The 43,044-nt window shown below is 69.7% G+C and carries 34 protein-coding genes, 2 tRNA genes and 1 pseudogene; 5 read left to right on the plus strand and 32 right to left on the minus strand.

Going from position 1 to position 43,044, the window contains the following annotated elements:
- The 4 genes from ACZ3TS_RS12095 to ACZ3TS_RS12110 all read right to left on the minus strand — a co-directional run.
- Window positions 1-350: hypothetical protein (locus ACZ3TS_RS12095; RefSeq protein WP_467616459.1), on the minus strand; the 350-nt coding region annotated here is incomplete at its 3' end.
- A gap of 263 nt (window positions 351-613) precedes the next feature.
- Window positions 614-1,435: a TIGR03936 family radical SAM-associated protein gene (locus tag ACZ3TS_RS12100; RefSeq protein WP_467616462.1), complete on the minus strand. Its 822-nt coding sequence runs from the start codon at window positions 1,433-1,435 to the stop codon at window positions 614-616.
- 48 nt (window positions 1,436-1,483) lie between these two features.
- Window positions 1,484-2,593 (minus strand): hypothetical protein, encoded by a 1,110-nt coding sequence (locus ACZ3TS_RS12105; protein ID WP_467616464.1) that lies wholly within the window; start codon window positions 2,591-2,593, stop codon window positions 1,484-1,486.
- Window positions 2,594-2,608: 15 nt separating this feature from the next.
- A complete protein-coding gene (locus ACZ3TS_RS12110) occupies window positions 2,609-3,139 on the minus strand; it encodes a GNAT family N-acetyltransferase (RefSeq protein ID WP_467616466.1) in 531 nt (176 codons plus the stop codon).
- Between the two features lie 284 nt (window positions 3,140-3,423).
- On the opposite strand from ACZ3TS_RS12110, the gene ACZ3TS_RS12115 reads away from it, so the two are divergent.
- Window positions 3,424-3,837, plus strand: coding sequence for a cytidine deaminase family protein (locus ACZ3TS_RS12115; protein WP_467616468.1), 414 nt, complete (start codon window positions 3,424-3,426; stop codon window positions 3,835-3,837).
- A 405-nt stretch (window positions 3,838-4,242) separates the two neighbouring features.
- Here the strand turns inward: ACZ3TS_RS12115 and ACZ3TS_RS12120 are convergent.
- Window positions 4,243-4,558, minus strand: a pseudogene (locus tag ACZ3TS_RS12120) (winged helix-turn-helix domain-containing protein); the annotation flags it as partial.
- Window positions 4,559-4,788: 230 nt separating this feature from the next.
- On the opposite strand from ACZ3TS_RS12120, the gene ACZ3TS_RS12125 reads away from it, so the two are divergent.
- On the plus strand, window positions 4,789-5,484 hold the full coding sequence (locus ACZ3TS_RS12125) for a DUF899 domain-containing protein (RefSeq protein ID WP_467616470.1): 696 nt from the start codon (window positions 4,789-4,791) through the stop codon (window positions 5,482-5,484).
- 326 nt (window positions 5,485-5,810) lie between these two features.
- Here the strand turns inward: ACZ3TS_RS12125 and ACZ3TS_RS12130 are convergent, their stop codons facing one another.
- The 11 genes from ACZ3TS_RS12130 to ACZ3TS_RS12180 form a co-directional block, all read right to left on the minus strand.
- Entirely contained in the window at window positions 5,811-7,772 is a 1,962-nt protein-coding gene (locus ACZ3TS_RS12130) for a TIGR03960 family B12-binding radical SAM protein (protein WP_467616472.1), read from the minus strand.
- 367 nt (window positions 7,773-8,139) lie between these two features.
- The gene (locus ACZ3TS_RS12135) at window positions 8,140-9,648 is read right to left on the minus strand and encodes a CYTH and CHAD domain-containing protein (protein ID WP_467616473.1); all 1,509 of its coding nucleotides are present in this window, start codon (window positions 9,646-9,648) and stop codon (window positions 8,140-8,142) included.
- A 147-nt stretch (window positions 9,649-9,795) separates the two neighbouring features.
- Window positions 9,796-10,995 (minus strand): rod shape-determining protein RodA, encoded by a 1,200-nt coding sequence (gene rodA / locus ACZ3TS_RS12140; RefSeq protein WP_467616475.1) that lies wholly within the window; start codon window positions 10,993-10,995, stop codon window positions 9,796-9,798.
- A complete protein-coding gene (gene mrdA / locus ACZ3TS_RS12145; RefSeq protein ID WP_467616478.1) occupies window positions 10,992-13,244 on the minus strand; it encodes a penicillin-binding protein 2 in 2,253 nt (750 codons plus the stop codon). Before mrdA ends, rodA begins: the two co-directional genes overlap by 4 nt.
- Before the next feature lie 82 nt (window positions 13,245-13,326).
- Window positions 13,327-13,995, minus strand: a complete 669-nt coding sequence (gene mreD / locus ACZ3TS_RS12150) for a rod shape-determining protein MreD (RefSeq protein WP_467616480.1) — start codon at window positions 13,993-13,995, stop codon at window positions 13,327-13,329.
- Between the two features lie 12 nt (window positions 13,996-14,007).
- Window positions 14,008-14,946, minus strand: coding sequence for a rod shape-determining protein MreC (gene mreC / locus ACZ3TS_RS12155; RefSeq protein ID WP_467616481.1), 939 nt, complete (start codon window positions 14,944-14,946; stop codon window positions 14,008-14,010).
- A gap of 209 nt (window positions 14,947-15,155) precedes the next feature.
- Window positions 15,156-16,175 (minus strand): rod shape-determining protein, encoded by a 1,020-nt coding sequence (locus tag ACZ3TS_RS12160; protein ID WP_059131610.1) that lies wholly within the window; start codon window positions 16,173-16,175, stop codon window positions 15,156-15,158.
- Between the two features lie 342 nt (window positions 16,176-16,517).
- Window positions 16,518-16,931 (minus strand): nucleoside-diphosphate kinase, encoded by a 414-nt coding sequence (ndk, locus tag ACZ3TS_RS12165; protein WP_467616483.1) that lies wholly within the window; start codon window positions 16,929-16,931, stop codon window positions 16,518-16,520.
- Window positions 16,932-17,081: 150 nt separating this feature from the next.
- Window positions 17,082-17,456: a DUF4233 domain-containing protein gene (locus ACZ3TS_RS12170; RefSeq protein WP_467616485.1), complete on the minus strand. Its 375-nt coding sequence runs from the start codon at window positions 17,454-17,456 to the stop codon at window positions 17,082-17,084.
- A gap of 7 nt (window positions 17,457-17,463) precedes the next feature.
- Window positions 17,464-18,972, minus strand: coding sequence for a bifunctional tetrahydrofolate synthase/dihydrofolate synthase (folC, locus tag ACZ3TS_RS12175; protein WP_467616487.1), 1,509 nt, complete (start codon window positions 18,970-18,972; stop codon window positions 17,464-17,466).
- A gap of 84 nt (window positions 18,973-19,056) precedes the next feature.
- Window positions 19,057-21,681 (minus strand): valine--tRNA ligase, encoded by a 2,625-nt coding sequence (locus ACZ3TS_RS12180; protein WP_467616489.1) that lies wholly within the window; start codon window positions 21,679-21,681, stop codon window positions 19,057-19,059.
- A 139-nt stretch (window positions 21,682-21,820) separates the two neighbouring features.
- Between ACZ3TS_RS12180 and ACZ3TS_RS12185 the strand changes: the two genes are divergently transcribed.
- Entirely contained in the window at window positions 21,821-22,756 is a 936-nt protein-coding gene (locus ACZ3TS_RS12185) for a hypothetical protein (protein ID WP_467616492.1), read from the plus strand.
- Window positions 22,757-22,828: 72 nt separating this feature from the next.
- Here the strand turns inward: ACZ3TS_RS12185 and clpX are convergent, their stop codons facing one another.
- The 5 genes from clpX to ACZ3TS_RS12210 all read right to left on the minus strand — a co-directional run bounded on the left by clpX (window position 22,829) and on the right by ACZ3TS_RS12210 (window position 27,928).
- On the minus strand, window positions 22,829-24,115 hold the full coding sequence (gene clpX / locus ACZ3TS_RS12190) for an ATP-dependent Clp protease ATP-binding subunit ClpX (RefSeq protein ID WP_467616494.1): 1,287 nt from the start codon (window positions 24,113-24,115) through the stop codon (window positions 22,829-22,831).
- A 192-nt stretch (window positions 24,116-24,307) separates the two neighbouring features.
- Window positions 24,308-24,988, minus strand: a complete 681-nt coding sequence (locus tag ACZ3TS_RS12195; RefSeq protein WP_467616497.1) for an ATP-dependent Clp protease proteolytic subunit — start codon at window positions 24,986-24,988, stop codon at window positions 24,308-24,310.
- Window positions 24,989-25,145: 157 nt separating this feature from the next.
- Window positions 25,146-25,757 carry an ATP-dependent Clp protease proteolytic subunit gene (locus tag ACZ3TS_RS12200; RefSeq protein ID WP_467616540.1) on the minus strand — a complete coding sequence of 204 codons (612 nt, stop codon included), beginning with the start codon at window positions 25,755-25,757 and terminating at the stop codon, window positions 25,146-25,148.
- Between the two features lie 519 nt (window positions 25,758-26,276).
- Window positions 26,277-27,650 carry a trigger factor gene (gene tig, locus ACZ3TS_RS12205; protein WP_467616499.1) on the minus strand — a complete coding sequence of 458 codons (1,374 nt, stop codon included), beginning with the start codon at window positions 27,648-27,650 and terminating at the stop codon, window positions 26,277-26,279.
- A gap of 201 nt (window positions 27,651-27,851) precedes the next feature.
- Window positions 27,852-27,928 (minus strand) — tRNA-Pro (locus ACZ3TS_RS12210).
- A 151-nt stretch (window positions 27,929-28,079) separates the two neighbouring features.
- Here ACZ3TS_RS12210 and ACZ3TS_RS12215 point away from each other — a divergent pair.
- Window positions 28,080-28,150, plus strand: a tRNA-Gly gene (locus tag ACZ3TS_RS12215).
- Here ACZ3TS_RS12215 and ACZ3TS_RS12220 read toward each other — a convergent pair.
- Window positions 28,122-28,592 carry a hypothetical protein gene (locus ACZ3TS_RS12220; protein ID WP_467616502.1) on the minus strand — a complete coding sequence of 157 codons (471 nt, stop codon included), beginning with the start codon at window positions 28,590-28,592 and terminating at the stop codon, window positions 28,122-28,124. The genes ACZ3TS_RS12215 and ACZ3TS_RS12220 overlap by 29 nt on opposite strands.
- Before the next feature lie 489 nt (window positions 28,593-29,081).
- Window positions 29,082-29,276: a hypothetical protein gene (locus ACZ3TS_RS12225; RefSeq protein ID WP_031130848.1), complete on the minus strand. Its 195-nt coding sequence runs from the start codon at window positions 29,274-29,276 to the stop codon at window positions 29,082-29,084.
- A gap of 504 nt (window positions 29,277-29,780) precedes the next feature.
- Between ACZ3TS_RS12225 and ACZ3TS_RS12230 the strand changes: the two genes are divergently transcribed.
- Window positions 29,781-30,959 (plus strand): acyltransferase family protein, encoded by a 1,179-nt coding sequence (locus ACZ3TS_RS12230; protein WP_467616504.1) that lies wholly within the window; start codon window positions 29,781-29,783, stop codon window positions 30,957-30,959.
- Window positions 30,960-30,975: 16 nt separating this feature from the next.
- Here ACZ3TS_RS12230 and ACZ3TS_RS12235 read toward each other — a convergent pair whose 3' ends face one another.
- The 9 genes from ACZ3TS_RS12235 to ACZ3TS_RS12275 form a co-directional block, all read right to left on the minus strand.
- Entirely contained in the window at window positions 30,976-32,409 is a 1,434-nt protein-coding gene (locus tag ACZ3TS_RS12235; RefSeq protein WP_467616507.1) for a DUF6177 family protein, read from the minus strand.
- 82 nt (window positions 32,410-32,491) lie between these two features.
- Window positions 32,492-36,469: a type VII secretion protein EccCa gene (gene eccCa, locus ACZ3TS_RS12240; protein ID WP_467616510.1), complete on the minus strand. Its 3,978-nt coding sequence runs from the start codon at window positions 36,467-36,469 to the stop codon at window positions 32,492-32,494.
- A 22-nt stretch (window positions 36,470-36,491) separates the two neighbouring features.
- Window positions 36,492-37,685 carry a MinD/ParA family ATP-binding protein gene (locus ACZ3TS_RS12245; RefSeq protein ID WP_467616513.1) on the minus strand — a complete coding sequence of 398 codons (1,194 nt, stop codon included), beginning with the start codon at window positions 37,683-37,685 and terminating at the stop codon, window positions 36,492-36,494.
- A 48-nt stretch (window positions 37,686-37,733) separates the two neighbouring features.
- On the minus strand, window positions 37,734-39,089 hold the full coding sequence (gene eccD, locus ACZ3TS_RS12250; RefSeq protein ID WP_467616516.1) for a type VII secretion integral membrane protein EccD: 1,356 nt from the start codon (window positions 39,087-39,089) through the stop codon (window positions 37,734-37,736).
- A gap of 109 nt (window positions 39,090-39,198) precedes the next feature.
- Complete coding sequence (locus ACZ3TS_RS12255; protein WP_467616518.1) at window positions 39,199-39,522, minus strand: hypothetical protein; 324 nt, start codon at window positions 39,520-39,522, stop codon at window positions 39,199-39,201.
- Window positions 39,523-39,579: 57 nt separating this feature from the next.
- Window positions 39,580-40,023 carry an HD domain-containing protein gene (locus ACZ3TS_RS12260; RefSeq protein ID WP_467616520.1) on the minus strand — a complete coding sequence of 148 codons (444 nt, stop codon included), beginning with the start codon at window positions 40,021-40,023 and terminating at the stop codon, window positions 39,580-39,582.
- Window positions 40,024-40,176: 153 nt separating this feature from the next.
- A complete protein-coding gene (locus ACZ3TS_RS12265) occupies window positions 40,177-40,647 on the minus strand; it encodes a hypothetical protein (RefSeq protein WP_467616522.1) in 471 nt (156 codons plus the stop codon).
- A gap of 458 nt (window positions 40,648-41,105) precedes the next feature.
- Window positions 41,106-41,510 (minus strand): hypothetical protein, encoded by a 405-nt coding sequence (locus ACZ3TS_RS12270; RefSeq protein ID WP_467616525.1) that lies wholly within the window; start codon window positions 41,508-41,510, stop codon window positions 41,106-41,108.
- A 41-nt stretch (window positions 41,511-41,551) separates the two neighbouring features.
- Window positions 41,552-43,044, minus strand: a 1,493-nt coding sequence (locus tag ACZ3TS_RS12275; protein ID WP_467616527.1) for an ADP-ribosyltransferase, incomplete at its 5' end; no start/stop codon positions are given.

The following is a 43,044-nucleotide window of genomic DNA, read 5'->3' on the forward strand; positions in this document are numbered from 1 at the left end:
GCGGGCGCGGACACGCGACGCGTGGCACGACGACGCGCACGACGCGGAGCCGCCTCCTCCTCGGCTGCAGCCTCCGCCTCCGGCACGGCGACCTCGGCCACCGCTTCCGTCTCTTCGATCTCTTCTGCCCCAGTGGCCTCGACGGCCTCTACCGCCTCAACGGGCCGTGCGGTCTCCGCTGCGGCCGGTACGGCCGGCCCCGTCGCGGTCACGGCCTCGGTCGCGGCGTCGGCCGCGACTGTCGGCGGTCCCGCCGGGCGCGACGCGGCGCGGCGTCGGCGACGCGGCGGCAGGGTGTCGCTGGGGGTGTTGTTTTCGGAACCCTCGATGGGTTCGGTCGGTTCGAGCATGCGGGCGTATCTCCCGTCAGGCTCCCGGGCGCCGCGCCTGGTCCGGCGATGATGCCGGTGACGTCCGCGGCTCGCGCGATGCGCGGTGCCGCCGTCCGGGGCGCGGGCGCCACACGGGAGCTTTCTGTGTCCTGTCTCGCCGGTTCCGTACACCATGTCGCGTACGGCCTGGCGAAAGTCTTCTGGTGGGTGCGCTGCCCGACCCAGGTGGCTCCCGAGTACGAGGGCGGCGCTACGACGTCCGTCCCTACGCGGAACCTTCCTTACTCCGGCGCCGTCGCGGCGGCAGTCGCGGCGGCCGGGTGCGGCTCGGTCGCTGCTGCCTCGCGGTCGGGCGCGAGCGGGTCGGTCACCGTGCCGGTCTCTTCATCGAACAGCCCCTGCGCCAGCCTGGTCACCGCTGCGGGGACCGGCGGCGCCAGGTCGGCCACGGCGCGGAGACCGGACAGGACGTCGTCGGGTCGTACGGCAGGCGTCACGTGCCGAACAACCAGCCGCAGTATCGCACAGGGCTGGTCGGTCGGCCCATCAGGATGCGCGGCGAAAGCCGCTCCGGTGGAACCGACTCTCGCGCCGGACTGCGAACTGCGTGTTTCCAGGCTCTCGAGTTCCGCGACCGCGGGGCGGGCGTCGAAGGTGCGCATGCCGTTCTTGGTCATGCGCTGGACCTCGACGGTCCCGGCCGCATTGAAGGCCTCGACCGCGCGCCGGGCGTCCGCCGGGTCCACGCCGTCCAGCCGTAGCTCCCACACGGAAGCCGTCAGCCGGTCGGCCAGCCCCGACGTACGGGCCTCGACCGCCTCGATGACGTCGAGCCCGGCGGGCAGCGACTCGTCGAGGAGTTCGCGCAGCTTGTCCGGGTCGCGCGCCTCGGTGAGCGCGATTTCCAGGTACTCCGCCTCACTGCCCGTGCCGGTGGGTGCGGCATTGGCGTACGACACCTTCGGATGCGGCGTGAACCCGGCCGAGTACGCCATCGGCACCTCGGCACGGCGCAACGCACGCTCGAAGGCGCGCTGGAAGTCACGGTGGCTGGTGAACCGGAGGCGGCCGCGCTTGGTGTAGCGCAGTCGGATGCGCTGCACCGCGGGTGCGGGCGGCGGGCCTTCGGGCTGTCGCTTGCCCAGTGTCGTTCAGTCCTTTGTGAGAGCGGTCGTACTGCTACCAAGAGTACGCGTCTCACCGTCCGTGGGTTCCCGCCGGGAGACCGCCCGCGGCTCACGGGAATCCCCGAAGAGCATGCGGCGGAAGTCGGCGCGGGCCTGCCGCGCGGACTCGCGTGCGGCAGCAAGTGCCTGCCGCGTCGCCCGGCCCACGCCGCGCGCGGCCTCGGCGGCGGGCCGCAGGACCGTGTCGCGCAGGACGTGCCCGATCGGTGTCAGCACCGTCCGGTACGCCCACCTCACCGGCTCCACGAAGATCCACCGGAAGAGGGTGCCGAGGAACCGGCCCACGGCAAGCGAGACGTGCCCGGCGACGCGCCAGGCATGGCCGAGCGCGGCACCGATCTCGCGCCCGAGGACCGCGAGGACGCGACCGACCGGGGTGAGGACCCATCGCCGGACGGCGAGCGCGGGCAGCACGAGGAGCACACGCAGGATCCAGTACAGAGCGACGCCGATACCGGTGAAGATCGCGCGTACGAGCCGTACGACACCACCCGCGAGCCAGGCGATCGCGTGCCCGACAGGCGTCAACACATACCGGTACAGCCATCCCGCCGGTGCGACGACCACGCACCTCACGAGCCACGCCACCACCACGTACACCGCGCCTCCGAGGGCGGCGAGCACGTACCCGACACCCTTGAGCAGCCCTGTGACGGCATGGCCCACGGGGGTCAGCACTCGCGCATACACCCAGGCGCATCCGGCGCCGATCCCGCGCAACACCCAGGCGGCACCGTGCCCGAGAGGCGTCAGCAGGTACCGGTGCAGCCACACGGCCGGTACCACGACCAGGACACGGCCCAGCCAGGCGATTCCCCTCCCGAGCGGCACGAGGACGTACCGCCACAGCGTCATCCACGGCCATACGAACACCGCCCACGCCGCCCACAGCAGGGCGCGGCCCACCGGTCGCAGCAGGGTGTCGCGCAGGAACCGTCCCCCGACGACCAGTGCGTCCCACACCATGCGCACCGGCACGACCAGCACGAGCACGACGATCCGCACGGGAAGGCGGATCGCCACGGTGAGGCACCCCTCGGCGGGCTGCTGCGGCGACGGCTTCTCCAGGTCCATACCGGCGTAGACGCCTCAGCGGCCCGTACGGATCCAGTAGCGCAGCTTGCCGCCGCGCTCGTCCTCGAACTGCCCGCCGTTCGCCTCGATCACCCTGCGGGAAGCGGTGTTGGCGGTGTCACAGGTGACGAGCGCGGGATCGACGCCCAGCTCATGGCAGAGGGGCAGTGCTTCCCGCAGCATCGCGGTGGCGTACCCGCGCCGCCGGGCCCCGGGGCGCACGTCGTACCCGATGTGGCCGCCGTACTCCAGCAGGAACGGGGTGAGCCGGTGACGGAGGGCGAGGCGTCCGAGGAAGGTGTCGCCCTCCGCGTACCACAGCGTGGTCTGCGCAACCCCGTCCTTCCGACGCGGGCGTTCTCGTTCGGAACGCAGCATCGCCACGTACGCCGCGAAGCCCTCGGGGTCGTCCCAGGTGTCCCCGTACCGCGCGATCTCGTGCGTCAGCAGGGAGTTCGCGGTCAGCTCGCCCGCGTCGGCGAACTCCCGTACGGCGACGAGGAAGGAGTCATGGAAGCGCACACGAGGCAGGGTCAGCTGCGGCATTGCCTCATTCTGCGAGCGCCCACGAGACAACACCCATGGTTTTTTTCTTACCTGACGGACGTTCACAGTCCGTCCGACCGAGGCAACATCAGCAGGCAGCCGCATCCAGGATGCGGCGGGCTACCGTCGAATCGGCTCGGACGACTGCTCAGACGACCGGCTGGCCGATGCCCCGGTGGTGGGAGCCGAAAGCGCCGCGTATGTCGAGCTCGCCCGCCCTGTCACGCTGGACGGCACCGACCACGCAGGGCAACGTCGCCTGAGACCCTACGAAGGCGGGGAAGATGACCACACAGACCCAGCACGTCGATCACGAACTCATCCAGGCCGCGGCCCACGTCGCTCGCACTCGCTGCCGGGGCGACAACCACACCGTGGCAGCCGCAGCCCGTGCCCGGGACGGCCGGATCATCACCGCGGTGAACGCCTACCACTTCACGGGAGGCCCCTGCGCCGAACTGGTCCTCATCGGCGCCGCAGCCGCCCAGGGCGCCTACGAGCTGGACACCGTCGTCGCCGTGGGCGACCGCGACCGAGGGGTTGTTCCCCCATGCGGCCGATGCCGTCAGGTCCTGCTCGACTACTTCCCCGCCCTCGAGGTCATCGTCGGCGAAGCGGGCCACATCCGTACCGTCCTCATCACCGACTTGCTGCCCGAAAGCTACGTCTGGGCCGACCACCAGCGCGATGTCGAGTAGCGGCACAGCGTTCTCGACGTATCCCGCACGCACGGCTGCCGCACCATGGTGGGCCGCTCCCGCGTTGCATCGATCAGACGGCAAAGCGAGGCTGTTCCTGGATTTCACGCGGAGTGGCAGTACGGGCTCCCGATGACCAATTGGCAGGCCTGACTTCAGAGCGTGGATGGAGTGGCTGCCAGGCCCTGCTCGTCCTGGCGCACCTGCGCTGAGGCGGCGCCCACACCCGTCTCGCGTGCGGGTTTCCGAGCCGGGGTCGCGACCGGGCCACAGCACCGCAGGAGTGGGCGCCGCCGCGGCTCGGGCACGCTCCCGGCGCGATCCGTGTCGCGGTGTCCGTCGTCACCGGGCCACGTCGGCCGCCCGTGCTCAGTCGGCTGCCCGTGCTCAGTCGGCTGCCCGTGCTCATCGGATGCGGTACCCCACTCCCGTGACGGTCCCACGACGGCCGGGCCGCCCAGCTTGCGACGCAGCCCGCGGATCGGGACCCGCACGATCGTCGTGAACGGGTCGATGTTCTCGTCGTTCTCGTCCCACCCCCGCTCCAGCAGCGTCTCCGCCGGCACCCGGCCCGCCCTGCGCCCGCAGCAGCTCCTCCAGCACCGCGAACTCCTTGCGCGACAGCCACGTACCGCCCGTCCTGGTGCGTCTCCAGCAGATGGGGGTCCAGCCGGATGCCCGCCCGTTCCAGTACGGGCGGCGCGGCCGGCCGTACCCGGCGGTCGGGCGCAACGAAGCCCCGGAAGAGCTGGTGGCCGAGCGCGGCGAGGAGGGCATGGCCCGGGTGCGGGAGCTGAACGGCGGCGAGGGCACCCGCAGGCTTCAGGCCCGCCGCAGCTGCGCACAGCGGCGGCGGGCGGCCGGGGACGTCGGGTCACCGATGAGTTCCGGAGCCCGGTGGGGTCTACCTCTGTACAAGCGAAAGCCGCGCACGAGCTCTGTGAGGGGACCATGACCACCCACGCACTACCACCCGTCGTCGACGCCACAACCTGGGAGCGCCAACTCGAGGCACTGCGCGCCCGGGAGAAGGCCGCGACACGGGAGCTTGACGCCATCGCCGCCGAGCGTCGTCGCCTGCCGATGGTCGAGATGCCCGACTACACCCTCGAGGGCGAGGACGGCCTCGTTCGGCTGGCGGACGTCTTCGAAGGCAAGAGGCAACTGATCGTCTACAACCACATGTGGTTCGCCGGCAAGGAATGGCAGTGCCCGGGCTGCACGGGGTTCACCTCGCAGTACACCCGCCTGGAGTTCCTGGACAACTACGATGCGCGATTCGTCATCGTCACCCAGGGCCCGATCAAAGAGGCACTCGCCTACAAGCAGCGGGTCGGCAACCAGATGGCGTGGTACTCGACTGCCGACAGCTCATTCGGGGCCGACGTCGGCGCACCGCCCGACGGAGGATTCGCGGTCAACGTGTTCCTGCGCGAGGGCAATACCGTCTATCGCACCTGGCACACCAACGGTCGGGGTACCGAGCAGCTCAGTCACACCTTCGCGCTGATCGATGTCCTGCCGTACGGACGGCAGGAGGAATGGCAGGACTCGCCCGAGGGCTGGCCTCAGTCGCCCACCTACAGCCGATGGGCGACGTCCAAGGACATCGGTGCGCTCTACGGCTCGGGCTCCGGCGGCGGCTGAACTGATCACGGCCGATGAGCGGGTGGACTCGGTGATGCCGCCGGTGAGCGACGGTGTGACCATCGCCCGGCGTCGCTGACGCCCGGCAAGCGGGTGCCGCGCTTGTGCGGTCCGCCCTTGGCGTGGCCGCACATCGCAGCCACACGGAGTTTCCCGGGGCTGCGGACCGGCGCCATGGTGGTGTGGCTGGCTGCCGCGCTTCTGCTGATCCTCCTGGCTGTCGGTTACCTTCGTCAACGGGCACTGCGCTTGCACGCCGGCGACCCGGTGATGGCCCAGTCATCCCCGCCAGCGCCTCAATCACCCGGTCGAGTGCCTCGATCACGTCAGTGCGCGTGACCGCTCGAAGCCGGCGTCGGACCAGCGTTCTTGACCGTCAGCGGAAGCAACTTCTTGCCGGTCGGGCCTACTTGTACCCAAGTATCCATCTGCGGGCACACCCCGCAGTCGAAGCACGGCGTCCAACGGCAGTCCTCGACCTCCGTCTCGTCGAGTGCGTCCTGCCAGTCCTCCCAGAGCCAGTCCTTGTCGAGGCCCGAGTCGAGGTGGTCCCAGGGGAGGACCTCCTCGTACGTGCGCTCGCGGGTGGTGTACCAGTCGACGTCGACGCCGAAGTCCGCCAGCGCCTTGTCCGCGCACTGCATCCAGCGGTCGTACGAGAAGTGTTCGCGCCAGCCGTCGAAGCGGCCACCGTCGTCGTAGACCGCGCGGATGACGGCGCCGATCCGTCGGTCGCCGCGGGACAGCAGGCCCTCGACGATGCCCGGCTTGCCGTCGTGGTAGCGGAAGCCGATCGAGCGGCCGTACTTCTTGTCACCGCGGATCTTGTCGCGGAGCTTTTCGAGACGGGCGTCCGTCTCCTCCGCCGACAGCTGCGGGGCCCACTGGAAGGGCGTGTGCGGCTTGGGCACGAAGCCGCCGATCGAGACCGTGCAGCGGATGTCGTTGGAGCCGGAGACCTCGCGGCCCTTCTGGATCACGTGCGTGGCCATGTCGGCGATCTGGAGGACGTCGTCGTCCGTCTCCGTCGGCAGGCCGCACATGAAGTAGAGCTTCACCTGGCGCCAGCCGTTGCCGTAGGCAGTGGCGACCGTGCGGATCAGATCGTCCTCCGAGACCATCTTGTTGATGACCTTGCGGATGCGTTCCGAGCCGCCCTCGGGGGCGAAGGTGAGGCCTGAGCGGCGGCCGTTGCGCGTCAGTTCGTTCGCCAGGTCGATGTTGAAGGCGTCCACCCGGGTCGACGGGAGCGAGAGGCCGATCTTGTCGTCCTCGTAGCGGTCCGCCAGGCCCTTGGCGATGTCACCGATCTCGCTGTGGTCCGCCGAGGACAGGGACAGGAGGCCGACCTCCTCGAAGCCCGTCGCCTTCAGGCCCTTGTCGACCATCTCGCCGATGCCGGTGATCGAGCGTTCCCGGACAGGGCGGGTGATCATGCCTGCCTGGCAGAAGCGGCAGCCGCGCGTGCAGCCCCGGAAGATCTCGACGGACATACGCTCGTGGACCGTCTCCGCGAGGGGGACGAGGGGCTGCTTCGGGTAGGGCCACTCGTCCAGGTCCATGACCGTGTGCTTGGACACGCGCCACGGGACGCCCGACTTGTTGGGGACCACACGGGCGATACGGCCGTCGTGGAGGTACTCCACGTCGTAGAACGCCGGAACGTACACCCCGCCCGTCTTCGCCAGGCGGAACAGCAGCTCCTCGCGGCCGCCGGGGCGGCCCTCCGCCTTCCAGGCGCGGATGATCTTCGTGACCTCCAGGACCGCCTGCTCGCCGTCGCCGATCACCGCGCAGTCGATGAAGTCGGCGATGGGCTCGGGGTTGAAGGCCGCGTGGCCGCCCGCCATGACGATCGGGTCGTCCAGGGTGCGGTCCTTGGACTCCAGCGGGATGCCGGCCAGGTCCAGGGCCGTCAGCATGTTCGTGTAGCCCAGTTCCGTGGAGAAGGACAGGCCCAGCACGTCGAACGCCTTCACCGGGCGGTGACTGTCCACCGTGAACTGCGGGACGTCGTGCTCCCGCATCAGGGCCTCCAGGTCCGGCCACACGCTGTAGGTGCGCTCGGCGAGGACGCCTTCCTGCTCGTTCAGGACCTCGTAGAGGATCATGACGCCCTGGTTGGGCAGGCCGACCTCGTAGGCGTCGGGGTACATGAGGGCCCAGCGGACGTCACAGGCGTCCCACGGCTTGACCGTGGAGTTGAGCTCTCCGCCGACGTACTGGATCGGCTTCTGCACATGCGGGAGCAGAGCTTCGAGCTGCGGGAAGACCGATTCGGCAGACATCTCGCGACTTTCGTGAGCTGGACGGGACTGGCAGGGGTGACCATCAAGCCTAACGCGACCGCAACCCCGCTTCGGACGCCCGGAAGGCGGCCGACCGGCCTGGCCTCCGGAGAGCGGCCGACCTGGACCTCATCGCCCCGTCCGCCGCCGCCCTGCCGTCCTGCCCCCGCTCAGCATGCGCCTACCGCGTGCTCAGACGCGCGCCCGCCCAGACCTGCACCGGCCGCGCCCGCTCAGCCCCGAGCGCACCGTCCGCCAAGGCCAACGCCCCCGCCCGCCCCACAACCGCGCCCCTGCCCGCCCAGACCTGCTCCGCGCGCCGTTCAGCCCGAGGCCACGGCCCGCTCAGCCCGAGCCCACCGTCCCCTCACACCCGCGCCTGCCCCTCCACCGTCCGCCACGTCTCCGGCAGTGCCGCCTCCGCGGTTGCCGCGCGCTGTTCCTCTCGGCCGTACAGGACGCCGTAGGTGAAGGTGCTCTCCCCCGCCGCGTGCGCCTGGACCGACAGCTCCAGCAGTGCTTCCCGGGTCATCACGCTGTCCTGGTGGTCGCCGAGCAGGGTCTGCAGGGACTTCATCGACTTGACCAGGGTCGCGGCGGGCTTGCCCAGGGCCGGCGCCGCGGCCTCGGCGGCGTACCGGGTGCGTTTGGTCTTCTTGCGGGCCTCGTGCATCGCGATGTCGCGGTCCTGGCCCGGCGGCAGGTCCAGGGCCTGTCCGACCAGATCGGCGACCTTGCGGAAGTCCTTCCGTACGGCCTTGGCGATCACCTTCGACGGGTCCTTGGCGGCAGCACCCAGCAGGGGCGGGTCGGCGATCAAGGCGTCCAGGGTGTCCAGCAGGTTCAGGTAGCGGTCGCTGTCCAGGACGGTGATCAGCCGGCTTCGGGAGCCGCCGCGTTTGGCGTTCGACCAGGTGTGCAGGCGGCCCTGGACCGGGCCGGAGACCACTGACCGGGGCAGTTCGGACAGGGCGGTCGTCAGATGCTCGGTGAGGACTTCCCGGTCGCGGTCGACGCCCAGCTCGCCCGCGAGCCACTTCAGCTCGTCGGCGATCGGGTCGGTGACGCCGCGGTCCAGGACCTTGCCGAACGAGCGGAACGTGCTGCGCAGCCGGCGAGTGGCCACGCGCATGGAGTGCACGGAGTCGAAGACGTCCCGGCGCACCGCGGGATCCAGTTCGACGATCGCGTCCCGCTGGGCGCGGACGTAGGCGAGGACGTGGTCGCCCGCGGTGACCGGAGTCTTCTCCTCTCCGGGCGCGACCGGCTTGATGCGCCTGCCGGTCTCGTCCAGTGCCCTGGCCAGCTTGGACGGAGACGAGGAGCGGCTGACGCCCGCCTTGCGGAGCTTCTTGTCGACCTTGTCGAGGAAGGCGGGGTCGCCCTCGTTCGCCAGTTCGACCTCGATCTCGGTCCATTCGGCCGTGCCCGTGCCGCCGCTGAGCCGCTCGGCGTGGACCCGGTCGAGACTGACCTCGGCGAGCAGGGCACCGTCGGCGTCGACGAGGTGACGGAGGTCGCGGGCGGAGCGCAGGCGGACGACAGGGACGAGTTCGGCGTGGCGGACGCGGGAGCGGACGAGTCCGGACAGGTACCGGGGGACGGTGTCGGAGAGCGGAGCGTGGATCTCGTCGCGGACGCCGTCGGCGACCGGCAGCTTGAGGTGCCAGCCGGCGTCGCCGCCGCCGGTGCGGCGGCGCAGGGTCAGGGAGGCGCCGGCCAGTCTCTGGTCGGCCGTGTCGTAGTAGGTGGCGTCGAGTTCGGCGACGCCCTTGTCGATGACGGCCGAGACGCCGCCGACGCCGGTCAGATCGGGCAGTTTGTCCCCGGCCGCGGCCTCGTACTTCCGCTCGATTTCGCGCTTCGTGTCCGCCATGCACTGAATCTAGTGGCATCTGGGCCGTTAGGGCAGAGCCCGCCGAAGGAGAACCGGGGGGCCTGGCGCCTTCCCCGCGTCCCCCCGCCGTCCGCCGTCCGCCGTCCTCCATCCGCCATCCGCCATCCATCGATGGGAAATGCGGCCCTACGCCGACATCGGTCGCTGCACCCGGATCGATTGCAGGAGTCCCACCGCTATCCAGACGGCGAACATCGACGAGCCGCCGTACGAGACGAACGGCAGCGGAAGGCCGGCGACCGGCATGATGCCGAGGGTCATGCCGATGTTCTCGAAGGACTGGAAGGCGAACCAGGCGATGATGCCGGCGGCCACGATCGTGCCGTACAGCTCGGTCGTCTCGCGGGCGATCCGGCAGGCCCGCCACAGAACGACGCCGAGCAGCACGATGATCAGTCCCGCGCCGACGAAGCCCAGCTCCTCCCCCGCGACCGTGAAGACGAAGTCGGTCTGTTGTTCCGGCACGAACTGGCCCGTCGTCTGCGAGCCGTGGAAGAGGCCCGCGCCGGTCAGTCCACCGGAACCGATGGCGATACGTGCCTGGTTGGTGTTGTAGCCGACGCCGGCGGGGTCCAGGCTGGGGTTGGCGAAGGCGGCGAAGCGGTTGATCTGGTACTCGTCCAGGATGTGCAGCTGCCACACGGCGGCCGCGCCCAGGCCTCCGGCGCCCAGCAGGCCGAACACCCAGCGGTTCGAGGCGCCGGAGGCGAGCAGCACCCCGAGCACGATGATGACCATGACCATGACCGAGCCGAGGTCCGGCATGAGCATGGTGATCAGCATCGGAACGGAGGCCAGGCCCAGAGCCTGGGCCACGGTGCGGTGGTCGGGGTAGGGCCTGTCTCCGGCGTCGACCCGGGCGGCAAGCAGCATCGCCATGCCCAGGATGATCGTGATCTTCACGAACTCGGAGGGCTGGAGGGAGAAGCCGCCGCCCAGCACGATCCACGCGTGGGCGCCGTTGACCGTCGCACCCAGCGGGGTGAGCACCAGCAGGATCAACAACACCGAGATGCCGTACAGGATCGGCACGGCCGTACGCAGTGTGCGGTGGCCGAGCCAGACGGTACCGATCATCAGGGCGAACCCGATGCCGGTGTTCATCAGATGCCGGATCAGAAAGTAGTAGGGGTCACCCTGGTTGATCTCGGTGCGGTTGCGGGTCGCCGAGTAGACGAGGGCCATGCCGATCAGGGACAGGGCGGTGGCCGACAGCAGTATGGGCCAGTCGAGGCGGCGCGCCAGGCCGTCACGGGCGAAGACCCGTGTCCAGCGGGCCCGTTCGGGCCCGTACCCGGAGACGGAGAAGTTGTTCGCTCCGGTCACGTGAGGATCCTCCGCCTCTTCTTCGGGCGGGCCGTGAGCCTGCGGGTGGTGCGGTTGCTCGCGGTCGGCGAGGGCACGGTGGCCGACGGGCTGTCGGTGGGCGTGCCCTGCTGGTCCTGCCCGCCGGCCTGGTCCGCGTTCGGGTCGTACTTCTCGATCTTCGGGGCCACGATCGAGCCGTCGGGCTGGATCTTGGGGAGGCTCTTCTGCGGGGTGGGCAGCAGGGCCTTCTTCTCGTCGATGGAGCCGTCCTTCTGAACGCCGTACAGGGCGTCGTAGATGTTGTGCACGGCCTCGCCGGAGGCGCCGGAGCCCGTACCCGCCTGGGCGATCGTCATGATGACCGTGTAGTCCTTGGTGTAGGTGGCCAGCCACGACGTGGTCTGCTTGCCGTAGACCTCCGCGGTACCGGTCTTGGCGTGCAGCGGGATCTTGTCCTGCGGCCAGCCGCCGAACTTCCAGGCGGCGGTACCGCGGGTGACGACGCCCGCGAGGGCCTGCTCCATGACGTCCCGCGTCTTCTGGTCGATCGGCAGCCTGCCGTGCGACTTGGGCTTGATCTCGGTGACCTGCTTGCCGTCGGGGCTGACGACCGCCTTGCCGATGCTCGGGTTCCACAGGGTGCCGCCGTTGGAGATCGCCGAGTAGATGACCGCTTCCTGGATCGGCGTCAGGAGCGTGTCACCCTGGCCGATGGAGTAGTTGATCGCGTCACCCTCGCGCATCTTGTTGCCCTCGAGGCAATTCTCGTACGCGATCTTCTGGACGTAGTCGCCGTCCTTCTTGCCGGTCTTGCACCAGGCGTCCTTGTTGGCCTCCCAGTAGCTCTGCTTCCACTGGCGGTCGGGGACGCGGCCGGAGACCTCGTTGGGCAGGTCGATGCCGGTGGGCTTGCCGAGGCCGAACTGGTGGGCGGCCTTGTAGAAGTAGTCCTTGGGCTGTCCCTTCTTGGGGTTGATGCCGCCGTCCTTCTTCCACTCGTTGTCGGCGAGGCCGTAGAAGACGGTGTCGCAGGAGACCTCCAGGGCGCGGCCGAGGGAGATCGGGCCGAAGCTCTCGCCCTCGAAGTTCTTGAAGACCTGGCCGCCGACCGAGTACGAACTCGTGCACGGGTAGTTGCCGTCGAAGGGGTAGCCGGCCTCGATCGCGGCGGCCGTGGAGACGACCTTGAAGGTCGAGCCGGGTGCCGACTGTCCTTGGATGGCGCGGTTGAGCAGCGGGTAGTCGGAGTCCTTGCCGGTGAGCTGCTTGTAGTCCTTGGCGGAGATGCCGCCGACCCAGACGTTCGGGTCGTAGGTCGGGGCGGACGCCATGGCGACGACACGGCCGGTCTTGGCCTCCATCACGACGACGGCACCGGAGTCCGCTTTGTAGTTCTCACCGGTGATCTTGTCGAACTGGGTGCGGGCGATCTTCATCGCATTGTCCAGCTCGTACTCGGCGACCCGCTGGACACGGGCGTCGATGCTGGTGATCAGGTTGGAGCCGGCCTCGGCGGTGTCGCTCTTGGCCTTGCCGATGACGCGTCCGAGGTTGTCGACCTCGTAGCGGGTGACTCCGGCCTTGCCGCGCAGCACCTTGTCGTACTGGCGCTCGAGGCCGGAGCGGCCGACCATGTCGGAGCGCAGATAGGGCGAGTCGGTGTCCTTGGCCTGCTGGATCTCGCCGTCGGTGACGGGCGAGAGATAGCCGAGAACCTGGGCGGTGTTGGCCTCGCCGGGGCTCGGGTAGCGGCGCAGGGCCTCGGGCTCGGCGGTGATGCCGGGGAAGTCCTCGGAGCGCTCGCGGATCTGCAGGGCCTGCCTGGGGGTGGCCTCGTCGGTGATCGGGATCGGCTGGTACGGCGAGCCGTTCCAGCAGGGCTGCGGCGTCTTGGCGTCGCAGAGGCGGACCTTGTCCATGACCTCCTGCGGCTTCATGCCGAGGACGCCGGCCAGTTTGGTGAGGACCGCCTTGCCGTCGTCCTTCATCTTCAGCAGGTCGGTGCGGGAGGCGGAGACCACGAGCCGGGTCTCGTTGTCGGCGAGCGGGACTCCGCGCGCGTCCAGGATGTCGCCGCGCACGGCGGGTTGGACGACCTGCTGGACGTGGTTGCCGGTGGCCTCCTTGGCGTACTCGGAGCCGTTGCGGATCTGGAGGTACCACAGACGGCCGCCGAGGGTGCCGAGGAGGGAGAGGACAAGGATCTGGATGACGACGAGCCGGATCTGGACGCGTGGGGTCCGTCCGGTCTCGGGGATATTGGTCACTGCTGCCGCCCCCTCTCAGTGCACGTACGCGTCCTACGAGTACACGGCCAACCTGTGGGACCAGGCGCCGGCTTGCCGCTGTTCACAACCGCTTGACCCCCTTGATGCGCCCGGCGCGGGCCACCCGGGCCTTGGCCGCCTTGACCCGCAGTCCCCCGCGCTGGCTGCCGATGCGCAGTCCGGTGCCGGCGGAGAGCCAGCCGGAGGAGACGTCGGCCGCCTTGGCGGAGTTGGTCTCGGCCAGCGGGTCGTTGTCGGCGCGGCGGGCCAGCGCCATGATCCCGGGGACCACGAACGGCGCGAGCAGCAGGTCGTACAGCGCGGCCGTGAACAGCAGGCTGCCCATGCCCACATGGCGGGCCGCTGTGTCGCCCACCAGGGCTCCCACGCCCGCGTACAGCAGGGTCGAGCCGACAGCGGCGGCGACCACCACGGTCATCGGGCCCGTCGCGGACTTCAGGCGGCCGTTCTCGGGCCGGGCGAGTCCTGCGAGATAGCCGATGACGCAGAGCACGAGGGCGTAGCGGCCTGCGGCGTGGTCCGCGGGCGGGACGAGGTCGGAGAGCAGGCCCGCGCCGAAGCCGATGAGGCAGCCGCCGACATGGCCGTAGACCAGGGCGAGGCCGACGACGGTCAGCAGCACCACGTCGGGGACGGCGCCGGGCAGATGGAGGCGGGCGAGGACGCTCACCTGGATGACCAGGGCTACGACCACCAGGGTGGTGGAGAGCAGCATCCGGTTGAGGCGCATCTGGTTCAGCTCCTAGGGCGTCTGCTGCTGGCCGGTGTCGGGGGCCGAAGGAGTGACGGTGACCGTCACGGTCGGCGTGGGCGTCGGCTTGGGCTGCGGGGGCAGAACGGTGTCGCGTGGGTCCTTCTTGGGCGCCTGGACGACGACGCCGACGACGTCCAGCTTGGTGAAGGACGCGAACGGCTTCACATAGATCGTGCGGGTCAGGCCGCCGCCGGACGGGTCGACCCGGGAGACCACGCCCACCGGGACGCCGGGCACGAAAGGCCGGTCGGCCAGCGAGCCGAAGGTGACCAGCCGGTCGCCCTTCTTCACGTCGGCCTTGCCGTTGAGGAGCTGGACGCGCAGCGGACGGTCGCCCTGCCCCGAGGCGAAGCCGAGTTCGTCGCTGTTCTCCAAGCGGGTACCGACCGTGAAGTCCGGGTCGTTGGCCAGCAGCACGGTCGAGGTGTCGGGGCCGACGGTGGTGACGCGGCCGACGAGCCCGTCGCCGTTGAGGACGGTCATGTCGCGCTTGATGCCGTCGTTCGCGCCCACGTCGATGGTGACGGTCCAGGAGAAACCCTGGGCCGCTCCTATCGCGATGACTTCGGCACCCTTGATCCCGTACTGTCCCTCGCCCGCCACCCGGATCATCTTGTCGAGCTGCTTGAGCCGACTGCGTTTGCGGTCGTCGCTGCCCAGCTTCGCCTTCAACGCGGCGTTGTCGTGTTCCAGTTGGGCGATGCGGTCGTGCCTGCTGCCGGAGTCGCGTACGGCCGCGATCGCGTTGCCGACGGGGTCGACGGCGGACGACACCCCGTTCTCGATCGGGCCGAAGACCGTGGCGGCGGCCTGGCGGGCACCTTCGACCGGTGAGTCCTGGCCGCCGCGGATGTCCACCGTGATCAGAGCGAACGCGATGGCGATCAGCAGCACCAGGAGCAGCCGGCTCTCTCGTGTGTCCCTCACGTGCGGCGGCCGTGCCTTCCTCGTCGGAATGTGTGGGGCGGGCGCCCCGGGTGCGCGGTGCCCGGTGGGCACGAACCCGACGAGCAATACCTGGCAGGCACAACCCGGTGGGCGCAACCCGGGGGGTGGTATGGGGAGTTTATGCCTCTATATCAAGGATCCGCCGCACGAGAGGAGATCGTCTCGTACGGCGGAATCGACGCGTCGCGTCATCTGCGGGGCTGGGCGTCCAGCACCTGCTGGAGTGCCTCGAATTCCTCTACGCACTTTCCTGAGCCGAGCGCCACGCTGTCCAGCGGGTCCTCGGCGATGTGGATCGGCATGCCGGTCTCCCGGCGCAGTCGCTCGTCGAGACCGCGCAGCAGGGCCCCGCCGCCGGTGAGGACGATCCCCCGGTCCATGACGTCACCGGACAGCTCCGGCGGGCACTTGTCGAGGGTCGTCTTGACCGCGTCCACGATCGCGTTGACCGGTTCCTCGATCGCCTTGCGGACCTCGGCGGCCGAGATGACCACGGTCTTGGGCAGCCCGGAGACCAGGTCCCGGCCCCGGATTTCGGTGTGCTCGTCGGAGTCGAGGTCGTACGCGGAACCGATCGTGATCTTGATCTGCTCGGCCGTCCGCTCACCGAGGAGGAGCGAGTACTCCTTCTTGATGTGCTGGATGATCGCGTTGTCCAACTCGTCACCCGCGACGCGGATGGACTGGGCGGTGACGATACCGCCGAGCGAGATGACCGCGACCTCCGTGGTGCCGCCGCCGATGTCCACCACCATGTTGCCCGTGGCCTCGTGGACCGGCAGGCCGGAGCCGATGGCGGCGGCCATGGGCTCCTCGATGATGTGCACTTGGCGGGCGCCGGCCTGGGAGGACGCCTCGATGACGGCACGGCGCTCGACACCTGTGATGCCCGACGGCACACAGACGACGACCCGCGGACGAGCCAGATACCGCCGCTTGTGGATCTTCAGGATGAAGTAGCGGAGCATCCGCTCGGTGATCTCGAAGTCGGCGATCACGCCGTCCTTCAGGGGGCGCACGGCGACGATGTTGCCCGGCGTCCGGCCGATCATCTTCTTCGCTTCCGCGCCGACCGCGAGGATGCCACCGGTGTTGGTGTTGATCGCGACGACGGACGGCTCGTTGAGCACGATTCCGCGACCCCTGACGTACACCAGCGTGTTGGCGGTCCCGAGGTCGACAGCCATGTCACGGCCGATGAACGACATTGAGTTCCCCATCAGGATTTGTCTGGCCTTCCCAAGGTGAGCGTGTGACGGCTTGCGTTGGGGCGGCGAAGTGGGTGCTGTGACGTGAAGGCTTACATCGTAGTCTCGCCTGCACGAAACACTGCGCGAGGGTCTTCGCCATTGTCAGCAGATGACGCGTCGTCTCGCTTGTGGAGACGGGCTTTTGGGGGTAGCCGTTCCCCCGAACGGCACGCATATGCCATGGGGCGGCCGGGTTTCCGCAGCCGGATTTTTCGGCCGCCCCCGTTCAGGCATCCGGGTGACGTGACAAACCCTCAGAATTCTTCACAAGACGCGTTCAGAAGTTCATCGCCCGTACGCTCAGAAGCGGCCGGGGAAGAAGATCTTCAGTTCGCGCTCGGCCGACTCCTCGGAGTCCGAGGCGTGGATCAGGTTCTCGCGCACGATGACGCCGTAGTCGCCGCGGATGGAGCCCGGGGCGGCGGCGATCGGGTCGGTCGGGCCGGCGAGCGCGCGCAGGCCCTCGATGACCCGCTCGCCCTCGACGACGAGCGCGACGACGGGGCCGGACGCCATGAACTCCACCAGCGGCTCGTAGAAGGGCTTGCCCTTGTGCTCGCCGTAGTGCTGTTCCAGCGTGTCCTGGTCCAGGGTGCGCAGCTCCAGCGCGCTGATGGTCCAGCCGGCCTTGCGCTCGATACGGCTGATGATCTCGCCGATCAACCCGCGACGGACCGCGTCGGGCTTGAGGAGGACGAGGGTGCGCGAGGTCACGAGAGGGCTCCTTAATCGGTTGTGCGGGAGGATGAGGCTACAGGGCGGGTCCGGGAGTCTGTTACGCAGCGTCAGGCTGCGGGGGTCGCTCGGGTGGCCGCTCCCGGGGGCTCCGACCCCGGCCCCCGATTGACCCGAACGGCCTCGTCCTCATACGCCGGACGGGCTAGCGGTATCCGAGTTGTTCTCGTTCCCCGCGGCCGCCGCGAAGCGCGCCTTCGCCTCGTCGATCTTTCTTCCGTAGTGGACCGACGCCCACCACAGCGCCGCGAAGATCGCGCCGAGGAAGAACATCGTGGGGACCACGAACCCGGCGGCGATCAGCGCGATCTGCAGCGCCCAGCCCAGCTGGACGCCGCCGGGGCGGGTGATCAGACCGCACAGCAGAATGCTGAGCGCCATGGCGATACCGCTGACCGTCCAGACCGTGCCCGTGGACAGGCTCGGGTCCTTCATCGCGACGAGACCGGCGAAGCCGATGACGAAGAACTCGCCGATCAGGGTCGAAGCACAGAGCGTACGCACGAAAGAGTCAGCCCTTCCCCAGGAGCAGTCGGGCCTCGCCGACGGTGATGACGGAACCGGTGACGAGCACGCCGGCACCCGCGTACTCCCCCTCCTCCTCGGCAAGTGTGATCGCGGCCTCCAGGGCGTCCGGCAGCCGCGGCTCGACCTGGACGCGCTCCTCGCCGAAGACCTCGACCGCGATCGCGGCCAGCTCGTCGGCGTCCATCGCGCGGTGACTGGAGTTCTGTGTGATCACGACCTCGGCGAAGACCGGTTCGAACGCCTCCAGGAGACCCCGGACGTTCTTGTCGCCGCTCGCTCCGACGACCCCGATCAGCCGGCTGAAGTCGAAGGCCTCGCTCATGGCGTCGGCGGTGGCACGGGCGCCCGCCGGGTTGTGGGCGGCGTCCAGGACGACCGTCGGGGAGCGCCGTACGACCTCCAGACGGCCCGGGGAGGAGACCGAGGCGAAGGCCTTGCGGACGGTGTCGACGTCCAGCGGCTCGGGCCGCTGGGAGCCCACGCCGAAGAACGCCTCGACGGCGGCGAGCGCGACGGCGGCGTTGTGCGCCTGGTAGGCGCCGTGCAGCGGCAGGTACACCTCGTCGTACTCGCCGCCGAGGCCGCGCAGGGTGACGAGCTGGCCGCCGACCGCCACCTGCCGGGAGACCACTCCGAACTCCAGGCCCTCGCGGGCCACGGTCGCGTCCACCTCCACGGCCTTCTTCAGTAGCACCTGGGCCGCGTCGACCGGCTGCTGGGCCAGGATGACGGTGGCGCCCTGCTTGATGATGCCGGCCTTCTCCTGGGCGATCTCGCCGGGCGTCCCGCCGAGCCGGTCGGTGTGGTCCAGATCGATGGGGGTCACGACCGCGACGTCCCCGTCGATGACGTTCGTGGCGTCCCAGCTGCCGCCCATGCCGACCTCGACGACCGCGACGTCGACGGGCGCGTCCGCGAAGGCCGCGTACGCCATACCGGTGAGCACCTCGAAGAAGGAGAGCCGGTACTCCTGCTGCCCGTCGACCATCTCCACGTACGGCTTGATGTCGTCGTACGTCTCGATGAACCGCTCGACGGAGATGGGCGCTCCGTCGAGGCTGATGCGCTCGGTGACCGACTGGACGTGGGGGCTCGTGTAGCGGCCCGTGCGGAGCTCGAAGGCACCGAGCAGGGCCTCGATCATGCGGGCGGTGGAGGTCTTGCCGTTGGTCCCGGTGATGTGGATGGACGGATACGACCGCTGCGGCTCTCCCAGCACGTCCATCAGCGCCGAGATGCGGCTGACGGACGGCTCCAGCTTGGTCTCGCCCCAGCGGGTGGCCAGCTCGGCCTCGACCGCCCGCAGCGCCTTCTCGGCCTCGGGGTCGGCGGGCCGCGTGGGCACGTCTGCCTGCGGCGGGCCGCCCTGCGTGCGCAGGGTGCGGCTGCCGGCCTCGATCACCACGAGATCGGGGTCGCGGTCGGTCTCGGCCGCGACGATGTCTTCGAAGGGATCGCTCTCATTGGGGTCACGCGGGGGCAGGTCACTCACGAGGCCAGTCTACGGAGGGCAGGTGACAGGCGTCGGTGAAGGCCCCCGGAACAGCTCCGGGGGCCTTCACCGACGTACGAACCCTCAGGCCTGCGGCAGACGCTCCAGCTGGGCCTGGATCCGCGCGATGTCCTCGTCCGCCTTGGCGAGCCGCGTGCGGATCTTCTCCACCACCTGGTCCGGAGCCTTTGCCAGGAACGCCTCGTTGCCGAGCTTCGCCGTGGCCTGGGCCTTCTCCTTCTCGGCTGCGGCGAGGTCCTTGGCGAGGCGCTTGCGCTCCGCCGCCACGTCGATGGTGCCGGACAGGTCCAGCGTGACCGTGGCGCCCGCGACCGGCAGGGTCGCCGTGGCGGTGAAGCCCTCGCCCTCCGGCTGCAGACGCAGCAGCTGGCGGATGGCCGCCTCGTGCGGGGCGAGAGCCGTGCCGTCCAGCGTCAGCCGGGCCGGGACGCGCTGACCGGGCTGGAGGCCCTGGTCGGCGCGGAAACGCCGGACCTCGGTGATGACCGACTGGAGGGTCTCGATCTCCTTCTCGGCGGCGGAGTCCCGGAAGCCACTGTCCTGCGGCCAGTCCGCGACGACGACGGACTCACCGCCCGTGAGGGTGGTCCACAGCGTCTCCGTGACGAACGGGACGATCGGGTGGAGCATCCGCAGGGTCACGTCCAGGACCTCGCCCAGGACGCGCTTGCTGACCTCGGCCGCCTCGCCGCCTGCCTGGAACGTCGTCTTGGACAGCTCGACGTACCAGTCGAAGACCTCGTCCCACGCGAAGTGGAAGAGGGCGTCGGACAGCTTGGCGAACTGGAAGTCCTCGTACAGGGCGTCGACTTCGGCGACGACCGAGTTCAGCCGGGACAGGATCCAGCGGTCCGTCGCCGACATCTTCGAGGCGTCCGGCAAGGGGCCTTCGACCGTCGCGCCGTTCATCAGCGCGAAGCGGGTGGCGTTCCAGATCTTGTTCGCGAAGTTGCGGGAGCCCTGGACCCAGTCCTCGCCGATCGGGACGTCGACGCCCGGGTTCGCGCCGCGGGCCAGAGTGAACCTGAGCGCGTCCGAGCCGTACTTGTCCATCCAGTCCAGCGGGTTGACCGCGTTGCCGAAGGACTTCGACATCTTCTTGCCGAACTGGTCGCGGACCATGCCGTGCAGGGCGATGGTGTGGAACGGCGGGGTGCCGTCCATCGCGTACAGGCCGAACATCATCATCCGGGCGACCCAGAAGAAGAGGATGTCGTAGCCCGTGACCAGGACGGAGTTCGGGTAGAACTTCTCCAGGCTCTCGGTCTGCTCGGGCCAGCCCAGTGTGGAGAACGGCCACAGGCCGGAGGAGAACCAGGTGTCGAGGACGTCCGTGTCCTGACGCCAGCCCTCGCCGCCCGGAGGCTCCTCGTCCGGGCCGACGCAGACGACCTCGCCGTTCGGGCCGTACCAGACGGGAATCCGGTGGCCCCACCACAACTGGCGGGAGATGCACCAGTCGTGGAGGTTGTCGACCCAGTCGAAGTACCGCTTCTCCATCTCCTGCGGGTGGATCTTGACCTTGCCCTCGCGGACCGCGTCACCGGCGGCCTGCGCGAGCGGGCCGACCTTGACCCACCACTGCATGGAGAGCCTGGGCTCGACGGTGGTCTTGCAGCGCGAGCAGTGGCCGACCGAGTGCATGTACGGGCGCTTCTCGGCGACGATCCGGCCCTCGGCGCGCAGCGCGGCGACGATGGCGGAGCGGGCCTCGAAGCGGTCCAGGCCCTGGAAGGGGCCGTGCACGGTGATGACGGCGTGCTCGTCCATCACGGTGATGGCCGGCAGGTCGTGGCGCTGGCCGATCTCGAAGTCGTTCGGGTCGTGGGCCGGCGTCACCTTGACGGCACCGGTGCCGAACTCGGGGTCGACGTGCTCGTCCGCGACGACCGGGATGGACCGGTCGGTGAGCGGAAGCTTGATGAGCTTGCCGACCAGGTGCTTGTAGCGCTCGTCGTCGGGGTGAACGGCGACGGCGGTGTCGCCGAGCATGGTCTCCGCACGGGTCGTGGCGACGACGATGGTGTCGTCCCCCTCGCCGTATTTCATGGAGACGAGCTCGCCGTCGTCGTCCTGGTACTCGACCTCGATGTCGGAGATCGCGGTGAGACAGCGCGGACACCAGTTGATGATGCGCTCGGCGCGGTAGATGAGCTCGTCGTCGTAGAGCCGCTTGAAGATGGTCTGGACGGCCTGGGACAGGCCCTCGTCCATCGTGAACCGCTCGCGCGACCAGGCGACACCGTCACCCAGCCGTCGCATCTGCCCGGAGATCTGCCCGCCGGACTCGGCCTTCCACTGCCAGACGCGCTCGACGAAGGCCTCACGGCCGAGGTCGTGGCGGGATTTGCCCTCCTTGCCGAGCTCCCGCTCGACGACGTTCTGGGTCGCGATGCCCGCGTGGTCCATGCCGGGCTGCCACAGCGTCTCGTAGCCCTGCATGCGCTTGCGGCGGGTGAGGGCGTCGATGATCGTGTGCTCGAAGGCATGCCCGAGGTGCAGGCTGCCGGTGACGTTCGGCGGCGGGATGACGATGGTGTACGGCGGCTTGTCGCTCTTCTCGTCGGCCTCGAAGTAACCCCGCTCTACCCAGCGCTCGTACAGCGGCCCCTCTACGTCGGCCGGCGCGTACTGGGTCGGCAGTTCGGTGTAGGGCGCTGATGGCTGCTGCTGAGCGTTCTCGGTCACGGAGTCAGTTTAGGGGTGTCACCGGCCCGTCCCGAAACACGATTCTTTGGTAACGGTGAGCGCCACGCCGCCCCGGTGTCCCCCCGCTTGCGCCAGGATGTCGGAAACGCACAAGAGTCTCTGGAGGGGAACCCAGAACATGAGCTACAACGAGCCGGGCCCGTACGGCGGGCAGCCCCAGCAGCCCGGACCGTACGGTCAGCCGGGCCCCTACGGCCAGCCGCCGCAGGCACCCCAGCCCGGTTACGGATACCCCCAGCAGGCTCCGTCGGCTCCCGGCTACGGCTATCCGCAGCAGGCTCCCCAGGGCGTCCCGCCCCAGCACAACCCGTACGGGCAGCAGCCCGCTCCGCCGTACGGCCGGCCCCCCTACGGCCAGCAGCCCTACGGCGTCCCGCAGCCGCCCGCTCCCGGCGGCGGCAAGAAGAGGACGGGGCTGATCATCGGCGCCGTGGCGGTCGTGGCGGCGATCGCGGTGGGCGCGTACTTCGTCATCGGCGGGGGCGGAGGCGGCGGCTCGGTCGCGGACGACGGCCCGCACAAGCTGACGGCGCCGGACGCCGTCATCGGCGGCCAGTACAAGAAGTCCGGCAACTCCCAGACCGGCAAGATGACCGACTCCGACATCAAGGACGCGGAGTCGTGGGGCATCAAGAACCCCAAGGACGTCAGTGCGGTCTACGCCTCAGGCAGCGGCGCCACCGCCAAGACCGTGACGTTCAGCGGCCTGTACGGCACCATCGACGACCCGGAGAAGGTCGTCGACTCGATGCTCGCCAAGTCGAAGCAGAGCGCCGAGAAGGACTCCTCCGAGGGCAAGCTCGTCGGCAGCCCGCAGGCGTTCACGCCCGACGGCTTCGAGAACGGCGTCATGAAGTGCCAGGAGACCGAGACCAAGGACACCACCAGCGGCAAGACGGTCCGGATGCCGTTCTGCGTCTGGGGTGACCACAGCACCGTCGCCTACGTCTTCGCGTACGACGTGGCCGGTCTGGCCGCGGGCAAGAGCAGCTCCATGGAGGACGCGGCCGACCTCGCCGCCAAGCTCCGCAAGGACGTGCGCGTCACGGCGTGACGCTGCACGCGCCGAGGGCGAAGGGGCCCCGGTCGGTTGACCGGGGCCCCTTCCACATCTGCGGGGCGGTGACTACGCCGTCTTCTGCTCCTCGGGCCCGCGGCCGCGGGCGTCCCGCGGAATCAGCGTCGGGTTCACGTTCGACAGGACCACGTCCGCCGTGATGACGACGCGGGCGACGTCCTTGCGGGACGGGACCTCGTACATCACCGCCTGGAGGACCTCCTCCATGATGGCGCGCAGACCGCGCGCGCCCGTCTGGCGGAGGATCGCCTGGTCCGCGATGGCCTCGAGGGCCTCGCGTTCGAAGTCGAGTTCCACCCCGTCGAGTTCGAAGAGGCGCTGGTACTGCTTCACCAGCGCGTTGCGCGGTTCGACGAGGATCTGCAGCAGGGCCTTGCGGTCGAGGTTGTGGACCGAGGTGATGACCGGGAGGCGGCCGATGAACTCCGGGATCATGCCGAACTTCACCAGGTCCTCGGGCATCACGTCCTCGAACTGGTCCTTCGACTCCAGCTCGCGCTTGGAACGGATCGTCGCACCGAAGCCGATGCCCTTCGCCCCTGCGCGGGCTTCAATGATCTTCTCCAGGCCGGCGAACGCGCCGCCCACGATGAACAGCACGTTCGTCGTGTCGATCTGGATGAACTCCTGGTGGGGGTGCTTGCGGCCGCCCTGAGGAGGCACGGAGGCCGTTGTGCCCTCCAGGATCTTCAGCAGCGCCTGCTGCACACCCTCGCCCGAGACGTCCCGGGTGATCGAAGGGTTTTCGCTCTTTCGGGCCACCTTGTCGATCTCGTCGATGTAGATGATGCCCGTCTCGGCCTTCTTGACGTCGTAGTCGGCCGCCTGGATGAGCTTCAGGAGGATGTTCTCGACGTCCTCGCCGACGTAACCCGCCTCCGTCAGCGCCGTCGCGTCGGCGATGGCGAAGGGGACGTTCAGCATGCGGGCCAGGGTCTGGGCGAGGAGCGTCTTGCCGGAGCCCGTCGGGCCCAGCAGCAGGATGTTCGACTTCGCCAACTCGATGGCGTCGTCGCGGCCTTGGGCGCCGCCGTTCTCACCGGCCTGCACCCGCTTGTAGTGGTTGTACACCGCGACGGACAGGGCCTTCTTGGCCGCCTCCTGGCCGACCACGTAGCCCTCGAGGAACTCGTAGATCTCGCGGGGCTTGGGGAGTTCCTCCCACCGCACCTCGCTCGTCTCCGCGAGCTCCTCCTCGATGATCTCGTTGCAGAGATCGATGCACTCGTCGCAGATGTACACACCGGGGCCTGCGATGAGCTTCTTGACCTGCTTCTGGCTCTTGCCGCAGAACGAGCACTTGAGCAGATCGCCGCCGTCACCGATGCGTGCCACGGTGTGCTTCCCCTTCGCCTGGGAGACGCCTTACGTCCAGCGGCTCCTGGTGCTGCCTTATGTCCGACGGTACCTTGCCGGGCCCCCCGTTCGGGCCCCCCTTGGCACGGTTCGCTTTGACGTGCATCGTGTCAAACCGTGCCAAGGAGCGGCAGACGATACAGATCCGATGCCGAATCGAGTGGATTCGCGTCAGCGGACTTCTGCGTTGTTCATCTTCCGGGTCGAGATGATCTGGTCGATCAGGCCGTACGCCAGCGCGTCCTCGGCCGTGAGGATCTTGTCGCGCTCGATGTCCTCGCGGATCTTCTCGATCGGCGTGTTCGAGTGCTTGGCCAGCATCTCCTCCAGCTGCGAACGCATCCGGAGGATCTCGTTGGCGGCGATCTCCAGGTCGGAGACCTGACCGCGGCCCGTCTCGCTGTACGGCTGGTGGATCAGCACACGGGCGTTCGGGAGCGCCATGCGCTTGCCCGGGGTGCCCGCGGCCAGCAGGACCGCGGCGGCGGAGGCGGCCTGACCCATGCAGACGGTCTGGATGTCCGGCTTCACGAACTGCATCGTGTCGTAGATGGCCGTGAGCGCCGTGAAGGAGCCGCCGGGGCTGTTGATGTAGACCGAGATGTCGCGGTCGGGGTCCATCGACTCCAGGCACAGCAGCTGCGCCATGACGTCGTTGGCGGAGGCGTCGTCGATCTGGACGCCGAGGAAGATCACGCGCTCCTCGAAGAGCTTCGCGTACGGGTCGTACTCGCGGATGCCCTGCGAGGTGCGCTCCACGAAGCGCGGGATGACATAGCGGGACTCGGCAACAGGGGCGGTGTACTCGGCACGCACACGGTCGTAGAGGCCGCTGCCGGGGAAGTCGTTCACGGTGTCTCCTGAAAGGGGCTGAGGCGGTGGCTTGGGGGCTGGAGGGGCGCTGGGGGCCCTTTGGCGGGCCCGGTGGAAGCCCATACGGCCAGACCGGGCGTACGAGCCCGGTGGGAGCCCCTGGGGGTCTACCTGCCGTACGGGGCCCGGTGAGCCCTTACGAGCCCGCCCCGGTGCCTCCGCCGCCCGGCATGCCGGCAGCGGTGGGCATGATGTCGTCGATCAGGCCGTACTCCTTCGCCTCCTGGGCGTCGAACCAGCGGTCGCGGTCCGAGTCACGGGTGATCTGCTCGACCGACTGGCCGGTGTGGAAGGAAGTGAGCTCGGCCATGCGCTTCTTGGTGTGCAGCAGCCGCTCGGCGTGGATCTTGATGTCCGACGCCGAGCCGGCGAGGCCGGCCGAGGGCTGGTGGATCAGGATCTCCGCGTTGGGCAGGGCGAAGCGCTTGCCCGGGGTGCCCGCGCTGAGCAGGAACTGCCCCATGGAGGCCGCCATGCCCATGGCGATGGTCACCACGTCGTTCTTGATGTACTGCATGGTGTCGTAGATCGCCATGCCGGCCGTGATCGAGCCGCCGGGGCTGTTGATGTACAGGTAAATGTCCTTGTCCGGGTCGGCGGCAAGGAGCAGCAGCTGCGCGGTGATCCGGTTGGCGATGTCGTCGTCGACCGGCTGGCCGAGGAAGATGATCCGCTCGTTGAGCAGCCGGCTGTAGACCTGGTCACCGAGGCCGCCACCGATGGAAGGCTCGCCGGCGGCGGAGGGCATCAGATTCGTCACGTATCCACCTGCTCGTCTTACGACGGCGCGGGGCCGTCTCACGTGTTCTGCTGGGGCGTGGGACCTCGTGCGCCCCCTGCCGGGGCGGCTTCGGGGACTCCCCTGCCCTCGTATTCATGGACCCTAACGCGCAGGCAGGCGGGTGCCATCCCGCTTCCGCGGGTGTTCGCTGTGAGCGCAGGTGGCCCAACGGTGTTCAGGTTCCCGGGCCGGGGCGCCCTCACGAGGCTCCGCCGGACCCGGGTGAGATCACCGTAGCTCCGACGGCCGCCGGTCGCCTCCGGTCGTCCGGGGCCGGTCGGGCCGTTCCCGGCGCCCCTTGACGGGCGCGCACCAGTCGGCCATTCGCGCCCCCTACGGACGCGCCTCCGGCCGGGAGGGCACCTTCCGGCTCCACTGCTCACGGCGGTGCCGAGCGTCACCCGACGCCCACACACGGCGACGGGCTCCGGCACGCGGCACGCGCGCCTCGGAGCCCGTCGCATCGTCGACGTTCCGCTGGGGAGGTTACGCCTCCGGCTTCTCCTCCGCGGCGGCCTCGGCGGAGCCCTCCGCGGCCTCCGACTCGTCCTCGTCGTCCAGGTCGACGACCTCGCCATTGGTGTCCTTGACCGTGGCGGCCTCGACCACCACCGCCAGGGCCTTGCCGCGGGCGACCTCGCCGACCAGCATCGGGACCTGGCCGCCCTCGACGACCGCCTGGGCGAACTGGTCGGGGGACATGCCGGAGGAGGCCGCACGCCGCATGAGGTGCTCGGTGAGCTCCTCCTGGTTGACGTTCAGCTTCTCCTTGTTGACGAGCTCGTCGAGGACGAACTGCGTCTTGATGCCCTTGATCGCGGCCTCGCGCGTCTCGGTCTCGAACTCCTCGGCGGTCTTGTCCTGGATCTCCAGGTACTTGTCGAGGGTCAGACCCATCTGGGCGAGCTGGTGGTGCTCGAGGTTGTGCTTACGGGTGTTGATCTCGTCCTCGAGCAGCTTCTCGGGGACCGGGACCTCGACCAGCTCGAGCAGTTTGTCCAGGACGCGCTCCTGGGCCTGCGTGGCCTGGTCGTACTGCTTCATGTTCTCGAGGCGCTTGCGGCTGTCCGCCTTGAGCTCCTCCAGCGTGTCGAACTCGGAGGCGAGCTGAGCGAACTCGTCGTCCAGCTCGGGCAGTTCACGGGAGGCGACCTGGGTGACCTTGACCGTCACCTCGGCCTCCTTGCCCGCAGCGGAGCCGCCCTTGAGCTCGGAGGTGAACGTGGCCTCCTCGTCGGCCGACAGGCCCTTCACGGCGTCGTCGATGCCGTCGAGCAGCTCGCCGGAGCCGATGGTGTAGGAGACGCCCTGGGCGACGCCGTCCTCGAGGACCTCGCCCTCGACCTTGGCCTCGAGGTCGATCGTGACGACGTCACCGTCCTCGGCGGCGCGCTCGACCGGGGTCGTCGACGCGAAACGGTCACGCAGCTGCTCGACCGACTTCTCGATGTCCTCGTCCGTCACCTCGACGGCGTCGACCTCGACCTCGATGCCGGAGTAGTCCGGGATCTCGATGGCGGGGCGGACGTCGACCTCGGCGGTGAAGGACAGCACCTCGTTGTCCTTCAGCTCCTTGATGTCGACCTCCGGCTGGCCCAGCGGGTTCAGCTCGGCCTCGTTGACCGCCTCGGTGTAGAACTTCGGAAGCGCGTCGTTGACGGCCTCCTCGAGCACGGCGCCACGGCCGAACCGCTGGTCGATGACACGGGCCGGGATCTTGCCCTTGCGGAAGCCCTTCACCGTGACCTGCTGGTTGATCTTCTTGTACGCCGCGTCGAGGCTGTCCTTGAGCTCCTCGAAGGGCACCTCAACAGTGAGCCGAACCCGGGTCGGGTTCAGGGTCTCCACGGCGCTCTTCACGGTTCGGTCTCCTTGTGGCTGACTTCTTGGGGTTCTGCCGAGCTGCTCCGCCCGGGTGGGGCGGCCTTCGGCGGATTCGCGGGCCCCTGCCTGAGAGACGTGGCAGTGCAGACACACGGGCGCGCAGCTTGCATAGTAACCGCAGGCACTCGGCGCCCCAAAAGGCGATCACGCGAGTCGGAGCCGAACGGTGCCGGCTGATGGTCGGGGTGGCGGGATTTGAACCCACGGCCTTCCGCTCCCAAAGCGGACGCGCTACCAAGCTGCGCCACACCCCGTGCTGGTGCGACACGTAGGGTACATGCCCGCGCCTGCTGCGTCGGCCGCTTTGTTCATGGGCGTGCGCATGGAGGAACGCGTTGGCCTACGAGGCGCGCGACCCGCTACGATGCCTTCTGTGCCGCGGTCACTGACCTGCGGCGCATCCGTGCGGGCGTAGCTCAATGGTAGAGCCCTAGTCTTCCAAACTAGCTACGCGGGTTCGATTCCCGTCGCCCGCTCTGTACGGCTCAGGGCCAAGCGGAGGATCATTCCTCCGCTTGGCCCTGAGTATTTCCTGGGGTGCGAACAGTCCGCCGTGCCCCCTGCGTGCCCGTTCGACTTTCGACCTTGTCTCTTCTTGGCCTTCTGCGCCCTCTTCCGACCCTTGTCGACAAGGGCGCTCACGGCGCCGGCGATCAGCCGATCACGCTCGGCACTCGCCTGCCGACAGACCAGCGCGACGCGGACGGTGTGCCGAAGATCATGAAAGTGCAGGCCCTTGATTCCGGTGTCCGCGCACGCCTTGCGCCACAGCCGGTTGAAGTGGTTCCGGCGCGGGATCGCTCCCTTGACGCCGACGAAGACCCGTCCATCGGGTCCGCTCTCGGCGTACCGCGCCAGATGATCGCGGATGTCGGAGATGATCGCCGCCGGGATGGTTACGGTGCGCTTGCCCCCCACCCTCCGGCCCCTTGATCTCGCGCCGGTCGTTGAACAACTCGGCGACCGAAGAGGCTGCCCACCTGCGACTGTCGGTCACGTGATCCCACAGAAGAGCGCTGGCCGAAGGCCATGTACAGGTCAGAGAAGGAGCTTCCGAAGCTCCAGGTTCCTCTGGACGATCATTGGGACATCGCCGTCGTCGCGGCCGGCAACGGGGGCTCATGATCTTGCGGGCCCGCGGTCACGAGCAGCGAGCCGGACCGAGTACTGCTGTGTACCGAGGGTTTCGTCCGGCATGCAAAGCGTGGCCGCCCAAAGGCGCGACACATCGGCGCCCACGCCGACGCGGCGGGCCGCGGCCACCTCGCGGCACAAGCGCATGCGGCACTCGTCGTCGATGTACTGGCCGTGGACGTACTGGCCGTGGACGACTTTGACCGCCCGGACGGCGGCCGGAGGCCGACCGCGCAGACCCCGGGAACTCGATCAGGTCGCGGCCGATCCCGGTCAGAAGCTGATCGAGTTGATGGTGTCCGCTATCGAGTTGAGGAACCGGTTGATGGACGGAGCCATACCGGTCGAGGCGAGGAAGAAGCCGAAGAGGATCGCGACGATCGCCGGGCCGGCCTTGATCGAACCTCCTCGGATCAACACCACCAGGATGATCGCCAACAGCAGCACCACTGACAGCGAAATGGCCACAACTGATCACACCCTCGGTCGGTCCGCTCTCCCGGCCCGGTGGCGCGCCATCTCCTGCGCACCCCCGCTGGAACCATCGTGCCACCAACAGGCCCACCGTATGCGGCCGGTGAGGCATCGTCGGCCACCTCGGCCGCGCGGACCGCACGGACGGCGACGGCGAACACGGCGCTCCCGCAAGACATTTCAGCGGCGCCCGACAGCAATTCGACATTGATCGTTTCCATGTCCACACATCACGTTCGCAGGTAATTCGAATATCCTCGACGGCCCCATTGAGCCGGACATTCCGCCAGAGTCGCCCGCGAGCGTTATGCCCTCTTTAGTCGGGATGAATCTGGACACAACGCCCTTACGTGGTAAGTAAATCGGCACGTTCGTCGATGTGCGCAAGAACACGCCCGACCAAGGCCGACTTTCGTGAATCGGGGGTAGCCGCAGGCGAAAGCAGGATTCACAGCAAGGGTTTTACGAAATCCCACAGACGACGCTAGGGTGCCTCAGATGTTCAACGCCGCCTCGTCCTCCGCAAGAGCAACAGGCCCGTCCCCGGCACAACCGTCACGTGCGCCACTCCCCCAGGCGCGGTCGTCGGCGGACGGCGTACCGAGCCCACGCGGCCCGCAGGCCGCCGAGCCACCCGCCAAGCAGCGGGACGCCTTCTTCGACAACGCCAAGTACCTTGCGATCGTGCTGGTGGCCATGGGCCACTCCTGGGATCCGCTTGCGGGCGACAGCCGTACCCTGCGGGCGGCGTACATGTTCGTCTACGCCTTTCACATGCCGGCGTTCATCCTCATCTCCGGCTACTTCTCGCGTAATTTCGACATGCGTCCCGACCGGCTGAAGCGGCTGCTGACGGGTGTGGTGGTGCCGTACGTCGTGTTCGAGACGGCGTACGTCCTCCTCAGGCGCACGATCGGCGGCGACCCGAACATGCCGATCAGTCTGCTCGACCCCTGGTACATGACGTGGTTCCTGACCGCGCTGTTCGTCTGGCGGCTGACGACCCCGATCTGGAAACTGGTGCGCTGGCCCGTCCCGCTGGCGATCCTGATCGCCATGCTGGCGTCGGTGTCGCCCGAGATCGGTGACGACCTGGACTTTCAGCGGGTGCTGCAGTTCCTGCCGTGCTTCGTCATCGGCCTGTCGATGAAGCCGGAGCACTTCCGGCTGGTGCGGCGCCGCTCGGTGCGCATCCTGTCGGTGCCGGTGTTCGCCGGCGCGCTCGCCGTGGCGTGGTGGGCCGTGCCGCGGATGAACCCGGTCTGGTTCTACCACCGCGACAGCGCACAGGAGTTGGGGGCGCCGTGGTGGTGCGGGCCGGTGATGCTCCTCGCCCTGCTGGGCTGCTCACTGCTGCTCACGGCCTGCTTCTTCTCCTGGGTGCCGCGCCGGACCATGTGGTTCACCGCCCTGGGTGCGGGCACGCTGTACGGCTATCTGCTGCACGGGCTGTTCGTGAAGACCGCGAACTACCAGGGCTGGTACGACGCGGGGTGGATACACGGGCCGCTCGGCGAGGTGTTCGTGACCTTGCTCGCGGGTGCGGTGGTGACGGCGCTGTGCACGGCGCCGGTGCGGCGCGTCTTCCGGTGCGTGATGGAGCCGGAGATGAAGTGGGCCTTCAAGGGGGATGCGGCGCAGCTCGCGCGCGAACGCTCCGCGGGGAGAACCGCGTAGGCCCCTCGCCCGCCGTCTACGAGGCGCCCTTGAGGTGGCGCATCAACCGCTCGAAGTCCTGCCACCCCGACAGATCCCCCGGATCCCCCGGCAACGGGTAGTAGAGCGCCGGCCGGGTCCTCGGTCCCAGAGGGATCGGGGACTCGGCGAGGGGCGTGCGACGGGCCCGGTCGCCGGGCATCGCCCGGACCTCCTCCGCGCCCAGGACGAAGGCGAACGGGACGCCCGGGCCCTCGAAGTGCGGCGGCACGGACAGGTCGCGGCGGGCCTTGCGGATCTGGACGAGCATCGACTGGAGGTCGTGCCGGGTGGCGAGCACCTCGGCTGCGGTGCGCACCGCGTCCGTCGGCACCTCCTCCCCGGGCCCGTAGCCGAACGCCAGAGTGACGTCCTCTTCGACCCCGGCCTTCGTCCGGCTGATACGGACCGTGGCAAGTCCCGGGCGCTCCGGGGTGCCGACCACGACCAGCCAGGTCGGCGCCGGCGAACGCTCGTACGCCACGTCCGTCAACTGCCGCAGCGACCAGGGGAGGTTGGCGGGCTCCTCGGTGCCCCAGCCGGCCGGCGGCTCGCCGGTGATCTCACGCCACACGGACTCCAGCGCGCCGCCGAGCACGAGGCGGTCGTCGGCCGCGTGGATCGCCCTGAAGGAGATCGCGAGCTGGCGCTCGCCCTTGGCCGCGTTCTCTGCGATGTCCTTCTTGAAGGAGTCGGCCATCGGCGTACGCGGGTCCTGCGGGGTCGCATCCGGGGACTCGACCGTCACGAACAGGCCGTTGTTCCACTCCAGTACGGCCCCGGACAGTCCGTCGTAGTAGCCGTCCTTCTCGTCCTGCACGACCCAGCGGGAGGGCCAGCCGGGGAGGCTGTTGCGGACGGCGGGAGACAGGCGGGTGCCCGCGGGGGTCACGATCTGCAGGCCCAGTTCGGCGTTCGCTGCCGCGCGCAGGGCGTCCGAGAGCCACGCCGTCATCGCGACGACCGGGCGGTCCTGGATGATGACGGCGACCTTGTCGGTGAGGACGTCCACGGCGGGCTGCGCGGCCGCGGGCGTCGGCGCCGCGCTCACCCCGTCGGTCTTCACCACGGCCAGGGAGGTCGCTGCCTGCGGCGGCCAGGCGGTGCCGCCGACCAGCGTGGCCAGCCGGGCCGCGAAAGTGCCGGCGAGCTGCTCGGCCTCCTTCACTCCGGTCGTGGCGCGGGCCTCGGTCCACCAGTACGGCACCTCGGGCTCACGCGCGCCGAGCAGCCGCTCGGCCTCGCCCCTGACCTGGACAAGGAGCGGCGCCTCGACCGAGACCAGCGGGCGCCCCTGTTCGTCGCACAGCTGCACGACCGCGCCGTCACCCTCCGTGCCCACCAGGGTGTCCGGTCCGCCGGAGAGCAGACCCGCGATCACGCTGAGCGGGTCGGGCATCTTCTGGGTGAGGGCGATGACGTCCTTGGTCATGAGGTCGGCACGTCCTTCATGGTGGTCGATTCGGATGTCGTGCGGCTCTGGTCCCCTGGACGCCCTGCGGGGACCGTCCGGTTCACCGGTCCCCCGCGTACACGGTCTGGATCAGCCGGTTCGGCTCGCCCCGGCGCACCAGCACCCCGCGTCCCGACGGCTGCTGGGTGGCGTACACGCCGGGGAAGAGCTGGCCCTCGCTGCGGTCGCCCGCCATCACCAGCGCCGAGGCGCCGGACTCACGCAGTCCCTGCAGCAGCGGCTCGTACAGGCCCCGGGAGGCGCCCGCGACACGGCGGGTGAGGACGAAGTGGAGGCCGATGTCGACCGCCGAGGGGATGTAGGGGAGGAAGGGGGCGAGCGGCTGCTGCCCGGCGGTGGTCAGGACGTCGTAGTCGTCGACGAGGATCACGATCCGCGGGCCCGAGCCCCAGCTGCCCGGCTCCAGGTCCTCGCTGTCCGCACTCTCGTCGGGCAGCCGCTTCTCCAGCTCGGAGGCGATGCCCGCCGAAAGGGCCCCGGCCAGCTTGGAGTTGTAGGCGTAGCCGCCGCGGTACTCCTCCGGGATCGCCCCGCGCAGGCCGCGCCGCGGGTCCATGATGCCGAAGACCAGCTCGTTGTCGCCGTACCGCTCGATGAGGCCGTTCGCGATGACCTTCAGCAGGTTGGTCTTGCCGCACTCGCTGTCACCCATGATCAGCAGGTGCTGGTCGTGTTCGAACAGGTCGAGCATGACGGGCGCCAGCCGTGTCTGGTCGAGGCCGATCGGCACCCGACGCGGTTCGGCCACCGGGCCCGGGAGCAGCTGGGGCTCCAGAAGATGCGGCAGTACACGAACGGGCTGGGCGACCTCGCCCGTCCAGGTGGCGCGGATCGTACGGGCCGTGCGCTCCAGGACCGCGCCGAGGTCCGCGGTGTCGGCGAGGCTGTCCGTGCGTGGCAGTGCGACCTGCGCGAAGAGCTTGCCGTCGGTGAGGACGCGGCCCTTCTCCTCCGGTGCGAGGGTCTCGGCGAGCTTGCGGTCGACGCTGGACTCGCTGGCGTCGTTCAGGCGCAGCTCGACCCGGGTGCCGAACTGCGACTGGGTGGCGATGCGTACGTCGTTCCAGCGCAGCATGCCCGCGACGACGTGGATGCCGTAGCCGCCGCCGCGCTTGAGGATGTCGACGACCGCGTCGTCGAGTTCCTCGAAGTCGTCCCGCAGGGCGCCGAAGCCGTCGATGAGCAGCACGATCTCGGTGGAGGCCAGCTCCGGCAGGCGGCCCGCCGCGCGCAGGTCGCGCAGTTGCTCCAGCGAGTCGATGTTGTGGACGCGGAACAGCTCCTCGCGCTGGTCGAGCATGCCGCGCACGGAGTCGATCGTGCGTGCGGCGCGCTCGCGGTCGGCGCGGCCCGCGACCCCGCCCACGTGCGGGAGCCCGGCGAGTGCCTGCAGGCCGCCGCCGACCAGGTCGAGGCCGTAGATGCCCACTTCCTGCGGGGTGTGGGTCAGCGCCAGGGAAAGGGCGAGGGTGCGCATGAGCGTCGTCTTGCCGGACTGCGGACCGCCGATGACCGCCGCATGGCCGCCCGCGACCGTCAGGTCCAGGTACCACCGGCCCTGCCACTGCTTCGTCGGGTCGTCGAGAACGCCCATCGGCACCTGGAGCGGCCCTCGCCGCTCGGCGAGCTGCATGCCGCGTGCGCCGACCTCCACGGGCCCGGCGACCTTGTCGAGGGCGATGGCGTCGGGCAGCGGGGGCAGCCAGATCTGGCGTACGGGTCTGGTCTCGGCCTTCTCGATCTGCTGGACCAGGACACCCATCTCGGTCGGGCCGGTCTCCCGGCGCCGCACCTTCGGTTCCTCCAGACCCGAATTCTCCTCCTGGCCCAGGGTGTTGTACGCCTCGTACTCCAGCGCGAGCGGCCCGGTGTCCTCCTCCTCGCGCTGGACGGGACCGCGGTAGGCGCCGGAGACGTAGCTCGCCTTGAAGCGCTCGTAGTAGCTGGTGTCAACCTTCAGGTAGCCGAAACCGGGCAGTGGCGGGAGGTGGAAGGCGTCCGTGGTGTCCAGCACCGTACGGGACTCGTCGGCGGAGAAGGTGCGCAGGCCGAGCCGGTAGGACAGGTAGGTGTCCAGGCCCTTGAGCTTGCCGCCCTCGATGCGTTGGCTGGACAGCAGCAGGTGGACGCCGATGGAGCGGCCGATGCGTCCGATGGAGAGGAACAGGTCGATGAAGTCCGGCTTGGCGGTGAGAAGTTCGCCGAACTCGTCGATCACGACGAACAGGTGCGGCAGCGGCTCCAGGTCGGGCCGCTTCTCGGCGCGCAGGGCGGCGTAGTGGCCGATGTCGGCGACGTTGCCAGCGTCCTTGAGGACCTGCTGGCGGCGCTTGACCTCGCCGGCCAGCGACGCGTGAACGCGTTCGACCAGGCCCGCCTGGTTCTCCAGGTTGGTGATCACGCCGGCGACGTGCGGGAGGTCCGCGAAGGGAGCGAAGGTGGCGCCGCCCTTGTAGTCGACGAGGACCAGGGCCAGGTCCTCCGGTGGGTGCGTGGCGACCAGGGCGAGCACGAGGGTGCGCAGCAGCTCGGACTTACCGGAACCGGTGGCGCCGACGCACAGGCCGTGCGGGCCCATGCCCAGCTCGGAGGACTCCTTCAGGTCGAGCAGCACCGGCTCGCGGCTGTCGCTGACGCCGATCGGGACGCGCAGGAAGGCGCGCTCGCCGCGCGGCGCCCACAGCCGGTCCAGGTCCAGGTGGGCCACGTCGTCGATGCCGAGCAGCTCGGCGAAGTCGACGGGGCCGGTGAGCGGCGCGTCGACCATCGACTCGGCGGACAGCCGCAGCGGGGCGAGCATCCGGGCCAGGCCCTCGGCGAACGGGATGCCGACCTCGTCGACCGTGCCGTGCGCGCTGATCGGCTCGGCCTCGCGCAGGTCCTCGATGAGGATCCGGGCGCCGTCCACCGTGATCCGGACCCCGACCTGGCCGGGCTCCTGGATCCGCTGGTCGAGCAGGTGCAGCACGGTGACTCCCATGTCGCGCAGGCCGACCGCGTCGTCGGGGCGCGGCAGCTCGACGGCGTCCTCGCCGTGCCCGTCGGTGACGACGAGCAGCCGGGAGGTCATGGCGAGGGCGTCCTTGCCGGACAGGCCGCGGCGCACCTCGGCCGCGAAGGAGGCGCGGCGGCGCAGCTCGGGGCCGATCCGGCGGGCCAGCTGGGGCAGCGAGGGGGCGATGCGGCGGGCGGCGACCGGGCCGTCGAACTGCTCGCTGTCGAGGAGGTGTGGCAGCCACTTGGCCCACTCCCACTCCGTCAGCCGGTCGCCGGGCACGGCGAGCGCCATGGCGACGTCGTCGGGGGCGTGCGTGGCGGCGGCCTGGACCATCAGGGCGCGGGCCACCCGCAGGGTGTCCTCGCGGGGGCCGATGACGCTGATGTTGCCGACCCGGTCCAGCGGGACGGTGAGCGGGAGTTCGGTGCCGGTGCCGAAGCGGGCCGTCAGCGCGGAGGCCTCGTTCAGCATGAACTGGTCGGGTGGGGTGAGCACGGAGGAGCTCTGCTGGCCCACCTTCAGATCCCGGACGGGCATCTCACCGGTGCCGACGCGCACCCTCAGGAAGTCACCGTCCATCCGGCGCCGCTCCCACAGCCGGGCGGGATCGCGGACTATGTCGTACAGCGCGTCCGGCGGCGGATTCAGCACCTGCGCGGTCTCGCGCCGCTTCCGCTCCTCCTTGGACAGCTCCTCGCGCAGGTCCTCCAAGTACGAGAGATACGCCTCACGTTGGGTCCGGCGAGTCCGCTGGGCCTTGCCGCGCTGGGAGAAGACCAGCGCCATGGAACCGACGATGGTGACCACCAGGATGATCGCGCCGAGGCCCGCGAACTGGCTGTTGCGCACGACGGTCATCATCACGACGGACGACATCACGCCGGCCACGGGCAGCAGTGAGGTCGCGATCGAACCGGCCTTGCCCTCGGGCAGGTTGGGCGGCGCCTCGATGGTGCGTGGTTCGGGGGCCGCCGGGGGCCGGGTGGTACGGGCCGGGCGGTGGATCAGTCGGGTACTCATGTGCCGTGTTCCTCCCCCGGCTTCAGCGGCGCTTCTGGGAGAGCTGGAAGACCTCCGCGGCCAGGCGCGTGGCGGCCTGCCGGGTGGCGTGCGCGAGGAGTTCGGTGCGGATCGTGCCGCCGGCCGCCAGGTGCCGGTCGTAGGGCAGTACGTGGACCCGGGCACCGGTCGCCTTCAGCGTCTCGGCGGCCTTGTCGGCGTCGAGTCCGGTGTGCGGGACCATCTCGGTCAGCGCGACGACGGTCCCCTCGATGACCTGTCGGGGCAGCCCTCGCATCCACTCCAGCACGGCGTACGTGCTGGCGATGCCCTCCAGGGTGGCGGGCGCCGTCAGCACGCGGGCCTGGGAGGCGGACAGCGCGACGCGTGCGACCTCGGCGGGCAGGGTCTCGCAGTCCACGACGGTGACGCCGAAGTAGCGACGCAGGGAGACCATGACCTTCTCGTACGCCCTGGTGTCCAGCATCGCGCCGATCTGCCCCTGGCTGCCGGGCAACAACCAGGCGTTGTCGGGGAGTTGGACGAGGTAGCCGGTGACGTCGAGCAGCGACATCTGCGGCTCGACGATGTCCGCGACGTCGCCGGTGGTCCAGCGCAGCGTCTCGGCGCCGAGCCGCAGCGGCAGCGAGCCGAGCGCCGGATCGGCCTCGACGATGAGGGTCGGGTCGTGCCGGTAGTGCGCGTACGTGGTCCCCAGGAGCGCGGCGACCGTCGTCTTCCCCGCTCCGCCACGGATGGAGGTGACGGCGATCTGGCGGCCTGTGGTCACGGCCTGCTGGAGCACCTCCGCGGTGGCGGTGGCCCCGGCGACCTCGCGGGCGGCGGAGGAGGAGACGGTACGGCGCACGGCACGCAGGGCGCGGGCGGAGAGGGGCTCGCCGTGCCGGGGCTTGAGACCGGTGCCGGCGAGCTGCTTGTCCACGACCGGGCGGGAGTCGGGGGTGCGGGGCTGCGGGCGGGGGCCGGCGGGCCGCCGGGCCGGGACCGGCTGGGGCTGCGCCGGGGCACCCTGCTGACCGGCGTGCGCCTGGTGGGGCGAGGGCTGCTGGGGGTGGCCGTACGCCTGGCCCTGCGTGGGTACGCCCTGCGGGTTCGGCTGTGGCTGTGCGGCACCGGCGGCGGGGGTGCCCTGCGGCTGTGGCTGGGGGCCCGGCTGCCCGGAGGCGCCCCTCAGGTCGCGCAGCACGTCGCTCTGCCAGTTGTCCCCGTTCGGCATGTCGCCCTTCTCTCCTGTCCGCCCCGCCCGGAGCGGCCGCACCGTGTGTCAGAACTTGTTGAGCAGTTGCCCGTAGATGCCGAAGACGCCGACAGCGAGCGGGAACAGCCCGATCACACCGATCGACTCGATCAGATCGGCGATGCGCCGCAGCCGTACCTGCACGTGCTCCGGCGGCTGCACGGCGAGGACGAGCAGCGGCAGCACCGCGGCCGCGCACAGCACGGCGAGCGGCCCGGCGCCTGCGGCGTGGTCCATCCACAGCACCACCAGGCGTACGACGAGCAGCGCGGCGGCGCCGAACAACGCGACCACCTCGGCGACCAGCGGGAATGCCCGGGCCCGGGACAGCAGCACCACGGCGACCAGCGACGCGAGGGTCACGGTCCAGGCGGTCGGCTCGGGCGCGGTGGTCAGCAGCCAGCCCCCGGCGACGGCCGAGGCGGCGGTGGCGATGGTCGCGAGGGCGAGCCCGCGGTGCGTGGCCGCCAGCGCGTTGCCGACCTCGTGCCGGCTGACCGAGACGCCTCCCGACCTGCGGTCGTCGAGCCCGGTCAGGCCGGAGGCCATGAGCGCGAAGCGGGGCAGCAGTCCGAGCAGCACGACGGAGAACACGGCCATCACGGCGCCGAGCCGGGCGGGCTGGTCCTGCACCGCGGCGACGGCCTCCCAGACCAGAGCGATGACGGCCGTCGCACCCGCTCCGATGAGCCCGCCGCGGCCGAGCGGCGAGAAGTAGGCGAGCAGCACGAGGGTGAGCACCAGCGCGGCCACGACACCGGCGAGCCGGGCCGTCCCGGGCCAGTCGTAGGCGTCGGCGGCGGTCCAGGCCGTGAGCAGCCCGAGCCCGCCGGCGGCGAGCAGCAGGGCGGTGGCGAGGCCCTGCTTGCCGTCCCCGGCCTTGGCGACGACGGCTCCGCCGACGAGGAGGACGAGGGTGGCGGCCACGAGTCCCGCGGTGAGGGAGTGCAGGTCGAACTCACGCCGGGCGAGGACTGCCGCGGTCACCGCGAAGACGATGGTGGCCACTCCGGCGCTGACCCGGCGGGCGGCCGGGCGCCAGCGCCAGGCGCGCAGATCGAGGTCGTCGGCGACCTGGTCGGTGACGTCGTGCACGACCGGCGCGGGCGGCGCGGCGTGCGCGCGCACGAGCTGCAGCACGGCGCCGTCGGCGACCTCGGCCGAGGACAGCGTGGCGTCGTGCGGCAGCACCGAACCGTCGGAGGTGATGAGTTGCCGCGTCATGGGGCGCGCGGCGGCCCGGTCGTCGAGCAACTGCAGGATGTCAGGGAGCAGTTGGCCGATCGGGGTGTCCGACGGCAGGACGATGTCGGCTCGCCGTCGCTCACCGACCAGGGTGACCCGGCTCAGCTGGGCCCGGGAAGTCGTTGCTGTGCTCACCACTTACGGGAACCTATCATCGCGATGTTGTCCGAAACGGGGCGTCCGTACGGGGGTTCCGTAGAGACACACGGCCTTGCTGGCATGGTCATGCCCACCCCGCAGGCCCTGTTCACTTCTTCTCCGCACTTTGCTTCGCGCCGCCGGCGGTCGGCGTCGGGCTGCCACTCCCCCCGGACGGGTTGTACATCTGCTCCTGCTGCTGTTGCTGCTTCTGCTGCTCGGCCTTCTGCTTGGCCAGGGTGGCCTGGAGGAAGGACCAGCCGACGCAACCGGCGCACAGCACGGCGGCGATCGCGATGCCCGCGAACACCTTTCCGAGCCGCTCGTCCACCGTGCGCCGACCGCGCTGGGCGCCGAACAGCAGCGCGTCGCGCATCCGCCGACGGCGTACCGCCACCGACTCCAGCAACTGGCTGTCGTAGTCCCGTGCCATCAGCAGTCCCGTGCCGTTCCGTGCCGTCCTGTGTCGTACGCGATCGCTGTCGAGCCGTCAGTCATCGGCGCCGAGGCCGAGGTTCTCCCGCATCACGGCGTACTTGCGGGTGAGCCGCTCGGCGGTGGGGGCGTCGAGAGCGGCGAGCCGGTGCGGGTCGGCGTTGTGCGCGAGGTCGGCCGCCTTGACGAGCCGGGCGCCCGGGGTGGCGAGGATGCGCCGCGCGTACGCCTCCGGCTCTTCTCCCGGCCGCTTGGTCACGGCCCGTACGACATCCTTGGCCCTCTGCGGCAACCGGGCCGCGTCCAGCCACTCCTCGCTGAGGACACCGTCCTCCACCGAGTCGTGCAGCCAGGCGGCGGCGACGAGTTCATCGGCACCGCCACGGGCCCGTACGCCCTCGGCGACGGCCCGCAGATGCTCCGTGTACGGCCGCCCGGCCTTGTCCTTCTGCGCGGCGTGCGCGGCGCACGCGACGGCCTCGACCTCGGCGAGTGTCATGAACGGCGCCGACCTCGATGTCTCTGATGCCCGCCGTTCCTGCGGCGTGAGCGGCATGACAGGCTCCCCCTAACTTTGCCCCTGCAACATAAGGCATGGAAGAGCAGGGAGTACACCCCGGATACGGTCGGGCACGCGTGGGGCGGCGACGGGTCAGTACTGACCGGGTGCCGGGGCCGCCTGAAGCTTCTTGACCTTGGCACTGGCGATCACGTTCCAGAGGAGGGTGAGCGGGGTGAACAGCACCAGGGAAAGCGGGCTCCACCAGCCCTGCCAGAGCGTCTCGCCGGTCAACTGCTTGTAGACCTGCATCCCGCAGCGGTGGCACATGGGCCCTTCGAGCTTCCGGAACGTCATGAGGACGAGGAGCCCACGGTGCGCGCGGAAGGTGACGTCGACGGCGGGGGCGGTACCGCAGAACCGGCAGGAGAACCGCGGCCCCTGCCCGTACGGGGCACCCCCCTGGTACGCCTGGGCCCCCTGCGGATACCCCACTCCCGGCGCGACGTACCCATTGGGCTGCGGGTAACCGCCCTGCTGTGCATAGGGGTTGGGCTGATTGTGCGGCGCAGGGTGGTTGGCCTGGGGGTACTGGCCGTAGGGGTTGCCCTGGGGGGTGGTCATGGGGGAGGGGCTCCTGGGGGACGTGTATGAACGAGCGATTATCTGTATCGCGAGGAAAGGGGTGACGCCAACTCAGTTCTGTTGCAGGCCGCGGCGGCGTTCGGGGCGTCGGTCAGGGAGCCTGGCAAGGGGCGGCCCTTACCGCCCAGCTCCGGGTCGGCCAGCAACTCGGCGAGGGCCTGGGATGGTCGAATGCCCCGTTCCTTGGCGTTACGTAGCCGCCGACCCCAGAAGCCGTCCTCATTGACCCCCGGGGTCCGGTGGCCTGCCGCGGTTCATACGCAGCGGCATCGTCCTTGTCGTCGGCCCACAGGTGCCCGAGGACCGCTCCACCCTGCTTGTCGACCACCGTGAAGTACTGCACCGGCTTTTCGGTCCAGTCCCGGTAGCGCGGCGAACCGCCCGGCATTTCCACGAACCTCAGGTCGTCGTCGAAGCGCGGGTTAACCGGCGGCTCGTCAGTCACTCTGCGCCAGGGCTTTGACCACACCGGCGTTCGGAGCATCGGTGAGGGAACCCGGCAGGGCCTGACCCTTGACGCCCACCTCCGGGTCGCCGTACAGCTCGGCGAGGGCCTCAGATGGCCGGATGCCCCGCCCCTTGGCCTCCTCCAAGATTGCGTGCCAGGTGCCGCCCTCGATGTACGCCCGGGGCCCGGCGGCCTGCCGCGGTTCCCACGCGGCGGCGTCATCGTCGTCAGCGGCCCACACATACCCGAGGACCACGCCGTCCTGCTTGTCGACCACCGTGAAGTACCGCACGGGCTTGTCGGTCCGTGTCCGGTAACGCGGCGGACCCGGCGACACCTGGTTGAACCACATGTCGTCGTCGAAGCGCGGGTTGATCGGTCGTTCACTGCTCATGAAGTCCACATTCCTTTACCTCTGCCTGATCCGCAACGAGGCTACGGCCTCGGCAGAACCTCCCCGTAGACGTGCCACTTGCCCACCTGGTCCATGAAGACGCGCGTCACCTTGTACTGAGTACCGCGGGCGAGGAGCAGTTCCCGCTCACCGGGGAACTCGGAGAGGTGGTCCAGCCAGAGAGCGGGTGTGCCCTTCGGCACCCGCAGATGCATCCACACCGGCTTCCCGTCGAAGGGCGGCGGCGGCGTCTTGCCGAGTGCCGTGGAGGTGTACGCCTTGTCGTCGTAAACGCCGCCCCGCATGTCCAGCGGCGTCTCCAGATGAAGGTGGTCGACTCCGGTACCGCGGACGACCATGATGTCCTCGGGCAGTGGGCGGGCGCCCATGACCTTGTCCATCTCGTCGATCGTGTGCAACGTCTCCGGCGACGTGTCGGTGCCGAAGCGAAGGTGGCCGTTGATGTCGTCGTACGCGTTACCGGTGTAGGTGACCAGCGACTCCCTCGACTCGGGTCCGAGGTTGTCCAGGAAGTCGTTCCAGTACGCGTTGCCGTAATCGAACCCCGCCTGGTTGCTGACGCTGGGCGCGGGGTTCGTGCCGTGCGCCAGTTCGGCTGTGGCCGCCGCGTGCTTCTCGGCATCGGTTGCCAGTCCGGAGAATTCTCTCTCCGACATGGACGGCTTGTACTCAAACGGCTCCGCGGCCCCGCCGTGCCCCAGCGCGTCCGTCCCCGGGCGGCCCGGAGCGACCGCAGTGTCGGTGCCGTGGTGTGCTGCAGCGTCCACGGCGTCGTGCCCGACGCCCGTGTGGTCACCGGCGTGCGCTGGGTCGTGAGCCCCCCCGTCATGGCCGGCGTCATGGTGGTCGTGCCCGGCGCCGTGGGACGAGTCGTCTGTGTGGTCACCCGGGGCGTCGTGCCCGGGGCCGTGTGGCGTCTCCGGCGGGTGGCCGGTGCCGTGGGGAAGGTCGTGGCCCGTATGGGGCGTCCCCGCAGGGACGTCGTGGCCCGTATGGGGCGTCCCCGCAGGGACGTCGTGGCCTGTGTGCGGCGTCCCCGTGGGGGCGTCGTGCGGTGTCGTGGTCGGGGCATGGTCGTACGACGTCGGCGTCGCCGTGTGCTCGTACGACGCCGGTGTCCCGTCGAAGGAGCCGCCCGGCGTGTGGCCGGTGGTGCCGGTCGGCGCGGTGTCGTAATGGCCGCCCGGTGTGACGTCGTAGTGGCCGCCCGTCGCCACAACATCACTCGTATGGGTCACCTCGCCCGTGACGCCGTCCCCCGCGCGCACCCCGGAGAGCGCCGGCTCCTGGATCGTCCAGTGGGCCGGGAGCCCCGGTGCCACCTCATGAGGCACCGGCGTCGTGTCGATGGTGCCGTCGTGTCCGATGAGGTTGCCGTTCGTGTCCAGGAGGCGGCCGTCCGGCAGGTGGACGGAACCGTCCGGGAGCTTGGGGATCTCGACGTTGCCGACGCCCTTCAGCGCCGCCGTGACGTCCCCGATCTTCGACAACCCCGCACCCGCGGCCTTGCTGA

The organism is Streptomyces sp. NPDC022910 (assembly GCF_055561075.1).

Excerpts from the sequence above, each read along its gene's own strand:
- ACZ3TS_RS12105 (WP_467616464.1), bottom strand. The coding sequence starts at position 2,593 with ATGGACCTGGAGAAGCCGTCGCCGCAGCAGCCCGCCGAGGGGTGCCTC.
- ACZ3TS_RS12110 (WP_467616466.1), bottom strand. The coding sequence starts at position 3,139 with ATGCCGCAGCTGACCCTGCCTCGTGTGCGCTTCCATGACTCCTTCCTC.
- ACZ3TS_RS12115 (WP_467616468.1), top strand. The coding sequence starts at position 3,424 with ATGACCACACAGACCCAGCACGTCGATCACGAACTCATCCAGGCCGCG.
- ACZ3TS_RS12125 (WP_467616470.1), top strand. The coding sequence starts at position 4,789 with ATGACCACCCACGCACTACCACCCGTCGTCGACGCCACAACCTGGGAG.
- ACZ3TS_RS12130 (WP_467616472.1), bottom strand. The coding sequence starts at position 7,772 with ATGTCTGCCGAATCGGTCTTCCCGCAGCTCGAAGCTCTGCTCCCGCAT.
- ACZ3TS_RS12135 (WP_467616473.1), bottom strand. The coding sequence starts at position 9,648 with ATGGCGGACACGAAGCGCGAAATCGAGCGGAAGTACGAGGCCGCGGCC.
- mreD (WP_467616480.1), bottom strand. The coding sequence starts at position 13,995 with ATGCGCCTCAACCGGATGCTGCTCTCCACCACCCTGGTGGTCGTAGCC.
- ACZ3TS_RS12160 (WP_059131610.1), bottom strand. The coding sequence starts at position 16,175 with ATGTCGTTCATCGGCCGTGACATGGCTGTCGACCTCGGGACCGCCAAC.
- ACZ3TS_RS12185 (WP_467616492.1), top strand. The coding sequence starts at position 21,821 with ATGAGCTACAACGAGCCGGGCCCGTACGGCGGGCAGCCCCAGCAGCCC.
- ACZ3TS_RS12200 (WP_467616540.1), bottom strand. The coding sequence starts at position 25,757 with ATGCCCTCCGCCGCCGGCGAGCCTTCCATCGGTGGCGGCCTCGGTGAC.
- ACZ3TS_RS12230 (WP_467616504.1), top strand. The coding sequence starts at position 29,781 with ATGTTCAACGCCGCCTCGTCCTCCGCAAGAGCAACAGGCCCGTCCCCG.
- ACZ3TS_RS12235 (WP_467616507.1), bottom strand. The coding sequence starts at position 32,409 with ATGACCAAGGACGTCATCGCCCTCACCCAGAAGATGCCCGACCCGCTC.
- eccCa (WP_467616510.1), bottom strand. The coding sequence starts at position 36,469 with ATGAGTACCCGACTGATCCACCGCCCGGCCCGTACCACCCGGCCCCCG.
- ACZ3TS_RS12245 (WP_467616513.1), bottom strand. The coding sequence starts at position 37,685 with ATGCCGAACGGGGACAACTGGCAGAGCGACGTGCTGCGCGACCTGAGG.
- ACZ3TS_RS12255 (WP_467616518.1), bottom strand. The coding sequence starts at position 39,522 with ATGGCACGGGACTACGACAGCCAGTTGCTGGAGTCGGTGGCGGTACGC.
- ACZ3TS_RS12260 (WP_467616520.1), bottom strand. The coding sequence starts at position 40,023 with ATGACACTCGCCGAGGTCGAGGCCGTCGCGTGCGCCGCGCACGCCGCG.
- ACZ3TS_RS12265 (WP_467616522.1), bottom strand. The coding sequence starts at position 40,647 with ATGACCACCCCCCAGGGCAACCCCTACGGCCAGTACCCCCAGGCCAAC.
- ACZ3TS_RS12270 (WP_467616525.1), bottom strand. The coding sequence starts at position 41,510 with ATGAGCAGTGAACGACCGATCAACCCGCGCTTCGACGACGACATGTGG.